At 72.0% G+C, this 57,671-nt stretch carries 47 protein-coding genes (1 of these 47 running past the window's edge); 10 read left to right on the top strand and 37 right to left on the bottom strand.

What is annotated here, in order from left to right; genetic code table 11:
* Positions 1-117: 117 nt before the first annotated feature.
* From cimA to ACWD0J_RS14210, 5 genes are all read right to left on the bottom strand, one after another.
* Positions 118-1,722, bottom strand: a complete 1,605-nt coding sequence (gene cimA, locus ACWD0J_RS14190) for a citramalate synthase (RefSeq protein WP_451496064.1) — start codon at positions 1,720-1,722, stop codon at positions 118-120.
* 308 nt (positions 1,723-2,030) lie between these two features.
* Positions 2,031-3,383, bottom strand: a complete 1,353-nt coding sequence (locus ACWD0J_RS14195; RefSeq protein WP_451496065.1) for a TolB family protein — start codon at positions 3,381-3,383, stop codon at positions 2,031-2,033.
* A gap of 26 nt (positions 3,384-3,409) precedes the next feature.
* The gene (locus ACWD0J_RS14200; protein ID WP_451496066.1) at positions 3,410-5,512 is read right to left on the bottom strand and encodes a TolB family protein; all 2,103 of its coding nucleotides are present in this window, start codon (positions 5,510-5,512) and stop codon (positions 3,410-3,412) included.
* Between the two features lie 336 nt (positions 5,513-5,848).
* A complete protein-coding gene (locus tag ACWD0J_RS14205; RefSeq protein ID WP_451496067.1) occupies positions 5,849-6,937 on the bottom strand; it encodes a branched-chain amino acid aminotransferase in 1,089 nt (362 codons plus the stop codon).
* Between the two features lie 247 nt (positions 6,938-7,184).
* On the bottom strand, positions 7,185-8,228 hold the full coding sequence (locus ACWD0J_RS14210; protein ID WP_451496068.1) for a 3-isopropylmalate dehydrogenase: 1,044 nt from the start codon (positions 8,226-8,228) through the stop codon (positions 7,185-7,187).
* Positions 8,229-8,371: 143 nt separating this feature from the next.
* Here ACWD0J_RS14210 and ACWD0J_RS14215 point away from each other — a divergent pair, with 143 nt between their 5' ends.
* Positions 8,372-9,946, top strand: a complete 1,575-nt coding sequence (locus ACWD0J_RS14215; protein WP_451496069.1) for a purple acid phosphatase family protein — start codon at positions 8,372-8,374, stop codon at positions 9,944-9,946.
* 60 nt (positions 9,947-10,006) lie between these two features.
* On the opposite strand, the gene ACWD0J_RS14220 is transcribed toward ACWD0J_RS14215, so the two are convergent.
* From ACWD0J_RS14220 to ACWD0J_RS14230, 3 genes are all read right to left on the bottom strand, one after another.
* Positions 10,007-10,144 carry a hypothetical protein gene (locus ACWD0J_RS14220; RefSeq protein ID WP_286064888.1) on the bottom strand — a complete coding sequence of 46 codons (138 nt, stop codon included), beginning with the start codon at positions 10,142-10,144 and terminating at the stop codon, positions 10,007-10,009.
* A gap of 308 nt (positions 10,145-10,452) precedes the next feature.
* Positions 10,453-12,084: an L-glutamate gamma-semialdehyde dehydrogenase gene (pruA, locus tag ACWD0J_RS14225; protein WP_451496070.1), complete on the bottom strand. Its 1,632-nt coding sequence runs from the start codon at positions 12,082-12,084 to the stop codon at positions 10,453-10,455.
* A gap of 36 nt (positions 12,085-12,120) precedes the next feature.
* Positions 12,121-13,047 (bottom strand): proline dehydrogenase family protein, encoded by a 927-nt coding sequence (locus ACWD0J_RS14230; RefSeq protein WP_451496071.1) that lies wholly within the window; start codon positions 13,045-13,047, stop codon positions 12,121-12,123.
* 164 nt (positions 13,048-13,211) lie between these two features.
* On the opposite strand from ACWD0J_RS14230, the gene ACWD0J_RS14235 reads away from it, so the two are divergent.
* Positions 13,212-14,498: a PucR family transcriptional regulator gene (locus ACWD0J_RS14235; protein WP_451496072.1), complete on the top strand. Its 1,287-nt coding sequence runs from the start codon at positions 13,212-13,214 to the stop codon at positions 14,496-14,498.
* A 779-nt stretch (positions 14,499-15,277) separates the two neighbouring features.
* On the opposite strand, the gene ACWD0J_RS14240 is transcribed toward ACWD0J_RS14235, so the two are convergent.
* A complete protein-coding gene (locus ACWD0J_RS14240) occupies positions 15,278-15,862 on the bottom strand; it encodes a TetR/AcrR family transcriptional regulator (protein WP_451496073.1) in 585 nt (194 codons plus the stop codon).
* A 97-nt stretch (positions 15,863-15,959) separates the two neighbouring features.
* Here ACWD0J_RS14240 and ACWD0J_RS14245 point away from each other — a divergent pair, with 97 nt between their 5' ends.
* Positions 15,960-17,489, top strand: coding sequence for an MFS transporter (locus tag ACWD0J_RS14245; RefSeq protein ID WP_451496074.1), 1,530 nt, complete (start codon positions 15,960-15,962; stop codon positions 17,487-17,489).
* Positions 17,490-17,617: 128 nt separating this feature from the next.
* Here the strand turns inward: ACWD0J_RS14245 and serA are convergent, their stop codons facing one another.
* The 6 genes from serA to ACWD0J_RS14275 all read right to left on the bottom strand — a co-directional run bounded on the left by serA (position 17,618) and on the right by ACWD0J_RS14275 (position 27,629).
* A complete protein-coding gene (gene serA, locus ACWD0J_RS14250; RefSeq protein ID WP_451496075.1) occupies positions 17,618-19,207 on the bottom strand; it encodes a phosphoglycerate dehydrogenase in 1,590 nt (529 codons plus the stop codon).
* A gap of 213 nt (positions 19,208-19,420) precedes the next feature.
* Positions 19,421-20,422, bottom strand: a complete 1,002-nt coding sequence (gene ilvC, locus ACWD0J_RS14255; protein ID WP_451496076.1) for a ketol-acid reductoisomerase — start codon at positions 20,420-20,422, stop codon at positions 19,421-19,423.
* 124 nt (positions 20,423-20,546) lie between these two features.
* Complete coding sequence (ilvN, locus tag ACWD0J_RS14260; protein ID WP_451496077.1) at positions 20,547-21,071, bottom strand: acetolactate synthase small subunit; 525 nt, start codon at positions 21,069-21,071, stop codon at positions 20,547-20,549.
* Positions 21,072-21,091: 20 nt separating this feature from the next.
* Positions 21,092-22,945 (bottom strand): acetolactate synthase large subunit, encoded by a 1,854-nt coding sequence (locus ACWD0J_RS14265; RefSeq protein ID WP_451496078.1) that lies wholly within the window; start codon positions 22,943-22,945, stop codon positions 21,092-21,094.
* Between the two features lie 237 nt (positions 22,946-23,182).
* Positions 23,183-26,200, bottom strand: coding sequence for a putative bifunctional diguanylate cyclase/phosphodiesterase (locus ACWD0J_RS14270; RefSeq protein WP_451496079.1), 3,018 nt, complete (start codon positions 26,198-26,200; stop codon positions 23,183-23,185).
* Between the two features lie 475 nt (positions 26,201-26,675).
* Positions 26,676-27,629 (bottom strand): 2-hydroxyacid dehydrogenase, encoded by a 954-nt coding sequence (locus ACWD0J_RS14275; protein WP_451496080.1) that lies wholly within the window; start codon positions 27,627-27,629, stop codon positions 26,676-26,678.
* A 76-nt stretch (positions 27,630-27,705) separates the two neighbouring features.
* Between ACWD0J_RS14275 and ACWD0J_RS14280 the strand changes: the two genes are divergently transcribed.
* The gene (locus ACWD0J_RS14280) at positions 27,706-28,710 is read left to right on the top strand and encodes an aldo/keto reductase (protein ID WP_451496081.1); all 1,005 of its coding nucleotides are present in this window, start codon (positions 27,706-27,708) and stop codon (positions 28,708-28,710) included.
* 216 nt (positions 28,711-28,926) lie between these two features.
* The gene (locus ACWD0J_RS14285) at positions 28,927-30,096 is read left to right on the top strand and encodes a PQQ-dependent sugar dehydrogenase (protein WP_451496082.1); all 1,170 of its coding nucleotides are present in this window, start codon (positions 28,927-28,929) and stop codon (positions 30,094-30,096) included.
* Here the strand turns inward: ACWD0J_RS14285 and ACWD0J_RS14290 are convergent.
* From ACWD0J_RS14290 to ACWD0J_RS14315, 6 genes are all read right to left on the bottom strand, one after another.
* Complete coding sequence (locus ACWD0J_RS14290; protein WP_451496083.1) at positions 30,089-30,307, bottom strand: DUF6191 domain-containing protein; 219 nt, start codon at positions 30,305-30,307, stop codon at positions 30,089-30,091. The genes ACWD0J_RS14285 and ACWD0J_RS14290 overlap by 8 nt on opposite strands.
* 34 nt (positions 30,308-30,341) lie before the next feature.
* Positions 30,342-33,416, bottom strand: coding sequence for a helix-turn-helix transcriptional regulator (locus tag ACWD0J_RS14295; RefSeq protein ID WP_451496084.1), 3,075 nt, complete (start codon positions 33,414-33,416; stop codon positions 30,342-30,344).
* A 233-nt stretch (positions 33,417-33,649) separates the two neighbouring features.
* On the bottom strand, positions 33,650-33,835 hold the full coding sequence (locus ACWD0J_RS14300) for a hypothetical protein (protein WP_451496085.1): 186 nt from the start codon (positions 33,833-33,835) through the stop codon (positions 33,650-33,652).
* Positions 33,836-34,033: 198 nt separating this feature from the next.
* Positions 34,034-34,630, bottom strand: a complete 597-nt coding sequence (locus ACWD0J_RS14305) for a hypothetical protein (RefSeq protein WP_451496086.1) — start codon at positions 34,628-34,630, stop codon at positions 34,034-34,036.
* Positions 34,631-34,665: 35 nt separating this feature from the next.
* Positions 34,666-35,241 carry a GNAT family N-acetyltransferase gene (locus ACWD0J_RS14310; protein WP_451496087.1) on the bottom strand — a complete coding sequence of 192 codons (576 nt, stop codon included), beginning with the start codon at positions 35,239-35,241 and terminating at the stop codon, positions 34,666-34,668.
* The gene (locus ACWD0J_RS14315) at positions 35,219-37,462 is read right to left on the bottom strand and encodes an MMPL family transporter (protein ID WP_451496088.1); all 2,244 of its coding nucleotides are present in this window, start codon (positions 37,460-37,462) and stop codon (positions 35,219-35,221) included. The genes ACWD0J_RS14310 and ACWD0J_RS14315 overlap by 23 nt, the downstream gene beginning before the upstream one ends.
* A 356-nt stretch (positions 37,463-37,818) precedes the next feature.
* Here ACWD0J_RS14315 and ACWD0J_RS14320 point away from each other — a divergent pair, with 356 nt between their 5' ends.
* Positions 37,819-38,622 (top strand): SAM-dependent methyltransferase, encoded by an 804-nt coding sequence (locus ACWD0J_RS14320; protein WP_451496089.1) that lies wholly within the window; start codon positions 37,819-37,821, stop codon positions 38,620-38,622.
* A gap of 60 nt (positions 38,623-38,682) precedes the next feature.
* Here ACWD0J_RS14320 and gatB read toward each other — a convergent pair whose 3' ends face one another.
* From gatB to ACWD0J_RS14365, 9 genes are all read right to left on the bottom strand, one after another.
* On the bottom strand, positions 38,683-40,197 hold the full coding sequence (gatB, locus tag ACWD0J_RS14325) for an Asp-tRNA(Asn)/Glu-tRNA(Gln) amidotransferase subunit GatB (RefSeq protein WP_451496090.1): 1,515 nt from the start codon (positions 40,195-40,197) through the stop codon (positions 38,683-38,685).
* Between the two features lie 15 nt (positions 40,198-40,212).
* Complete coding sequence (locus tag ACWD0J_RS14330; protein ID WP_307677464.1) at positions 40,213-40,452, bottom strand: hypothetical protein; 240 nt, start codon at positions 40,450-40,452, stop codon at positions 40,213-40,215.
* Positions 40,449-41,948, bottom strand: a complete 1,500-nt coding sequence (gene gatA, locus ACWD0J_RS14335; RefSeq protein ID WP_451496091.1) for an Asp-tRNA(Asn)/Glu-tRNA(Gln) amidotransferase subunit GatA — start codon at positions 41,946-41,948, stop codon at positions 40,449-40,451. Before gatA ends, ACWD0J_RS14330 begins: the two co-directional genes overlap by 4 nt.
* Positions 41,949-41,953: 5 nt before the next feature.
* Positions 41,954-42,250, bottom strand: a complete 297-nt coding sequence (gene gatC, locus ACWD0J_RS14340) for an Asp-tRNA(Asn)/Glu-tRNA(Gln) amidotransferase subunit GatC (protein ID WP_451496092.1) — start codon at positions 42,248-42,250, stop codon at positions 41,954-41,956.
* Positions 42,251-42,518: 268 nt separating this feature from the next.
* Positions 42,519-44,774, bottom strand: coding sequence for a putative bifunctional diguanylate cyclase/phosphodiesterase (locus tag ACWD0J_RS14345; RefSeq protein ID WP_451496093.1), 2,256 nt, complete (start codon positions 44,772-44,774; stop codon positions 42,519-42,521).
* A gap of 282 nt (positions 44,775-45,056) precedes the next feature.
* Positions 45,057-47,249, bottom strand: coding sequence for an NAD-dependent DNA ligase LigA (ligA, locus tag ACWD0J_RS14350; protein WP_451496094.1), 2,193 nt, complete (start codon positions 47,247-47,249; stop codon positions 45,057-45,059).
* A 15-nt stretch (positions 47,250-47,264) separates the two neighbouring features.
* Positions 47,265-48,266 (bottom strand): methionine synthase, encoded by a 1,002-nt coding sequence (locus tag ACWD0J_RS14355; RefSeq protein ID WP_451496095.1) that lies wholly within the window; start codon positions 48,264-48,266, stop codon positions 47,265-47,267.
* Positions 48,267-48,447: 181 nt separating this feature from the next.
* A complete protein-coding gene (locus ACWD0J_RS14360; RefSeq protein WP_451496096.1) occupies positions 48,448-49,146 on the bottom strand; it encodes an SDR family oxidoreductase in 699 nt (232 codons plus the stop codon).
* Positions 49,147-49,180: 34 nt separating this feature from the next.
* Complete coding sequence (locus tag ACWD0J_RS14365) at positions 49,181-49,720, bottom strand: LOG family protein (protein WP_451496097.1); 540 nt, start codon at positions 49,718-49,720, stop codon at positions 49,181-49,183.
* A gap of 50 nt (positions 49,721-49,770) precedes the next feature.
* Here ACWD0J_RS14365 and ACWD0J_RS14370 point away from each other — a divergent pair, with 50 nt between their 5' ends.
* Both ACWD0J_RS14370 and ACWD0J_RS14375 read left to right on the top strand, forming a co-directional pair.
* On the top strand, positions 49,771-50,121 hold the full coding sequence (locus tag ACWD0J_RS14370; RefSeq protein WP_451496098.1) for a DUF427 domain-containing protein: 351 nt from the start codon (positions 49,771-49,773) through the stop codon (positions 50,119-50,121).
* 76 nt (positions 50,122-50,197) lie between these two features.
* Complete coding sequence (locus ACWD0J_RS14375) at positions 50,198-50,977, top strand: alpha/beta fold hydrolase (protein ID WP_451496099.1); 780 nt, start codon at positions 50,198-50,200, stop codon at positions 50,975-50,977.
* Between the two features lie 42 nt (positions 50,978-51,019).
* Here ACWD0J_RS14375 and mnmA read toward each other — a convergent pair whose 3' ends face one another.
* Positions 51,020-52,150: a tRNA 2-thiouridine(34) synthase MnmA gene (gene mnmA / locus ACWD0J_RS14380; protein WP_451496100.1), complete on the bottom strand. Its 1,131-nt coding sequence runs from the start codon at positions 52,148-52,150 to the stop codon at positions 51,020-51,022.
* 60 nt (positions 52,151-52,210) lie between these two features.
* Here mnmA and ACWD0J_RS14385 point away from each other — a divergent pair, with 60 nt between their 5' ends.
* Positions 52,211-52,915, top strand: a complete 705-nt coding sequence (locus tag ACWD0J_RS14385; RefSeq protein ID WP_451496101.1) for an N-acetylmuramoyl-L-alanine amidase — start codon at positions 52,211-52,213, stop codon at positions 52,913-52,915.
* A 33-nt stretch (positions 52,916-52,948) separates the two neighbouring features.
* Here the strand turns inward: ACWD0J_RS14385 and ACWD0J_RS14390 are convergent, their stop codons facing one another.
* From ACWD0J_RS14390 to ACWD0J_RS14400, 3 genes are all read right to left on the bottom strand, one after another.
* Positions 52,949-54,112, bottom strand: coding sequence for a cysteine desulfurase family protein (locus ACWD0J_RS14390; RefSeq protein WP_451496102.1), 1,164 nt, complete (start codon positions 54,110-54,112; stop codon positions 52,949-52,951).
* Between the two features lie 89 nt (positions 54,113-54,201).
* Positions 54,202-54,471 (bottom strand): DUF4190 domain-containing protein, encoded by a 270-nt coding sequence (locus ACWD0J_RS14395; protein WP_451496103.1) that lies wholly within the window; start codon positions 54,469-54,471, stop codon positions 54,202-54,204.
* 67 nt (positions 54,472-54,538) lie between these two features.
* Positions 54,539-54,706, bottom strand: a complete 168-nt coding sequence (locus tag ACWD0J_RS14400; RefSeq protein ID WP_451496104.1) for a hypothetical protein — start codon at positions 54,704-54,706, stop codon at positions 54,539-54,541.
* Positions 54,707-54,827: 121 nt separating this feature from the next.
* Here ACWD0J_RS14400 and ACWD0J_RS14405 point away from each other — a divergent pair, with 121 nt between their 5' ends.
* On the top strand, positions 54,828-55,454 hold the full coding sequence (locus ACWD0J_RS14405) for a TetR family transcriptional regulator (RefSeq protein WP_451496105.1): 627 nt from the start codon (positions 54,828-54,830) through the stop codon (positions 55,452-55,454).
* Positions 55,455-55,747: 293 nt separating this feature from the next.
* Here ACWD0J_RS14405 and ACWD0J_RS14410 read toward each other — a convergent pair whose 3' ends face one another.
* The 3 genes from ACWD0J_RS14410 to ACWD0J_RS14420 form a co-directional block, all read right to left on the bottom strand.
* Positions 55,748-56,596 carry a thioesterase family protein gene (locus ACWD0J_RS14410; protein ID WP_451496106.1) on the bottom strand — a complete coding sequence of 283 codons (849 nt, stop codon included), beginning with the start codon at positions 56,594-56,596 and terminating at the stop codon, positions 55,748-55,750.
* A gap of 145 nt (positions 56,597-56,741) precedes the next feature.
* Entirely contained in the window at positions 56,742-57,398 is a 657-nt protein-coding gene (locus tag ACWD0J_RS14415; RefSeq protein ID WP_451496107.1) for a trimeric intracellular cation channel family protein, read from the bottom strand.
* 63 nt (positions 57,399-57,461) lie between these two features.
* Positions 57,462-57,671 carry the end of an ABC transporter ATP-binding protein gene (locus ACWD0J_RS14420; RefSeq protein WP_451496108.1) on the bottom strand. 1,068 nt of this gene lie beyond the right edge of the window, so only the last 210 of its 1,278 coding nucleotides appear in the window; the start codon falls outside the window, past its right edge; the stop codon is at positions 57,462-57,464.

Below are 57,671 nucleotides of genomic sequence, written 5' to 3' on the forward strand. Positions count from 1 at the left end.
GCCGGCGGTCATGATCCCGCCGCCCCGCCGCCCCGCCGCCCCGCAGCCCCGCCGCCCCGCCGCACGGGCTGCGCTGTTGCGGGGCATCACCCCGGCCTTCGAGGCGTGTCCTGCGCCCTACTCCGCCGGCTCCACCCCCGCCCGCAGCAGCCCGTACGTGTACGCGTCCTCCAGGGCCTGCCAGGACGCCGCGATCACGTTCTCGGCGACGCCCACCGTCGACCACTCCCCCGCCCCGTCGGACGTGGAGATCAGGACGCGGGTGGTGGACTGGGTGCCGTGGACGCCCTCCAGGATGCGGACCTTGTAGTCGACGAGCTCCAGCTTGGCGAGCTGCGGGTAGATCCTCTCCAGGGCGACCCGCAGGGCACGGTCGAGGGCGTTGACCGGGCCGTTGCCCTCCGCCGTGGCGACGATGCGCTCGCCCTTGGCGTAGAGCTTGACCGTGGCCTCGTTGGCGTGGGTGCCGTCGGGGCGGTCCTCGACGATCGCCCGCCAGGACTCGACCTCGAAGTACTTCAGGGGTGTGCCCTCGACCTCGGCGCGCAGCAGGAGTTCGAAGGACGCGTCGGCCGCCTCGTACGTGTAGCCCCTCAGCTCGCGCTCCTTCACCCGGTCGACCACCCGCTGGACCAGCGCGCGGTCGCCACCGAGGTCGATGCCGAGCTCCTTGCCCTTGAGCTCGATCGACGCGCGGCCCGCCATGTCGGAGACCAGCATCCGCATGGTGTTGCCGACCTGCTCCGGGTCGATGTGCTGGTACAGGTCCGGGTCGACCTTGATGGCGGAGGCGTGCAGGCCCGCCTTGTGGGCGAAGGCGGAGACGCCGACGTAGGGCTGGTGGGTGGAGGGGGTGAGGTTCACGACCTCGGCGATGGCGTGCGAGATACGGGTCATCTCGCGGAGCTTGCCGTCGGGCAGCACCTTCTTGCCGTACTTCAGCTCCAGGGCCGCGACCACCGGGAACAGGTTGGCGTTGCCGACGCGCTCGCCGTAGCCGTTGGCCGTGCACTGGACGTGGGTGGCGCCCGCGTCCACCGCGGCCAGGGTGTTGGCGACCGCGCAGCCCGTGTCGTCCTGGGTGTGGATGCCGAGCCGGGCGCCGGTGTCGGCGAGCACGGTGGACACGACCGCCTGGATCTGCGCCGGGAGCATCCCGCCGTTGGTGTCGCAGAGGATCACGACGGACGCCCCGGCCTGAGAGGCCGTCCGGACGACCGCCTTCGCGTACTCGGGGTTCGCGCGGTAACCGTCGAAGAAGTGCTCGCAGTCGACGAAGACGCGGCGGCCCTGCTCCGTGAGGAAGGACACCGTGTCGCGGACCATCTCCAGGTTCTCGTCCAGTGTCGTGCGCAGGGCGAGCTCCACGTGCCGGTCGTGGGACTTCGCCACCAGGGTGATCACCTGGGCGCCGGACTCCAGGAGGGCTTTGACCTGAGGGTCCTCGGACGCCTTGGCGCCGGCCCGGCGGGTGGCGCCGAAGGCGACCAGCTGGGCGTGCTTGAAGTCGATCTCCTGCTGGGCGCGGGCGAAGAACTCGGTGTCCCGCGGATTGGCGCCGGGCCAGCCGCCCTCGATGAAGCCCACGCCGAAGTCGTCCAGGTGCCGTGCGATGGCCAGCTTGTCCGCGACGGTGAGGTTGATGCCCTCCCGCTGCGCGCCGTCGCGCAGAGTGGTGTCGAAGACGTGGAACGAATCGTCGAGCTCGCTGGTTTCGGTCATGGTGTCAAGGCTCCTGTGTCGGATCTCGGTCTGTACCGGAATGACCGGCTCCACCGTCCCCACATGGTCCCTCGCGCTCTCGCCTCCGGCTTCGGGTGGGCCAGAAATGCGAAAAACCCCTCGCGGGTGCGAGAGGTCTGCGCGCGGGTCGAGGACGACGGTGTCCACCCGTACCTGGTCGTACGTGATGGTCACTGCGGACCGGCGCGCCTGCTGCCAATAATCGTGGCGAACGAGAGCACGGAGGCAGTCTGGCACAGACCGTCCCCGTGCTCACCGTCCGTCTCAGGATGCGAGCACTCGGTTGATCACCTCAGGTGGCGGACGTGGACGTGCGTGGTGTCGTAGGTGTCCTCGGGCACGAGGTCGGCGGCGCTGCTGCTGAAGGCGACCTGGCGGCCGTGCCGGTCGATCACCGGGAAGGACACCCCGTCGGAACCGCTGGGTCCGCCCTGCGCCGCGGGGCTGGCGAGCACCGTGCGTCCGGTGCGCAGGTCGCGCACGTACGCCTGGCGCGCGTGGTCCGGGTCGGCGGGGTCGGACGCGGTGAACACGAGGTGCCGGCTGTCGGCGCTGAGCTGGGGATGGGCGGTGGAGGCCGCCGGATCGGCGGCGTCGACGCGGCGCAGCTCCCCCGTCGCCAGGTCGCGGACGAAGACGTTGTGCCCCTTGTTGGTGTCGCCCGGGGTCAGCTGCGAGTCGAGCGAGTTGAGGACCGCGTACCGGCCATCGGCGCTGACCTGCGGGAACTCGCTCTGACCGTCGGAGACCTTGCCGTCCGGCGCCTTGTCGGCCTGGAACAGCTCGCCGCTCGGCACGTCACGGACGTAGGCGTCGCTCCAGTCGCCCCGGGTGGGGTACGGGACGAAGAACTGGTAGCCGACCCGGCTGCCGTCGGCGCTGATGGACGGGTGGGTGGCGGCGGACTTCCAGGCACCCTCGCCGGGCACCTGGCTGATCCGGACGGCCTCGCCGGTGACGCGGTCGACGCGGTAGACCCGGTCGGAGCCGTCCCCCGCCGGCGCGTCGCCCGTGCGCAGGGCGACGAAGGCGAGGTAGCGGCCGTCGGCGCTGAGAGCGGGGCCGCTGGCGGCGCTGTAGCCCGTGTCCACGGCGTCGTCGATCCGCTGGAGGGCGCCGGTCTTCAGGTCCTTGACGAAGACGTGGTTGTCGGCGGTGTCGTAGGTGGGGTTGGAGGTGAACGCCAGATACCGGCCGTCCGCGCTCAGTGAGAGGTCCAGGACGGGGCTGTCCGCCGCAGTGCCGTCCTGCGCGGTGCTCGCCAGGCGGGTGGTGCCGGTTTTCAGGTCGCGTACGAAGGCGTCGGCGGTGCCGTCGGTGTCGCCCGCGACCAGGTTGCCGGCGTCCGAGACGAAGGCCAGGTACCGGCCGTTCGCGCTCAGGCTCTGCCCGCCGGAGGCGCCGTTGCCGTCCGTGCCGTCCGGAGCCACACTCGCCTTCTCCGTGTACGGAACCGTGGGCGCGGCGCTCGCGGCGGATCCGGTGAGCGCCATGGCGGCGGCGGCCGCGACGACGGTGACCGCCGCCGAGGCGGTGCGGTGCTTCGTGGTGCGCATGTTGGTTCCCCCGTTGTTCCCGTGCTTGTCGGTCGTTCCGTGCATGGCCATGGCGCGCATGCCGTGCATGGTCGTTCGGTGCATGTCGTTCCCCCGTGGTCGGTCTTCGGTCAGTGAGCTGTCCGCAGGAAGACGTCCGCCACCCCGTTGGTGTCCCCCTCCACCAGATCGGGTGACGCCGACTCGAACGCGACGGCCGTGCCGTCGGCGTTGACGGACGGGTGCCGGGCCGGGAGGTCGGTGCGGCCGCCCCAGCGGTCGACGCTGATCAACTGCCGCTTCCCGGTAGCCAGTTCGAGCAGGTACACGGAACGGCCCGAGGTGTACGCGACCCGTGTGCCGTCCCCGGAGAGCGAGGGCTGCGTGCCCTCGGCCCGGGTCGTGGTGCCGGTGTCGAGGTCACGGACATGGATCTCCCGGGCCTGCTGGAAGGCGACCTTGCGCCCGTCCGCGCTGAGGGAGGGGGCCGAGGAGTCGCCGGCGACTTTCTCCAGGGCGCCGGTGTCCAGGTCGCGGACGTGGAGGTCACCGTCCTGCTCGAAGGCGATGTACCGGCCGTCGTAGTTGATCGACGGGTTCCGCGCCGCCTTGCCCGAGGGCTCGCTGACCAGGTCCGTGGTGCCGCCGTTGAACCGGAAGCGGTAGACGCGGGGCTGAGGGTGCGGGTCGGCGTCGGTGGCGGGCAGGGTGGCGGCGTAGGTGATCCACTGGCAGGTGGGGTCCACCTCGGGCTGTCCCATCCAGGTGAAGCGGACGCCCTGGTGGGAATTGAGGCTGGTGAGTCTGCCGACCGAGCGGTTGCGGATGTGGACCTCCGGGCCGCCGTCGGCCTCGGACGGGGCCACATAGCCGACCATGCGTCCGCTGGAGCAGGGCGTCCCCTCGTGCGAGGGGCCCTGCGTCCCGGAGTTGACCTGGGATGTGCCGCCGGCCGCGTGGACGAACACGTTCGTGTCCTTCGGGTCGTCGGTCCCCTGCGAGGTGAAGGCGACGACCTTGCCCTCCCCCATCGCCGGATCGAAGGACGCCCCGGTGCGTTGCTGCCCGTCCGGCGTCATGCTGATCCGTTCGGTGACGGACGGCATCGGGTCCGGGTTCTCCCGGAGCGCGCCCGAGAGGACGAACACGTCCGGCTCCCGGTTGGTGTCGCCCGCCACCAGGTGGGACGCCCCCGAACCGAACGCCACGGTACGCCCGTCGGCAGCCAGCATCTCCGATCCGAGCTGGGCGTCCGCCGGCAGGGCCGTCCCGCGCCGGCCCGTCAGCAGGTCGCGCGCACGCACCCCGTCCTCGCCCCCGACGACGGCGTACCGGCCGTCCGCCGTGGCCGAGAGAGCCCGCCCCTCGGCCACCCGCCGTGACTCGCCCGTGCGCAGGTCGTGGACGTACAGGCCGCTCGCGGCGTCAAGGAGGACACGTCGGCCGTCCGCGGTGATGCGGACCAGGGTGGCCTGGCCGAGGCCGGTGTCGACCTGGGTCCGCTCGCCCGTGGTCCGGTCCTTGACGAAGACGTCGTCCGGGTCGTCCTCGGCGGGCCCCGGGACCTGGTAGGCGACCCGCTCGCCGTCGCCGCTCACCGAGGCCCCGCGCTTGGGGCCCTCCTCGGCCGGTGAGATCAGTTCGTCGGTGCCGGTGGCCGTGTCGCGGACGTAGAGGAGCCGTGTGTTCTGCGGCCCGTGGCGGTCGCCGATGGTGTACGCGACGTGCGTGCCGTCCGGGCTGATCGACTGCGCTCGGCCCAACTCGTCGGAGCCGGGCGGGGTGTCGGGCCACAGCCGTTCCGAGCGGCCGGTCGCGCGGTCGTACAGGTACGGTGCCGGGAACCGGGTGCCCGCGGAGTAGGCGACACGGCCCCCGTCGGCGCTCGGCATCGGCGAGCCGTAGGTGTGACCGCTGCCCAGGTCGATCTTGGTGACTCCGCCGGTGGCCAGATCCTTCACGAGCAGGCACGGCGAGAGGTCCGCGCAGCCGAAGCCCGGCGCCTGGGAGGTGAACGCGACCTGCCGGCCGTCGGCGCTGATCGCGGCGCCGTCGGACGGCCCGTCGGCCTGGGTGCCGTCGGCGGCGGTGCTGACCCGTTCGACACGCGGAGTGTGCGGTGCGGTCGGTGCCTGCGGTGCTGTCGGTGCCTGCGATGCCCTCGGTGCGGGTGGTGCGTGCGGTGCTGCGGTGGCACTCGGAACGGCGGCTGCGGCGAGCGCGAGCAACAGCACCGCGCCTGTAGAGCCTCTGGACACATGTACGCCTCTGGACATGTTCCCCCCTGTGGTCCCCGTTGACGCATCTCCCCCGGCCCCGCGCCGAGGGCTCCCGTCGAGGCAAACGCACACCGCCCATCGGGTCAATCGGCCTTATTACGTACAACCCGGGCGGGGGGTCACGCGTCCGCGAGGCGCTCGCGTACGGGAGCTCCCGTACGTGGCCGAGGATCGCCCCCGGTGACCTCGTGAGCCGGACGGGGCCGGCGTACCCGGCGGCGACAGGTCCGGAACGCCTGGGGCCGCCGCGGACACGGAGTCCACGGCGGCCCCGCAGGCGGCCACCGGCGCCTAACCCAGCTTGTGCATCCAGCCGTGCTCGTCCCGTGCCGTCCCGCGCTGGATGTCCAGCAGGGCCTGACGCAGCCGCAGCGTGACCTCGCCGGGCTCGCCGCCCGACTGCTGCCACTCGGCCCTCGCGCGCTTGACCGTGCCGACCGGGGTGATCACGGCCGCGGTGCCGCAGGCGAAGACCTCCGTGAGGGTGCCGTTCTCGGCGTCGCGCTGCCACTGGTCGATCGACACGCGGCCCTCCTCGGACGCGTAGCCGAGGTCCCGGGCGACAGTGAGGAGCGAGTCACGGGTGACGCCCTCCAGGATGGAGCCGGTGAGGGCCGGCGTGACGATCTTGTCGCCGTACACGAAGTACAGGTTCATGCCGCCGAGTTCCTCGACCCACGTGTGCTCGACCGCGTCGAGGTAGCAGACCTGGTCGCAGCCCTTGGCCGCCGCTTCGGCCTGGGCCAGCAGCGACGCGGCGTAGTTGCCGCCCGTCTTCGCGTCGCCCATGCCGCCGGGGACGGCGCGGACGCGGTCCTCGGACAGCCAGATGGAGACCGGCTTGACGCCGCCCGGGAAGTAGGCGCCGGCCGGGGAGGCGATGACCAGGAAGAGGTACTCGTTGGCGGGCTTCACGCCCAGGCCGACCTCGGTCGCGATCATGAACGGCCGCAGGTAGAGGGACTCCTCGCCGCCGTGCGCCGGGACCCACGCCTGGTCCTGCCGCACCAGCGCGTCGCACGCCTCGATGAACGTGTCCACCGGCAGCTCCGGCATGCCGAGCCGGCGGGCGGAGGACTGGAAGCGCTGCGCGTTCTTCTCGGGGCGGAAGCTGGCGACGGAACCGTCGGGCTGGCGGTAGGCCTTGAGTCCCTCGAAGATCTCCTGCGCGTAGTGCAGCACCATCGCCGCCGGGTCGAGGGAGAGCGGAGCGTACGGAACGAGCTGGCCGTCGTGCCAGCCGCGGCCCTCGGTCCACTTGATCGTCACCATGTGGTCGGTGAAGTGGCGGCCGAAGCCGGGGTTGGCCAGGATCGCCTCGCGCTCCGCGTCGGAGAGTGGCGAGGCCGAGGGCTTGAGCTCGATCGTGGGCGTCGTCATGAGTGGTTGTCCTTCACCGGTTGTAGTGACGGGCCGCGCACACGCCCGTACTGTCAGTGGCCAGTGCTAGGACGTCCGAGCATTCCCCCATTCCGCGGCTCCGCGTTCGATTATCTCAAGCGGGGAGCCGGGGACGAAAACGGCGTGAATGCGGCCCAGAGGATGATGGTGGCACCCGGCGGGGACATACGAAAGCCGCCGGGTGCGGTGACCCGGCGGCTTCGGAGGTTCGAGGAAGCGCGGCGGATCAGCCGGCTACTCGTACGGCGAGCGCGTCGCCGATCTCCGTGGTGGAACGGGCGGGCTTGCCGGTGCGCTCCGCGAGGTCGGCGGAGACGGCGTCCTCGATGCGGCCGGCCTCGGACTCGTAGCCGAGGTGACGCAGCAGGAGGGCGACGGACAGGACCGTGGCGGTGGGGTCGGCCTTGCCCTGGCCGGCGATGTCCGGGGCCGAGCCGTGCACCGGCTCGAACATCGAGGGGAACTCGCCGGACGGGTTGATGTTCCCGCTCGCGGCGACGCCGATGCCGCCGGAGACGGCCGCGGCGAGGTCGGTGATGATGTCGCCGAAGAGGTTGTCGGTGACGATCACGTCGAAGCGGGCGGGGTCCGTGACGAGGTAGATCGTCGCCGCGTCCACGTGGATGTAGTCCGTGGTGACCTCGGGGAACTCGGCGGCCACCTTGGTGAAGGTGTTGGTCCACAGGTGACCGGCGAAGGTCAGCACGTTGTTCTTGTGGACCAGCGTCAGCTTCTTGCGCGGGCGGGCCTGGGCGCGGGCGAAGGCGTCACGGACCACGCGCTCGACACCGAAGGCCGTGTTCACGGAGACCTCGGTGGCGACCTCGTGCTCGGTGCCCTTGCGGATCGTGCCGCCGTTGCCGGTGTACGGGCCCTCGGTGCCCTCGCGGACGACGACGAAGTCGATCTGCGGCTCGCCGGCCAGCGGGGTGGCGACACCCGGCAGCAGCTTGGACGGGCGCAGGTTGACGTGGTGGTCGAAGGCGAAGCGGAGCTTGAGCAGGAAGCCGCGCTCCAGGACGCCGGACGGCACCGACGGGTCGCCGATCGCGCCGAGCAGGATGGCGTCGTGCTTCTTCAGGGCGTCGAGGTCGGCGTCGGTGAGGGTCTCACCGGTGGCGTGGTAGCGCCGGGCGCCGAAGTCGTAGTCCTTCGTCTCCAGCTTCACATCCTGCGGAAGGACGGCGGAGAGGACCTTGAGACCTTCGGCCACGACCTCCTGGCCGATGCCGTCACCGGGAATCACTGCGAGATTGATGCTGCGAGACATGTCGGCACCGTACTCCTTGTCCCATGGGATGACATGAGGTGTCCGCGATGCGGACATGCCGGGAGCACGTTCACGTCATCTCGTTGCCGCGTGTTCACCCGTACGGGGGGCGGGTGTTGAGGTCCGCTGGGAAGTTCACCCTCATGGAGACCCCCGACTGCGGCGTGCCGCACCAGCTCGCCCGCCGGATGAGCATGGCCGAGCAGTACGAGTACCTGCGGACCAGGCTGTCCCGGCGCCGCGCACTGGTGACGGCGGGCGCGCTGGCCGGCGGGATGCTGACGGGCTGCTCGGACGGCGGCGCCCCGGGCACGGCCACGCGTGCGGGTGCCACGGCCGCCTCGCCGTCCGCGTCCCGGGTGCACGGCTCGGCCGTCGTGCCGTTCGGCCGTCATCTCGCCTTCGGCGCCGACCCGAAGACCCGGATGCGGATCTCCTGGCAGGTACCGCTCGCGGTGCGCGGGCCCTACGTCCGGATCGGCACCCGGCCCGACGACCTGGGCCGCAGGATCGACGCCGAGGTGCGCGACCTGCACACGCCGGGCGTGAGCGGGGTGCGGCCGGCGCTCGACCAGTTCTATCTGCACGCGGCGCTGGACGGTCTGCTGCCCGGCACGACGTACTACTACGGCGTCGGCCACGACGGCTTCGACCCGGCCTCGCCCGCCCACCGGTCGACCATCGGCTCCTTCCGCACGGCGCCGGCGACCCCGGAGCGGTTCGTCTTCACCGCCTTCGGCGACCAGGGCGTGAGCCGGGCCGCCGCCGCCAACGACGACGTCCTGCTGCGCCGGCGGCCCGCCTTCCATCTCCACGCGGGCGACATCTGCTACGCGAACGGCACCGGCCGGGGCGGGAAGACGGACGGCTACGACCCCGGCTACTGGGACCTGTTCCTCCAGCAGAACGAACGGGTGGCGAAGTCGGTCCCGTGGATGGTGACGACCGGGAACCACGACATGGAGGCCTGGTACTCACCGGAGGGCTACGGCGGCCAGCTGGCCCGCTGGTCCCTCCCGGACAACGGCTTCGACCCCCGCACCGCGCCGGGCGTCTACGCGTTCACGTACGGCAATGTCGCCTTCGTCGCGCTGGACGCGAACGACGTCTCGTACGAGATCCCCGCCAACTCCGGCTACACGGGCGGGAGGCAGACGGCGTGGCTGGAGAGAAAGCTGGCCGGGTTGCGGGCGGACGCCTCGGTCGACTTCATCGTCGTCTTCTTCCACCACTGCGCCTACTCGACCTCCTCGCACGCCTCCGACGGGGGTGTGCGGGAGCGGTGGCTGCCGCTGTTCGCCAGGCACCAGGTGGACCTGGTGATCAACGGGCACAACCACGTCTACGAGCGCACGGACGCCATCAGGGACGGCGAGGTGGGCAGGCCGGTCCCGATCGGCGCGTCGACCGACCCGACCCGCGACGGGATCGTGTACGTGACCGCGGGCGGCGGCGGCAAGGACCTGTACGGCTTTCCGGCGGGCGTACCGGAGAGCTACGAGGGGCACGTGCGGGACCGCGAGTCCGTGGAGTCCTTCCACTGGACGGCGTCCCAGCAGTCCGCGAAGGAGACCGTCGAGTGGTCCCGGGTGCGCTACCGCGGCTTCTCGTTCCTCTCCGTGGAGGCGCGGAGCGGTCCGCGCCCCAGGCTGACGGTGTCGGCGCTGGCGCAGAACGGGGAGCGCATCGACCATTTCGAGGTGCGGCGCGGCACGTGAGTCCGCGCCGCACCTCGCGGGTGCGGCTCCCGGTTCGTGGGTGCTCGGGTGCTCGGGTGCTCAGGCGCTGTGGCCGGTCGAGCCGCCGTTGTCGCGGCGGTCGAGGGCTCGCTGGAGTGCGGCGGCGGCGTTCTTGCGGTCCGACTCGCTGGTACGGGAGAGGTGACGGACTCGACGGCGGGCGGTCGTCTCGGCCATGGGGAATCGACTCCTTCGAGATTCCTGGAGCGGGAAGTTACGAGACGCCGGGGGCGGGGAGCGGGCCGCAGGGATTGCCTGCACGGGGCCCGGCTCACGAACCGCCATTCGCTTGGTCGAGCGAGACGTTCGGCTCCTACAAAGCTAAGCGAGGACGGCGCATCTGTCTCCACAATTACTCGGACTTCCTACTATCTGAGACGGCGCACCGCCCCCGGCCTCTCCGACCTGCGTGACTCCGTCCGGGCCCGGACACACGGACGGGCCGGATCGGTGAGGATCCGGCCCGTCCGCGTGCGGGGGGGGTGTCAGCCCATGTGCGGGTACCGGTAGTCGGTCGGCGGGGCCAGGGTCTCCTTGATGGCGCGGGTCAGCGTCCAGCGCATCAGGTTCTGCGGGGCGCCGGCCTTGTCGTTGGTGCCGGAGGCGCGGCCACCGCCGAAGGGCTGCTGGCCGACGACGGCACCGGTCGACTTGTCGTTGATGTAGAAGTTGCCGGCCGCGTAGCGGAGCCGGTCCATCGTGTACGCCGCCGCCGCGCGGTCGTTGGCGATGACCGAGCCGGTCAGGGCGTAGGCGGACACCGACTCCATCTGGGTCAGCATCTCCTCGTACCGGTCGTCCTCGTAGACGTGCACGGCGAGGATCGGGCCGAAGTACTCGGTGGTGAAGACCTCGCTTCGCGGGTCGTCGCACTCGATGACGGTCGGCCGGACGAAGTAGCCGACCGCGTCGTCGTAGGAGCCGCCGGCGACGATCGTGCAGGCCGGGTCCGCCTTCGCCCGGTCGATGGCGGCCTTGTTCTTGGCGAAGGCCCGCTCGTCGATGACCGCGCCGATGAAGTTCGACAGGTCGGTGACGTCACCCATGGCGATGCCGTCGACCTCCGCGGCGAACTCCTCCTTGAACCCGGAGTTCCAGATGGACGCCGGGATGTACGCCCGGGAGGTCGCGCTGCACTTCTGGCCCTGGTACTCGAAGGCACCCCGGGTCAGCGCCGTCTTCAGCACCGCGCGGTCGGCGCTCGGGTGGGCGACGACGAAGTCCTTGCCGCCGGTCTCGCCGACCAGGCGCGGGTAGGAGCGGTACTTCTCGATGTTGCTGCCGACCGTCTTCCACAGGTACTGGAAGGTCTTGGTCGACCCGGTGAAGTGGATGCCCGCGAGTTCCCGGTGCTCCAGGGCGACCTCGGAGACCTCGATGCCGTCACCGGTGACGAGGTTGATGACGCCCTTGGGCAGTCCGGCCTCCTCCAGCAGCCGCATGAGGAGCACGGCGGCGTGGGTCTGGGTCGGCGAGGGCTTCCAGACGACGACGTTGCCCATGAGGGCCGGGGCGGTGGGCAGGTTGCCCGCGATCGCCGTGAAGTTGAAGGGCGTGATCGCGTAGACGAAGCCTTCGAGGGGGCGGTGGTCGAGGCGGTTCCAGACGCCCGGCGCGTTGGCCGGCGGCTGCTCGGCGAGCAGGTCACGGGCGTACTTGACGTTGAAGCGCCAGAAGTCGACCAGCTCGCAGGGGGTGTCGATCTCCGCCTGCTGGGCGGTCTTCGACTGGCCGAGCATGGTGGAGGCGGCCAGCGTCTCGCGCCAGGGCCCGGCCAGCAGCTCGGCGGCGCGCAGGATGATCGCGGCGCGGTCGTCGAAGGCCATCGCCCGCCAGGCGGGCGCGGCGGCGAGGGCCGCGTCGATGGCGTCCTGGGCGTCGCGCCGGGTGGCGTTGCCGTACGTGCCGAGACGGGCCTTGTGGTTGTGCGGCTGCACGACGTCGACCCGCTCGCCGCCGCCCAGCCGCTGCTCGCCGCCGATGGTGCAGGGCAGGTCGATCGGGTTGTCGGCCAGCTCCCTGAGCTTGGCCTCCAGCCGGGCCCGCTCGGGCGAGCCGGGAGCGTAGCCGCGCACCGGCTCGTTGACGGGGGTGGGGACCTGGGTCACAGCGTCCATGGTGTCCGTAACTCCTTAGTGAGCGGTGTTTCGGGCTCAGCCCTTGGTGAGGATCGAGCGGGCGAAGAAGCGCAGGTTGGCCGGCTTCTCCGCGAGGCGCCGCATGAAGTAGCCGTACCAGTCGGTGCCGTAGGCGGTGTAGACGCGCATCCGATGGCCCTCGGCCGCGAGCCGCAGATGCTCGTCTCCGCGGATGCCGTACAGCATCTGGAACTCGTACTCGTCGGGCTTGCGGCCGGCCTGCCGGGCGAGTTCCTGGGCGATGGAGATCAGGCGCGGGTCGTGGGACCCGATCATCGGGTATCCCCCGCCCTCCATCAGGACCCTCAGGATCCGCACGTACGCCTTGTCGATCTCGTGCTTGTCCTGGTGGGCGACCTCGGCGGGCTCCTTGTACGCCCCCTTCACCAGCCGCACCCGGCTGCCGCTGCCGGCCAGGCGGCGGGCGTCGGCCTCGGTGCGGAAGAGGTAGGCCTGGATGACGCATCCGGTCTGCGGGAAGTCCTTCCGCAGCTCCTCGTGGACGGCGAACATCGAGTCGAGGGTGGTGTGGTCCTCCGCGTCGAGCGTGACGGTCGTCCCGATGGCGGCGGCGGCCTCGACGACCGGCCGGACGTTGGCGAGGGCCAGCTCGTGTCCTCCGGGGAGGGCCTGGCCGAACATCGAGAGCTTCACCGACAACTCGGCGCGGGTGCCGAGCTCCAGCCCCTTCAGCCGGTCGACGAGCTCCAGGTAGGCGTCCCGGGCGGCGGCGGCCTGCTCGGGCGTGGTGATGTCCTCGCCGACGACGTCCATCGTCAGCTCCAGGCCCCTGTCCGTCAGCTCCCGGACGATCGGCACGATCTCGTCGACGGTCTCACCGGGGATGAAGCGGTCGACGACCTGCCTGGTCACCGGTGCCGCCGAGATCAGGCGTCGCATCCGGTCACTGCGCGACGCGGCGAGAATCACGGGACCCAGCACGGGGCACCTCCACATACCAACCCGGACGAGGCCGTTTCCCTGGGTGGCGGGAACGGCACGGAGAACCACCGTGAAACCTAAGGATCCCTCCGATCGTGGGCCATCGACAGCTGTCACGCATCCGTGCCGCAGATCTCAGACAGATGTATGAAGGGTGTCCGGACATGCGGGACAATGCCCGGGTGACGTCGGACTACAAGGACCACAAGGGCGACTACCAGGAACTGGTCGACGAGATCTCGGAGCTCCTCGGCGCCCCGGCGACCCTGGAGAACCGGGACTTCGAACTGATCGCCTTCGGGGCGTACGACAGCGAGGGCGAGCTCGACACCTCGGCGCTGGACCCGGTGCGCACCCGCTCGATCCTGACCCGCCGCTCGACGGCCGCCGTCCGCGCGTGGTTCGAGGGCTTCGGCATCACCCGGGCGAGGGGCCCGGTCCGCATTCCGCCGGCACCGGAAGCGGGGGTCTACCGCGGACGGGTCTGCCTGCCGGTACGCCACCGGGGTGTCGTCCTCGGCTACGTCTGGCTCCTGGACGACGATCCCGGCCCGACCGCCCGGCAACTGGCGGCGGCGATGGAGGTGACGGCCCGCGTCGGCGCGCTGCTCGCGGACGAGGCGCAGCACGGGGCGGACCTCTCGCGGGAACTGCGCGCGGTCCTGACCGCCGACCGCGACTGGCAGCGCGACATGGCCGTCGCCGAACTCCGTACCGCCCTGGGCCCGCGCGCGGACACCCTCCACGCGGTGGTCTGCGTGACCCCCTGGCCCTCGGCCGCCCCGGAGGACGCCCCGTCGGTGCGCACGGTGCCGGGCGCGACGGCCATCTGCCTGCTCCCGTGGGGGACGACCGCCCACTCCCTCGCCCTGTTGATGCGTCTGCGCTCGGCGGACGCCCTGGCACCGGTGACGTCGGCGGCCGGACGGCTGCTGGAGCGGGCGCGGGAGGAGAGCGGGGCCGGCACCGGAAGCAGGCCGCCCGCCCCGGGCACCGACACCGGCTCCGGGCCGCCGTCCACCGGGGCCGGGACGCCGGCCGGCCCCGCCGCCGGCCTCTCCCTGCCCCGCACCGGCCTCGCCGAGCTGGGCACCGCCTGGCGGGAGGCGTCCGCCGCCGCCCGTGCCGCCCTGGCGGAACCCCGGCTCGGGCCGGTCGCCGCGTGGGCGTCCATCGGCCCGTACCGCCTGCTGACCGCCCTGCCGCCACAAGCGGCCCCCGACCCCGCCGTCCGCACCCTCCTGTCCCCCGCCCACCGCGACCTCGCCCGCACCGCCGAGGTCTACCTCGACCGTGCCGGCCAGGCGGGCCGCACGGCGGCGGAGCTGGGCATCCACCGGCAGACGCTGTACTACCGCCTCTCCCGCGTCGAGAAGCTCACCGGCCTCGACCTGGACGACGGCGAGGACCGCCTGCTGCTGCACATGGCACTGAAGGGCGCCCGGCTGTGACCGCCGCCCGCGCTCGCGCTCGGCGTCCCCGCGGGCAGACCGCTCGGCCGGCTGGTCGCGGACGCGCCGCCGGCCGTCCTGGACGAACGGCGGGTGGAGCTGTGGCGGGGGCGCCGGGGTCAGCCGGACCAGCGTCTCGGCAGCCGCTCTCGCATGCGTACTGCCGCCGCTGGTACCGCAGTTCGGCAGGGCCGCCGTCGGGCTGACCGGTGGCGCGGTCGCCGCGGAGACGGTGTGCGCGGTACCCGGCATCGCGCGTACGGCGCCCGGTGCGCGGCCAAGTCGCAGCATCCGCCGCTCCTCCAGGGCGCGGTCCTCGCCCTGCTGCTGCTCGGCCCGCTCACCGGCGCCGCGGGGCGCTCGTACGGCGCCGGCTGCTGGGCCCCGCCCCGCGGGACGCCGGGCTGCCCCTGCCGCCACTCCGGCCGGTCCACGCGCACCCGGCGGTCCCCGTCACGCTCGCCGTGCTGCCGGGCGACGGCCGTCGGCGGGGTCTGCCGCGTGACCCGCACACGGTCGACACGGCCGCCCGGCCGGCCGCGCCCTCCCGGGCGCACCCGCTCGGCACCGACGGCCTCGGCCGGGACGTGCTCGCCCGGCTCGGGCCCGGCGCCGCCCCCACGGCCGGCACGGCGGCCGCCATGTGCCTGCTGAGTCCGCTCGCCGGCCTCCAGGACGAGCGAGCTGGGGCTCGGGTACCTGTTCAGCTGCCACGACCGGGCGGCCGGGCGGCCGTACGGCACTCGCCGACCACGTACTGGAGATGCGGGACGGGCGCGTCAGCCCGTCACCGCTGACTCGATCACCCGGCGCAGGCCCTCGGTGAGCTGCTCCGCGCCGGGCGCGGTCTTCGGGTCGAAGGTCCACTGCGCGATGAGCCCCGTCATCAGGGTCAGGTAGAACGCGCCGAGGCTGTCGACGGTCTCGTCCGAGACGTCCTCCTCGCGCCCGCCCATGAGCAGCGGGACGAGTCCGCGCGCGGCCTCCCGCTGGGCGAGCGCCAGATGATCGCGCACCTCGGGCATCTGGTCGCCCATGACCAGGGCCTCCATGCTCAGGTGCCAGATCGAACCCGGGTCCCGCATGGTGCCGATGATGTTGGACCACACCCCCCGGAACCGTTCGACGGAGCCAGGCTCGGTGGCGCTCATGACGGTCCCGTCCCCCTCGAAGGCATCCCCCATCCCCTCGACCAGCGACACGTACGCCTGCGCCAGCAGCGCGTCCTTCGAGCCGTAGTGGTAACCGATGGACGCCAGGTTGGTCCTCGATTCCTTGACGATGTCGCGCGCCGTCGTACGGGCGAACCCCTTCGCCAGCAGGCAGCGCTTGGCGCCTTCGAGCAGATCCTCACGGTGTCCCATGCGGGCCAGCCTACCCGGATTCATACGATCGTCCTAGACGCCCGACTTACACGGTCGTACTAGACAAGCGTTTAAGACGCTCGTACAGTCGCCCCTCATGACGAACCCGACGAGCACGACCGCCCCCGCCGGCACCCGCGCCGGCCGACGCGAGTGGACCGCCCTGGCCGTCCTGATGCTGCCGCTGCTGCTGGTCTCGATGGACGTCTCGGTCCTGTACTTCGCGATCCCGGCGATCAGCGCGGACCTGGAACCGAGCGGCACCCAGCAGCTGTGGATCTTCGACATCTACGCGTTCGTACTGGCCGGTCTGCTGATGACGATGGGCTCGCTCGGCGACCGCATCGGCCACCGCAGGCTGCTCCTGATCGGCGCCGCCGCCTTCGGCACGGCCTCCCTGGTGGCGGCCTACGCCAACAGCGCCGAGACCCTCATCGTGGCCCGCGCGATCCTCGGCATCGGCGGCGCGACCCTGATGCCGTCGACGATGGCGCTGACCCGCACGATGTTCACCGACCCCGGCCAGCGGGCGAAGGCGATCGGTCTGTGGTCGGGCGTGATGACGGCCGGGATCGCGCTCGGTTCGGTGATGAGCGGGGTGCTGGTCCAGTACTTCTGGTGGGGCTCGGTCTTCCTGGTCAACCTGCCCGCGATGGCCCTGCTGCTGGTCCTCGGCCCGGTGCTGCTCCCCGAGTCCAAGAACCCCGACCCCGTCCGCTTCGACCGGGCGAGCATCCCGCTGTCGATGGCGGCCGTGCTCCCCGTGGTCTACGGCCTGAAGGAGATCCCGTCCGACGGCTGGAACGTCCGCTACGTCCTCTCGATCACCGTCGGCCTGCTCTTCGCGGCCCTCTTCGTCCACCGGCAGCGCACCGCCGACTCACCGATGATCTCCCCGGCCCTGTTCCGCGGTCGCGGCTTCGCCCCCTCCGTCGCGCTCAACCTCGTCTCCGCGTTCGGCGTGATGGGATCGGCCTACTTCACCACGCAGTACGTGCAGTCGGTGCTCGACAAGAGCGCCCTGGAGGCGGCCCTGTGGGCCCTGCTGCCGTCGGTGCCGATCGGGGCGGCGGCGCCGATCGCGACCGGGCTGGTGCAGCGAGGCGCCGACCGCGCCCACGTCGTCACCGCGGGCTTCGCCCTCGCCGCGGGCGGATTCGCGCTGCTGTCCCTCGCGGGCACGGACTCGCTGGGACTGGTGCTGACCGCGTGCGCCGTCATCGCCGTCGGAAGCGTCACCGTGATGTCCCAGATCATGGACCTCGCGATGGGCACCGCCCCGGTGGAGCGGGCGGGCAGCGCCTCCTCCCTGATGGAGACCGGCGCGGAGTTCGGCGGAGCGCTCGGCATGGCGGTCCTCGGCTCCATCGGCACGGCGGTCTACCGCCACAAGATCCCGGCCTCCGCACCGGCCGCGGCCCACGAGACGCTGGGCGGGGCGCTGGCGGTCGCCGACCGCGTACCGGGTCTGGCCACGACCGCGCGGGAGGCGTTCACCAGCGGGATGCAGGGGGCGGCGATCGCGGGGGCGGTGGTCCTCGCCGGGGCGGCGGGACTGGCGGCGGTGACACTGCGGGGGGTGGAGGTACGCACGGCGGCACCGGAGCCGGAGAAGGCGGCGGTCTGAGGCGGAAGGCGAACCGGGAGCACACGAAAACGCCGGACAGGCTGATCGACCAGCCTGTCCGGCGTTCGGGACGAGACCCCTTCGGGGCCGACGGCGTCCGGGAGCGGCAGCCCCCGCACGACCGCGGCTCAGACCAGGTTCACCGCGCGGGCGGACGTCGCGCCGATCTCCTCGGCGACCTCGGCCAGCACCCCGGCGGGCACGGTGTCGTCGACAGTCAGCACCGCCAGCGCCTCGCCGCCGGCCGCCGCACGGGCGACCTGCATGCCGGCGATGTTGATCCCGGCCTCGCCGAAGACTCGGCCCACCGTGCCGACGACGCCCGGACGGTCCTCGTACCGCAGGACGACCATGTGGTCGGCGAGCGCGAGGTCGACGTCGTACTCGCCGACCGCGACCAGCTTCTGCAGGTGCTTCGGGCCGGCCAGCGTGCCGGAGACCGACACCTCCTCGCCGCTGCCGAGCGTGCCGCGCACGGTCACGACGTTGCGGTGGTCGGCCGACTCGGAGCTGGTCGTCAGCCGCACCTCGACACCGCGCTCCTGCGCGAACAGCGGGGCGTTGACGTACGACACCGTCTCGTCGACGACGTCCTCGAAGACACCCTTCAGGGCGGACAGCTCCAGCACCTTCACATCGTGCTGGGTGATCTCGCCGTACACCTCGACGTCGAGGCGGACCGCGACCTCGCTCGCGAGCGCGGTGAAGATCCGGCCGAGGCGCTCGGCGAGCGGCAGACCCGGCTTGACGTCCTCGGCGATGACGCCGCCCTGGACGTTCACCGCGTCCGGGACCAGCTCACCGGCGAGCGCGAGCCGCACCGACCGGGCGACGGCGATACCGGCCTTCTCCTGCGCCTCGTCCGTCGACGCGCCGAGGTGCGGGGTGGCCACGACCTGGTCGAACTCGAACAGCGGGGAGTCCGTGCAGGGCTCCTTCGTGTACACGTCGAGACCGGCACCGGCGACCCGGCCCTCCTTGAGGGCGGAGTACAGCGCCTCCTCGTCGACGATCCCGCCGCGCGCGGCGTTGACGATGCGCACGCTGGGCTTGACCTTGCGCAGCGCCTCGTCACCGATCAGGCCGAGCGTCTCGGGCGTCTTCGGCAGGTGGACGGTGATGAAGTCGGAGACCTCCAGCAGCTCGTCCAGCGACAGCACCTTGACGCCCATCTGCGCGGCCCGAGCGGGCTGCACGTAGGGGTCGTAGGCGACGACCTTCATGCCGAAGGCCGACATGCGCTGGGCGACGAGCGCGCCGATGCGGCCCAGACCCACGACACCGAGGGTCTTCTCGGCGAGCTCCACGCCCGTGTACTTGCTCCGCTTCCACTCGCCGTTCTTCAGGGCGGCGTTGGCCTGCGGGATGTTGCGCGCGGTGGCGAGCAGAAGACCGCAGGCCAGCTCGGCCGCGGTCACGATGTTGGAGGTGGGGGCGTTGACGACCATCACGCCGGCCTTGGTGGCCGCGGACACGTCGACGTTGTCCAGGCCGACGCCGGCTCGTGCGACGACCTTCAGCTTCTTGGCGGCGGCGACGGCCTCGGCGTCGACCTTGGTGGCCGAACGGATCAGGATCGCGTCGACGTCGGCGATGGCGGGGAGCAGTTCGGCCCGGTCCGCTCCGTTGCAGTGCCGGATCTCGAAGTCCGGCCCCAGAGCGTCCACGGTGGCGGGCGACAGCTCTTCAGCGATGAGTACGACAGGTTTCGAGCTCACGTGAGTCCTCACAAGTCCAAGCGGACGGCCGTCCCGACGGCCGCAGGCGGTGGAGGGGTGCTAGCCGCGTGGAAGACGCACGACGCTGTGGGCCTGACGCGTATGTAGTACGGCAGTGTAGTGGCGTGGCGGAGGTCGTCCCGCGCCTGTACGGAAGGATCACCCGGACGGGCAAGGTCCGGCCGCGACGGGTGCCACGGCCGGACCACGACGTCAGGCGTCCTCGTCGTTCACCCAGCTCATGAGCTTGCGGAGCTCCTTGCCGGTGGTCTCCAGCAGGTGCTCGGAGTCCTGGGTCTTGTACTCGTTGTACTTCTTCAGACCGCCGTGGTACTCGGCCATCCACTCGCGGGCGAAGGTGCCGTCCTGGATCTCGGCGAGGACCTTCTTCATCTCGGCCTTGGTGGCGTCCGTGATGATCCGCGGGCCGGTGACGTAGTCGCCCCACTCGGCGGTCTCGGAGACCGACCAGCGCATCTTGTCCAGGCCGCCCTCGTACATGAGGTCCACGATCAGCTTCAGCTCGTGCAGGCACTCGAAGTACGCGATCTCCGGCTGGTAGCCCGCCTCGGTCAGCGTCTCGAAACCGGCCTTGACCAGCGCGGCCGTACCACCGCACAGGACGACCTGCTCACCGAACAGGTCGGTCTCGGTCTCCTCGGTGAAGGTCGTCTTGATGACGCCGGCGCGGGTGCCGCCGATGCCCTTGGCGTACGAGAGGGCCAGCGCGAAGGCGTTGCCGGTCGCGTCCTGCTCGACGGCCGCGATACAGGGAACGCCGCGGCCCTCCTCGTACTGGCGGCGCACCAGGTGGCCCGGGCCCTTGGGCGCGACCATGCAGACGTCGATGCCGGCCGGGGGCTTGATGAAGTCGAAGCGGATGTTCAGGCCGTGGCCGAAGAAGAGGGCGTCGCCGTCCTTGAGGTTGTCCTTGATGGACTCCTCGTAGACCTGGGCCTGGATCGGGTCCGGGACCAGGATCATGATGACGTCGGCCTCGGCGGCGGCCTCGGCCGGGGTCACCACGCGCAGGCCCTGCTCCTCGGCCTTCGCCTTGGACTTGGAGCCCTCGTGCAGACCGACACGCACGTCGACACCCGAGTCACGGAGCGACAGCGCGTGGGCGTGGCCCTGGCTGCCGTAACCGATGACCGCGACCTTGCGGCCCTGGATGATGGACAGGTCGGCGTCGGCGTCGTAGAACAGCTCGGCCACTTTGGGTTCTCTCCTTGTGTGCGGGTGTTGCGTCCCACCGTATGCCGGAGGGCGGAAGGGAAGTCTCGGGGTCTCGGTATACGGGCGGCCGGGGGTCACCGGCCGCCCGGCCGTGGAGGAGGTACTACGCCGAACGGTCCAGGGCGCGCAGCGACCGGTCCGTGATGGACCGGGCACCGCGCCCGATGGCGATCGTGCCGGACTGCACCAGCTCCTTGATGCCGTACGGCTCGAGCATCTTCAGCATCGCCTCCAGCTTGTCGCTGGAGCCGGTGGCCTCGATGGTGACGGCCTCCGGGGAGACGTCGACGGTCTTGGCGCGGAACAGCTGGACGATCTCGACGATCTGCGAGCGCGTCTCGCTGTCGGCACGCACCTTCACCAGGACGAGTTCGCGCTGAACGGCCGACCCCGGCTCCAGTTCGACGATCTTCAGCACGTTGACGAGCTTGTTGAGCTGCTTCGTCACCTGCTCCAGCGGCAGTTCCTCGACCCCCACGACGATGGTGATGCGGGAGATGTCGGGGTGCTCGGTGACACCGACGGCGAGCGAGTCGATGTTGAAGCCGCGGCGGGAGAACAGGGCGGCGATCCGGGCGAGGATTCCGGGCGTGTTCTCCACCAGGACGGAGAGCGTGTGCTTGGACATGTCTCTTGGGTCTTCCTCGCTCAGTCGTCTTCGTTGTCGCCGAAGTCGGGGCGGACGTCCCGGGCGGCCATGATCTCGTCGTTGGAGGTGCCGGCGGCGACCATCGGCCACACCATCGCGTCCTCGTGGACGATGAAGTCCACGACGACCGGGCGGTCGTTGACCGAGTTCGCCTCCTCGATGACCTTGTCGAGGTCGTCCGGGGACTCGCACCGGATGGCGTAGCAGCCCATCGCCTCCGACAGCTTCACGAAGTCGGGGACGCGGGTGCCGGCGCTCGGCTGCTTGCCGTCCGCCTCCGGGCCGCTGTGCAGCACGGTGTTGGAGTAGCGCTGGTTGTAGAAGAGGGTCTGCCACTGGCGGACCATCCCGAGGGCGCCGTTGTTGATGATGGCGACCTTGATCGGGATGTTGTTCAGGGCGCAGGTGGTCAGTTCCTGGTTGGTCATCTGGAAGCAGCCGTCGCCGTCGATCGCCCAGACCGTCCGGCCCGGGACGCCGGCCTTGGCGCCCATCGCGGCCGGGACCGCGTAGCCCATCGTCCCGGCACCGCCGGAGTTCAGCCAGGTCGCGGGCTTCTCGTACTGGACGTAGTGCGCGGCCCACATCTGGTGCTGGCCGACGCCCGCCGCGAAGATCGTGCCCTCGGGCGCGAGCTGCCCGATGCGCTCGATGACCTGCTGCGGCGACAGCGAGCCGTTGTCCGGCTGGTCGTAGCCCAGCGGGTACGTCTCGCGCCAGCGGTTGAGGTCCTTCCACCAAGCGGTGTAGTCGCCCTGCTGACCCTCGCTGTGTTCCTTCTGCACCGCCTGGACCAGGTCGGCGAGGACCTCGCGGGCGTCCCCGACGATCGGCACGTCGGCGGCGCGGTTCTTGCCGATCTCCGCCGGGTCGATGTCGGCGTGGACGATCTTGGCGTTCGGGGCGAAGCTGTCCAGCTTGCCGGTGACGCGGTCGTCGAAGCGGGCTCCGAGGGCGACGATCAGGTCGGCCTTCTGCAGCGCGGTGACGGCGGTGACCGCACCGTGCATGCCCGGCATTCCCACGTGCAGCGGGTGGCTGTCGGGGAATGCGCCGAGCGCCATCAGGGTGGTGGTGACGGGCGCTCCGGTGAGTTCCGCGAGGACCTTCAGTTCGGCGGTGGCGTGGGCCTTCAAGACGCCGCCGCCGACATAGAGGACGGGGCGCTTCGCGGAGGTGATCAGTTTGGCCGCCTCGCGGATCTGTTTCGCGTGCGGCTTGGTGACCGGGCGGTAGCCGGGCAGGTCCATGACCGGCGGCCAGGAGAAGACGGTCTGCGCCTGGAGGGCGTCCTTGGCGATGTCGACCAGGACCGGGCCGGGGCGGCCGGTGGAGGCGATGTGGAACGCCTGCGCGATCACCCGGGGGATGTCCTCGGCCTTGGTGACCAGGAAGTTGTGCTTGGTGATCGGCATGGTGATGCCGACGATGTCCGCCTCCTGGAAGGCGTCCGTGCCGATCGCCTTCGAGGCCACCTGCCCGGTGATCGCCACGAGCGGCACCGAGTCCATGTGGGCGTCCGCGATCGGCGTCACCAGGTTCGTCGCGCCGGGTCCGGAGGTCGCCATGCAGACGCCCACCTTGCCGGTGGCCTGCGCGTAACCGGTGGCCGCGTGTCCGGCGCCCTGCTCGTGCCGGACCAGGACGTGGCGCACCCGGGTGGAGTCCATCAGCGGGTCGTAGGCCGGGAGGATCGCACCACCGGGGATACCGAATACCGTGTCGGCGCCGACCTCCTCAAGCGAGCGGATGAGGGACTGCGCACCCGTGACGTGCTCGGGGGCGGGCTGTCCTCCGGATCGGGGCCGCGGCTGCGGGTGATGGGCCCCGGTGGCCTGCTCGGTCATCGGCATTCTCTTCTCGATGCTGAGGGTTTTTGCGAAGTTTGTGCGGTGTGGGGCTGCCGCACGGACGGTGCCCGTGCAACAAAAAACCCCTCGTGCCATAAGGCAAGCGAGGGGAGCGCGCCGGGTGGAGTCGCTGGGAGTTCCGGGTCCGTCCGGAGGTCACCAGCGTCAGCCGACGCGCTTTCCAAGTACGAGAATTCGGGTGCGCATGGCACTGACCCTCCCCCCGGCACGCACTCACTGTCAAGCGGGTGGGACGGGAGTCTCATTATGTGAGCGCAGGGCCGTACCACCGCCGAGTACCGCGGGCACACCACTGGTGTACACCCCCGCACGGCCGCCCGCGAACGCGGGCTCGGCCGGACCGTGGGGCACCGGGTAGTGGCCCGAACTCAGCGCCCGGCGCAGCCGGTACTCGTCCAGCGGACCGGAGAACGCCATGCCCTGCCCGTGCGTGCAGCCCATCGCGCGCAGCGCCACGACCTGCTCGGGCAGGTCCACGCCGTCCGCCACGGACCGCAGCCCGAGATCGCCGGCGATGCGCAGCAGCCCACTGGTGATCTTGTGCAGCCGCGCGGACTCGACGACGCCCTCGACCAGACCGCGGTCGAGTTTCAGTACGTCGACGGGGAGCCGCCGCAGGGCCGTGATGGCCGCGTATCCCGTACCGAAGCCGTCCAGGGCGATCCGGACGCCGAGTCTGCGCAACGCGCTCAGCCGGCGCTCCAGCTCCTCCATGGGGACCCGGGGGTCGAGGTCGGACAGCTCGATCACCAGGGACCCGGACGGCAGCCCGTGCCGGGTCAGCAGGGCCTCTATCGAGCCCAGCGGCATCGAGCGGTCCAGCAGCCGGCGTGCGCCCATCCGGACCGCGACCGGTACGGCCAGCCCGGTCGCCGCCCGTTCGGCGGCCTGTTCCACGGCCTCCTCCAGCATCCAGCGGCCCAGCTCGGCGGTCTTGTCGCTGTCCTCGGCCACCCGCAGGAACTCCCCGGGCGTGAACAGCACCCCCTGGGAGGAGCGCCAGCGCGCCTGGGCGCAGACCGACGCGATCCGGCCGTCCTGGAGGCACACCACCGGCTGGTGCAGCAGCGTGAACTCGCCGTCGTTCAGCGCGGCCCGCAGGCGCGTGGCCAGCTCCGCCTTGCGGACGACGTCCTGCTGCATCTGAGGGGCGTACAGCTCGACGCGGCCCTTGCCGCCCGCCTTGGCGCGGTACATCGCGAGGTCGGCGTTGCGCAGCAGCTCGCCCGCGCCGAGGCCCGGTTCGGCGAAGGCGACGCCGATGGACGCGTTGACCCGGACATCGTTGCCGTCGATGAGGTACGGCTGCGAGAGCGTGGCCCTGAGGCGGTCGGCGAGCTCCAGTATGTGGCGTTCGCGGGCGGCGCGGTCACGGGTGCCGTCGCCGACGATCAGGGCCGCGAACTCGTCGCCGCCGAGACGGGAGGCCGTGTCCCCGTGCCGGACCGCGTCCTGGAGTCTGCGGGCGGCCTGGACGAGCAGTTCGTCCCCGGCCTGGTGCCCGATCGTGTCGTTGACGGCCTTGAAGCCGTCGAGGTCGATGAAGAGGACGGCCGTGCCGCGCAGGGCGGCGCCCCGGTCGGAGGAGCGGCGGCCGGACAGGGCCTGCTGGACGCGCCGGGTGAACAGGGCGCGGTTCGGCAGGTCGGTCAGCGGGTCGTGCTCGGCGTTGTGCTGGAGCTGCGCCTGCAGGCGCACCCTCTCGGTCACGTCCCGGCTGTTGAAGATGAGGCCGCCGTGGTGGCGGTTGACGGTGGACTCGACGTTGAGCCAGCCGCCCTCGCCGGAGCGGAAGCGGCATTCGATGCGGGTGGTGGGTTCCTCCTGGGGGCTGGCGGCGAGGAAGCGGCGGACCTCGTGCACCACGCAGCCCAGGTCCTCCGGGTGGATCAGGGCGGCCAGTTCCGTCCCCACGAGTTCCTCCGCCGGGCATCCGTACACTCCGGCGGCGGCCGGGGAGACGTAGCGGAGGATGCCGTTGGGCGCGGCGATCATGATGACGTCGCTGGAGCCCTGCACCAGGGAGCGGAAGTGGTTCTCCTTCTGCGCCAGTTCCTGGGTGAGGGTGATGTTGTCGAGCAGCATGATGCCCTGGCGCACCACGAGGGCGAGCACCACCGTGCCGCCGGTCAGGAGCACCACGCGGTCGACGCTGCGGCCGCTGAGGACGTTGTAGAGGATCCCCAGGGTGCAGACGGCGGCGGCGAGATAGGGCGTGAGGGCGGCCAGCGAGCCGGCGATGGGCCGGGCTGCCGGATACCGGCTGTGATCACCTCCCTGCGCGGGCGGGTGGTGGCGCGGGGCGGTGCGCTGTGCGGGCAGGTGTCCGGGCAGATGTCCGCGCACCACGCGCGTCTGCCCGGGCGGATACGGCCGGCCGGCGTCGGCCCCGGACCGCGGGGCGGCCCAGGGGGCGTACGCGAGCAGCATCGAGCCGGCGAACCAGCCCGCGTCGAGCAGCTGGCCGGAGCGGTAGCTGTGGTGCAGCAGCGGTGAGGTGAACAGGGCGTCGCACATCACGGTCAGGGCGAGCGCGCCGATCGCGGTGTTGACCGCCGTGCGGTTGCCCGCCGAGCGCCTGAAGTGCAGGGCGAGCACCATGCTGACCAGGGCGATGTCCAGCAGCGGGTACGCGAGCGAAAGCGCGGCGCTCGACACGCTGCGCCCCTCGGATCTGGCCGCCTGCGCGAGGGCGAGGCTCCAGGAGAGCGTGAGCAGGGAGCCGCCGATCAGCCAGGCGTCCAGGCCGAGGCAGACCCAGCCCGCCTTCGTCACGGGCCGCTTGGCGAGCACCAGCAGGCCCACGATCGCGGGCGGGGCGAAGCACAGGAAGAACAGGTCGGCATAGCTGGGCGAGGGGACGGCGACCCCGAGGACCACCTCGTACCATCCCCAGACCAGGTTGCCGAGGGCCGCCATCGTCGAGGAGAGGCCGAACAGTATCCAGGCGGGACGGAAGCGGATGCGGCGGTCGCGGGCGTAGAGGAAACAGGACACGGCCGCGGCGCCCGCCGCGGCGCTCAGCCCGAAGTCGCCCATGATCAGCGCGACTTGGCGGGAGCCCCAGCCGACGGCGGAACCGATGGCGTACGCCCCGCACACCAGGGCCACGAGGAGTTGGCGGGCCAGGCTCGACCCGCCGTCGGCGGCGGAGGGACGGGTCGGCGACACCCCCGGCGCGCGCCGGACCCGCACCACCGAGTCGAGGGTGGTCGTGGAAGACGGGGGCGAACTCACCGGGTCCTCCCGGTCCGCGCCGCCTGGGGGTCCCGCGGGCCCCGGTGCGCTGGGTGCCCGTGCCCCCTGCGGCTGCTGTGCCTGCGGTGATGGTGGCTGTGGTGGTGACTGTGCTGTCCGGCATGACCGCCGTGACGGCTGCCGTGGTGACCGCGTCCGCGCGCGGCCGTGTGCCCGGGTCGCCGTCGGCGGCTCCGCCGCGTCGGATCGTTCGTCCATAGGCCGTGCATCGCCCGTCGCCCCCCTCACAGTCTGAAATGCCCATCCCCGGCGCCGAAGAGTGCGCGGCGCAGCCCCTGTCGGGACGATACACCAGTCTCGTCACTCAGGGACATAGTTCCTCTACGCTCCGTGACGACCAGCGCAGATGCGGGCACGGACCGCGTCCGGAGGGTTGCGGAGGGTACCGGAAACGGATTGCGCCCCTGGTGCGCCCGTCGCGCGGATCGCGCGCGTGAGGCTCGGCCCGCGGGCGTCAGGCGCCGGTTGCGCCCGTCGTAAGGATCACGTTGCGCAGGGGCTCCCGGTTCACGAAACGGCTCAACTGGTCCACGAGGAGCCGCTTGGCGCGCGGCAGGAACGCGGACGTGGGGCCGCCGACGTGCGGGCTGACGAGCACGCCGGGCGCCTGCCACAGAGGGTGGCCCAAAGGCAGCGGTTCGGGGTCGGTGACGTCGAGGGCGGCCTTGAGCCGGCCGCTGTCCAGTTCGGCGAGCAGCGCCTTGGTGTCGACGACGGGGCCGCGGGCGACGTTGACCAGCAGCGCGCCGTCCTTCATGCGGGCGAGGAAGTCGGCGTTCACCAGGTGGCGGGTGGTCTCGGTGAGCGGTGTGGACAGCACCACGACGTCCGCCTCCGGCAGCAGGGAGGGGAGGTGGGTGAGCGGATGCACCGGTCCGCGCGCCGTGGTGCGCGCGGAGCGCGCGACGCGCGCCACCCGCGCGACCTCGAACGGAACGAGCCGGTCCTCGATCGCCGACCCGATCGAGCCGTACCCGACGATGAGGATGTTCTTGTCCGCCAGCGCGGGCCGGAACCCGCCGAGCCACTCCTCCCGGTCCTGGGCGCGGACGAAGTCCGGTACGCCGCGCAGCGAGGCGAGGATCAGCGTCAGCGTGAGTTCGGCCGTGCTCGCCTCGTGCACCCCGCGTGCGTTGCACAGCCGCACGCCGGGAGGCAGGTGCGAAAGGCCCGGCTCGACGGCGTCGGTGCCGGCCGACAGCGTCTGCACGACCTGCACGGAACTCAGCCGCGGCACGGGCCGCAGGACGACCTCGGACGGCTTCATGTAGGGGACGACGTAGAAGACACAGTCGGCCGGATCGGCGGGAAAGTCCTGCGCGCCGTCCCAGAAGCGGTAGTTCGGGCCCTCGGGAAGCCCTTCGATCTCCTGTGGCGGCACCGGGAGCCACACGTCAGCAGCAGTCATGGTCAGGAGGCTATGTCAGGCGCCCGGGACGGCAGAGGTTAGGTTGGGGGGCCAGGACAGGGAGGGTCACGAGCAGGTGGAGCGCAGGACGATCGGCGCGGCGGCGCTCGCGGTGGGGGCCGTCGGACTCGGATGCATGCCGATGAGCTGGGCGTACAGCGGATCGCGGCAGCGTGGCGAGGAGTCGCTCAGGGCCGTGCACCGGGCGCTGGACCTGGGCTCGACGCTGCTGGACACGGCCGACATGTACGGCCCGTTCACCAACGAGCTGCTGATCGGGCGGGCGTTGAAGGAGCGGCGCCAGGACGCCTTCGTGTCGACCAAGGTCGGACTGCTGGTGGGCGAGCAGCACATCGTGGCCAACGGCCGCCCCGGCTACGTGAGACGGGCCTGCGACGCCTCCCTGCGCCGGCTGCAGACGGACGTGATCGACCTCTACCAGCTCCATCGGGCGGATCCGGAGGTTCCGGTCGAGGAGACGTGGGGGGCGATGGCGGAACTCGTCCGGGCCGGAAAAGTACGGTCGTTGGGGCTGTGCGCGGTGGGCGCCCGGGGCGGCCGCCGCTCCGGGACCGGGGCGGGGCTGCACGACGCGACGCTGCGGCAGCTGCGGCGGGTGCAGCAGGTGTTCCCGGTGAGCGCGGTGCAGGCGGAGCTGTCGGTGTGGTCTCCCGAGGCCAGGCAGGCGCTGCTGCCCTGGTGCGAGGCGCGCGGGATCGGCTTCCTGGCCGCGATGCCGCTCGGCAACGGCTTCCTGACCGGCACGCTCATCCCGGGTGAGGGCTTCGAACCCGACGACGTGCGCGCCCGCCATCCCCGCTTCACCGCGGAGATGATGGCCGCGAACCAGCCGATCGTGGTCGGCCTGCGCCGGGTGGCCCGCCGCCACGGGCAGGACGTCACCCCGGGCCAGGTGGCCCTGGCCTGGGTTCTGGCGCAGGGTCACCACGTGGTCCCGGTGCCGGGCGCCAAGCGGGAGCGCTGGGTCACGGAGAACGCGCGGGCCGCGGCACTGCGGCTGACGGCACAGGACCTGGCGGAGCTGGCCGACCTGCCGCGCGCGCAGGAATCCTGGGAGTAGGGACCCCCGGAGCAGGGATGGCGGGAGCAGGGATGGGGGAGCCGGGACCGGTGGCACCGGCCGGCCTGCTCGCGTCGCGGTGCGTATCGGGTTGCGGTGATCGGGAACCTGTGAGGCGCGAGCGGTGTATGAACAAGTAGGACCGGCCAGGAGGACCTGCCGGGAGAACTTCAGGAGAACCTGCCGCGAGACCGCCCCGTCGAAGGGAACAAGATCGTGCAACGTCGAGCTGTGTCGGCCGTGCTGGCCGCGGCCGCGCTCCTGCTGACGCCTGGCTGCTCCTCCGACGGCGGGGGCGGTGGTTCGCCGTCCGACGCCGGGAGCACGACACCCGGCCGTACGGCGTCGGGGGCGTCGCCCACCGAGCAGGCCGCCGAGAAGACCCCTCCCGCCAAGGGCTCGGTGAAGGTGGTCCGTACCGTCGCCGAGGGCCTGAACACCCCTTGGGGCCTGGCCCCGCTGCCCGACGGCGACCTGCTGGTCTCCTCCCGCGACGAGGCCACGATCACCCGGGTCGACGGGCAGACGGGCAAGAAGACCGAGCTGGGCGAGGTGCCGGGGGTGTCACCGGCCGGCGAGGGCGGCCTCATGGGCCTCGCGCTCTCCCCGGACCACGCCTCGGACCACATGATCTACGCGTACTTCACCTCGGCCTCGGACAACCGCGTCGTGCGCATGCTGTACGACGAGCAGAAGCCGGCCGGCGAGCAGCTGGGCGCACCCGACACGGTCTTCAAGGGCATCCCCAAGGGCTACATCCACAACGGCGGCCGGATCGCCTTCGGCCCCGACAAGATGCTGTACGCGGGCACGGGCGAGAGCGGTGACACCGGCCTGTCCCAGGACACCAAGTCCCTGGGCGGCAAGATCCTGCGCATGACCGCGGACGGCGAACCGGCGCCGGGCAACCCCTTCCCGGACTCCGCCGTGTACTCGTACGGCCACCGCAACGTGCAGGGCCTCGCCTGGGACGACAAGCAACGCCTGTTCGCCGCGGAGTTCGGCCAGGACACCTGGGACGAGCTGAACGCGATCAAGCCGGGCGACAACTACGGCTGGCCGGAGGCCGAGGGCCGGTCGAGCGACTCCGAGTTCCACAACCCGACAGCCCAGTGGCGCACGGACGACGCCTCGCCCAGCGGCATCGCCTACGCCGGGGGTTCCGTGTGGATGGCGGGCCTGAAGGGTCAGCGTCTGTGGCGTATCCCCCTCGACGGCACGGAGGCCTCGGCCGACCCGCAGGCCTTCCTGCGAGAGGAGTACGGCCGGCTGCGCACGGTGGTCTCGGCGGGCGGCGACAAGCTGTGGCTGGTGACCAGCAACACGGACGGCCGGGGTGACCCCAAGGACGGGGACGACCGGATCCTGGAGATACAGGTCAGCTAGCTCCGGCCCTCATCCGGCATCCGGCATCCGGCGAGGACTCCTCCTCGCCTGGCTGCTGCGGCCGTACGACGACCGTCCCGGACGCGAGATCTATCGGTCCGCGCCCGGGGTCGCCGTCCCCGACGTCCTCCCGGGTCAGCTCCAGCCGGTTCTGCTCGTCGCGGGTGTGCTTGCGGCCGGGTGCGAACAGTTCCTCGAACATGGTGAACACGGCGCCTCCCTGCCGGTCTCCTGCAGCGTACGCCTCACCCCCGCGCCGGCACCTGGGAGGCCTCGGCCGGGAAGAGCCCCAGCTGGTGCGCCACCGCCGCCGCCTCGCCCCTGCCCGAGACGCCGAGCTTGGCGAGGATGTTCGAGACGTGGACGCTGGCCGTCTTCGGGGAGATGAACAGTTCCTCGGCTATCTGGCGGTTGGTGCGGCCGACGGAGACCAGGCGCAGGACATCGCGTTCCCGGCCGGTGAGGCCGAAGGCCCGGGCCGGGTCGTCCGGGGTGCCGGCCCCCGCCCCGCCACCGGTCCCGCCGCCGGTCAGGGCGCGGGTGCCGGTCAGGGTGAGGCGGGCGCGCTGGGCGAGCCGGACGGCGGATTCGGCGAGCGGGCGCGCGCCGAGGTGCTCGGCGACGGTGTGGGCGAGGCGGAGCAGTTCCGTGGCCCGGGCGCGCTCGGGCTCCCCGCCGCCGGCCAGCAGGGACGCGGCCAGCCGGTACCGGACGCGGGCGAGATCGTAGGGGTGCTCCAGCGGTTCGAAGGCGGTGACCACCTCCGACCACTGCTCGGGGGTGTCCTGGCCCTCGGCGCGGTGGATCTCGGCGCGGACCCACTTCTCGACGGCGAGCCACACGGGTGCGCCCGTGGTGACCTTCTTGACGGCCGTGCGGATCCGGTCGAGGACGGCGGGCCGGCCGGGCTGGGCGGCGGGCAGGTCGCGGGCGTCGGCCTCGGCCTCGGCGGCGGTCAGCAGCAGCGCCCAGCCGTAGCGCTGGGTACCGGGCGGGAGACCGGCGGCCAGCACCCGGTCCAGTTCGGCTCGGGCGTCGTGCAGGCGGCCCTCCCTCACCGCGACGCCGATCACGATCCGGGCGAGCGGCAGTGCCAGCTGCGGCGTGGGGTCGTGGGTGCCGTAGTGGGCCCGGGCGGTGGCCAGGTGGGCGGCGGCGCCGGCCACGTCGCCCCGGACGAGGGCCAGGTTGGCCAGGCGCAGGGCGCCGGAGCCCTGGGGTTTGGCGCTGTGGCCGGCCCGCAGCGCGTTCTCCGCGGCCTCGGCGGCGGCGTCCCAACGGCCCAGCGAGTACAGCGAGTCGGACAGGTTGCCCCACACCCACGCCTCGGAGTCCAGCTGGCCGAACCTGCGGGTGAAGGCGACGCCCGCCTCCAGGATGGGCACCGCCTCCCGTGAGCGGCCGACGGCCTCCAGTTCCGAGGGCAGGTTGATGTGGGCGCGGCCGGCCACATATGTCATGCCCTCCTCGACGGCCCGCTCCTTGACCTCGTACAGCTCGGCGAGCCCGGCCTCCACATCGCCCGCGTCGACCATCAGGCAGCCGGCGGTGAGGCGGGCGTTCAGCTCGATCTCGCGGGCGCCGACCATGCGGGCGTACTCGACCGCCCGCTCGGCGGCGGAGCAGGCGTCGGGGCCGGGTTCGTGCAGCATCGCCCAGTTGGCCACGGTGGACAGCACCTCGGCGTGCACCTCCGACGGCGGCAGCCCGCGGACCAGGTCCTGGGCGGTGGCCAGCTCCTGCCAGCCGTCGCCCCGGGCCTGGGCCTGGACCAGCCGGGAGCGCTGGACCCAGAACCAGGCGGCGCGCAGCGGGTCCCCCTCCTCGTCCAGCAGGCGCAGCGCCCGCTTGATGATCTTCAGGGCGCGTTCGCGTTCGCCGCACAGCCGTCCGGCGACGGCGGCCTCCGCCATCAGGTCCAGATAGCCGAGCGGGGTGGTCGCGGGGTGGCGGCCGCCGGGCGGGTAGACCTCGGTGTAGTCGACGGGGCGCAGGCGCGCGCGGACGTCCTCGGGGGCCGTGTCCCACAGCTCCATCGCGCGTTCCAGCAGCCGCAGTTGTTCGGAGTAGGCGTGCCGTCGGCGGGCGGTGACGGAGGCCTCCAGGACGGCGGGCAGGGCCTTGGCGGCGTCGTGGGCGTGGTACCAGTAGCTCGCCAGGCGCATCACGCGTTCGTCGGCGGGGACGAGGGTGGGGTCGGCTTCCAGGGCTTCGGCGCAGCGGCGGTTGAGGCGGGAGCGTTCGCCGGGCAGCAGGTCGTCGCTGACGGCCTCGCGGACCAGGGAGTGGCGGAATCGGTAGCCGTCGCCGCCGGGCGCGGCGAGCAGGATGTTGGCGCCCACGGCGGCCCGCAGTGCCTCGATGAGGTCGTCCTCGGCGAGCCGGGCGACGGCGGCGAGCAGCCGGTACTCGACGGTGGAACCGCCCTCGGCGACGATCCGGGCGACCCGCTGGGCGCTCTCCGGCAGGGACTCGACGCGTACCAGGAGCAGGTCGCGCAGGGAGTCGGTGAGGCCGGTGCGGCAGCCTTCGTGGGCGGCGACGGCGAGTTCCTCGACGAAGAAGGCGTTGCCGTCGGAGCGTTCGAAGATGTCGTCGACCTGGGCCTGGTCGGGTTCGTGGGCGAGGATGCCGGCGATCTGGCGGCCGACCTCGGCGCGGTTGAAGCGGCCGAGTTCGAGGCGGCGGACGGTGCGCAGCCGGTCGAGTTCGGCGAGCAGGGGGCGCAGCGGGTGGCGGCGGTGGATGTCGTCGGCGCGGTAGGTGGCGAGGACGACGAGGCGGCCGGTGCGCAGGGTGCGGAACAGGTAGGAGAGGAGGTGGCGGGTGGAGGCGTCGGCCCAGTGCAGGTCCTCCAGGGCGACGACGACGGTGCGGTCGGCGGCGACGCGTTCCAGCAGCCGGGCGGTGAGTTCGAAGAGGCGGGCCATGCCCTCCTCGTCGTGCCGTCCGGAGGCCGTCTCGCCCAGTTCCGGCAGCAGGCGGGCCAGTTCCTCCTCCTGGCCGGCGGCCGCGGCGGCGAGTTCGCCGGGCAGTTCGCGGCGCAGCGCGCGCAGGGCGGTGGAGAAGGGGGCGAACGGCAGTCCGTCGGCGCCGATCTCGACGCAGCCGCCGAGCGCGACGACGGCGCCTTGCCGGCAGGCCGCGGTGGCGAACTCCTCGACGAGGCGGGTCTTGCCGACCCCGGCCTCGCCGCCCAGCAGTAACGCCTGCGGCTCGCCCGCGGTGGCACGGGCGAGCGCGTCGTTCAACGTGTCCAGCTCGTCGGTGCGACCGACGAACACGGGACTGACGGACCTGGTCTCCACAGGCCCGAGCATCGCACGCGGGTCCGACAACGCGGCACCGGTTTTCCCGACGCGAACCTCCACGGCGGCCGCCGTCGGGGTGGCCGTGGGGGTGGCCGTGGAGGTGGCCGGGACGCCCTGGACCGTCGACCCGGCTGAGACCTTCCTCGCCCCGGCCGCGGCACTGCCCGCCGCCGCGACAGCGGAGGCACCCCGTGTCCCCCGGGCACGGGGTGCCGTCCGGCCGCCCTCCCCCGCCCCCGTGGTCACGCGGCGCGCAGGAACCGGTGTCGGCGGGGGCGGCCGGTATGCGGATCGTTCTCGGCGGTGCTCCGGGCCGCTTCGCGGCGGGCGGCGCGGCGGACGCGGGCGGCCTCGCGGGCCAGCCGCTCGTGGTCGGCCCGCCGGATCAGTTCGGCGGAACGCAGGCGCTGGAGCTCGTACTCGTACATGGTGTGTCCCTGGTGAGAGGTCGGTGTCCGGCATCGCTCGGTGCGATGCCTCAACCTTCGTCTCCCAGGTGGGTCCGCCACATCGGGAGAGTTCCGCATCTTCGGCGAGGGAGGGGGCCTTAGACGCGCGTGAGGGGCCTCGGGCAGCTCCGTAAGGTACGTACGGATGCCCTAAGACCCCTCAGGACGTGCGGTGACTCAGCTGGTGGACGGCAGCCCCAGCAGGACGTCGGTGTACTTGAGGACGGCCAGCAGCAGGCCGATGACGCCGAGCGAGACACCGCCCCAGGCGACCGACTTGATCCACGCGGCCTGCGGCCTGCCGGGCGCGCCGAACGCGGGCCGGGCGAGGACGACGACACCGACGATCAGCGCGGCCAGCGCGAACAGGCCGCCCCACAGCGCGGTGGTGTGCCAGGCGTCGCCGTACACCTCCTTGACCTGCGTGGCGACGTTCGCGGTCGACGAGGTCTGCAGCTGGCCGACAAGCGTCTCGCGGGCGGCGGCGACCGTGGAGATCCAGCCGCCGGTGAGGGAGACCACACCGAGCGCGGCGGAGACGACGGCGCCCGCGCCCTGGCCGACGCCGGACGCGCCCTGCTCCTCGCCCTGGGTGACGTCGTCGGCGCCGACCTCGCCGGCCTGCGCGTCCGTGTCGTCGGCCGCGGTGCCGGCCGCGCTGTCGGCGTCCGTCTCCGGCGCCGCCTCGGTCTTGGTGACGTTCACCTTCTCTGCGTCGGTCGTGGCCTCGGCACCCGTCTCGGCGCCGGTCTCGTCAGCTGTCTTGGTTCCCATATCGCGCACCGTACGGATCCTGTCTGAGAGGTGTCTTAATGATCGTTGTGAGCGGTACGCCCGCGTACCGCGCGCCACTCGGGGGCGAGGATGGACCACACCTCCAGGTCGAGCCGTACGCCGTGATGCGGGTAGCTCTCCCGCCGTACGCCTTCCCGGGTCATCCCCAGGCGCCGGGCCACGTCCAGGCTCGCCCGGTTGTCCACGGCGGCGATCCACTCGACCCGGTGGACACCGCGCCGTTCGATCGCGAAGTCGAGCAGCACGCGCGCCGCCCGGGTGACCAGACCGCGCCCGGTACCGGCGGGCTCCAGCCAGCAGCCGATCTCGCAGTTGCCGTTCTCCGCGTCGAAGTTCAGGAAGAGCACCCCGCCGACGAGCTTTCCGTCCAGCCACAGGCCGTGCAGGAAGGCGCTGTCGGCGGCGCGCAGATCGGCGTACCGCTGGAGTGTGTCGCGGGCGGAGTCCACGTCGGTGGCCTTCTCGCCGAACGGGATGAACCGGTTGATGAACGCGCGCCCCCGTTCCAGGTGCGCCAGGAACTCCCCGGCGTGCCACGGCTCCAGGGGACGCAGTTCCGCGCCGTCGTCACCCAGGGATATCGCGTACATCCCGTCGCCGCTCCTTCGCCAGGACGTCCGCCGCCTCGGCGTCCGTCGCAGCGGCCAGCCTCTCATGGGCGGCGCGGCACTCGGGCGGCTCGATGCTGATGCGGGGCATACGGCGGTCCAGCCAGCTCGGCAGCCACCAGTTGGCGCCGCCGAGCAGGTGCATCAGGGCGGGCACCAGCAGCGTACGCAGCACGAACGCGTCGAGGGCGACGGCGGCGGCGAGCGCGATGCCGAACATGGCGATCACGCGGTCGCCGCTGAGCACGAAGGCGAGGAAGACGGAGATCATGATGACCGCGGCGGAGTTGATCACCCGGCTGGTCTCGGCGAGACCCACGCGCACGGCCCGCCGGTTGTCGCCGGTCTCCAGCCACTCCTCGTACATGCGGCTGACCAGGAACACCTGGTAGTCCATGGAGAGCCCGAACAGGACGGAGACCATGATCACGGGCAGGAAGGGCTCGATGGGTCCCGCCCGCCCGAGGCCCAGCAGTCCGCTCCCCCAGCCCCACTGGAAGATCGCCACGACGACACCGAACGCTGCGGCGACGGCGGCCACGTTCATCACGGCGGCCTTCAGCGGGATGCCGACGGACCGGAAGGCGAGCAGGAGCAGCAGCGAGCCCAGGCCGATGACCACGCCGACGAACACGGGCAGCTTGCCGACGATGACGTCGGCGAAGTCGTCGTAGCCGGCCGTCACCCCGCCGACCTGCACGTCGAGGGAGGTGCCGGCCTCGGCGCGCGGCAGTACCTCGGTGCGCAGCCGGTCGACGAGGTCGCTGGTGCCGCGGGACTGCGGGGAGGACTCCGGGACGACCGTGAGGTACCCGGTACCGCCGCCGGCGGCGTACGTCACCGGTGTCACCGAGGCGACGCCCCCGGTGGAGCGGATCGTCGCGTCGAGGTCGCCGAGGGCGAGCTTGTCCTCGGCGCCGCCGACCTCGGTGACGAGGGTGAGCGGGCCGTTCACACCGGGGCCGAAACCGTCCGCGAGGAGGTCGTACGCCTGGCGTGTGGTCGACGTCCGCGCGTTGTTGCCCTGGTCGGAGGTGCCCAGGTGGAGGGAGAAGGCGGGCAGGGCGAGGACGGTGATGACGGCCAGGGCGAGGGAGCCGAGCAGCTTGGGATGCCGCTCGACGAACGCCGACCAGCGGGCGGCGAACCCGGTGGGCAGCTCGGGCTCGGGCCCGTGCTCCGCGAGGTGGCGCCGCTCGCGGCGGCTCAGGGCGTGCGGTCCGATGAGGGACAGCAGGGCGGGCAGCAGGGTCACGGAGGCCGCGACGGTGAGGACGACGGTCAGCGAGGCGGCTATCGCGACGCCGTTGAGGAAGCCGAGCCGGAGGATCAGCATCCCGAGCAGGGCGATGCAGACGGTGGCGCCCGCGAAGACGACGGCTCGCCCGGTGGTGGCGACGGCGTTGGTGGCCGCCTCCGTGACGGACAGTCCGCGTTTGAGGCCGCGCCGGTGTCTGGTGACGATGAACAGCGCGTAGTCGATGCCGACGCCGAGCCCGATCAGCAGGCCGAGCATGGGCGCGAAGTCGGCCACGGTCATGGCGTGCCCGAGCAGCACGATCCCGGCGTACGCGGCGCCAACGCCGACCAGCGCGGTGGCGATGGGCAGCAGCGAGGCGGCGAGCGAGCCGAAGGCGAGGAACAGCACGACCGCGGCGACGACCACGCCGATCACCTCGGCGAGGTGCCCGCCGGACGACTCGGTGAGCGCGACGGCGCTTCCGCCCAGTTCCACCCGCAGCCCGTCGGCCTCGGCGTCCTTGGCCGCCTCGGCCACGGCCCGCACCTCGGTGACGTCGATGTCGTCGGCCGGGTCGTCGAAGGTGACGGTGGCGTACGCCGTGCGCCCGTCCTCGCTGATCCCCTCCGTGCCCTGGCCGTCGTAGGGACCGGTCACGGCGGCCACACCGGGCAGGCCGGCGATCTCGTCCAGGGTGCGGGTCATGGTCTGTTCGACGGCGGCGGCGCGGACGGTGCCGGACGTGGTGTGCCAGACGACGGTGCCGCTGTCGCCGCCGAGGCCCGGGAAACCGTCGTGCAGCAGCTGGGTGGCGCGGCCCGACTCGGTACCGGGGACCTGGTAGTCGTTCGAGTAGGCGGAGCCGGCGACGGCGGCGGCCGCGGTCACCGAGCCGAGGGTGAGGAGCCACAGCAGGACGACGACGAGGCGCCGCCGGACACACCAGCGTGCGAGGGCTGCCACGAAACGAGCTCCCAGGGGGACTATGGGGGGATCTTTGACCGGGAATCGTCGTTCATGAGGTGAACTGCCCGCAAAGAACGCATGAGCGATGCGAAGACCACTCTCGCAGCCAGAAGTGATCGTTTATCGCATTCGTGGGTTTATTCACAGCAATGGGAGCCACATCACAGGACAGTAACGGGCACTCTGTCGTGCGGAGAAAACCGGGTGCGGGCCGGGAGTCCGGCTGCTAGCGTCCCGGCGTCCCCCGTTCCCGGCAGATCGCCGCCGACCGAAGCAGGTGCGTTGTTTGATGGTCCGACCGAGCTCCTCCGCCTCTCTCTTCCCAACGCAAGACCCAAGGAGCCCGTTCACCGATGTCCGACATCACCTCCAGGACCTCGAACGACGATCTGACTAGCCGCCTGACCCACCCCCGCTACCCCCGCAGCAACCGCTACGACGCCCGCTGGACCATCGAGAACCAGATGGGTCCGCACGCGCTGTGGCTGCTGGAGTGGCTGGCCCCCGCGCTCGGCCTGGACACGCTGCCCGCCGGGGCCCGGGTCCTCGACCTGGGCTGCGGCCGGGCCATGACCTCCGTGTTCCTCGCCAAGGAGTACGACGTCCAGGTCACCGCGGCCGACCTGTGGATCAGGCCGGACGAGAACGCGCGCCGCATCGCCCAGGCGGGCGTCGCGGACCGCGTGCTGCCCGTGCACGCCGAGGCGCACGACCTGCCGTTCGGCGAGGGCGCCTTCGACGCGATCGTCTCCATCGACGCGTACCAGTACTTCGGCACCAATGACCTGTACCTGCCCACGCTGACCCGGCTGCTGAAGCCCGGCGGGCGGATCGGGGTCGTCATGCCGGCGCTGCGGGAGGAGCCGGACGGCGTCGAGCCGCCCGAGCACCTCAAGCCGTACTGGGACCCCGGTTTCTGGGCGTTCCACTCCCCCGCCTGGTGGCGGCGCCAGTGGACGCGCAGTGGCGCCGTGGAGGTCGAGGCGGCCGACTGGCAGCCGGACGGCTGGCGGGACTGGCTGCTGTGGAGCGAGGTCTGCGCCGAGGAGAGCCCGGACGCGTTCATGGCCGGCATGGCCCGTGACTCGGTGGAGCTGGTGCGTGCCGACGCGGGCCGCGCGCTGGGCTTCGTCCGCGTGGTGGGCCGCCGCCTCTGAGCACGCACTCAGGGGACGCATCGTGACCGATGCGTCCCCTGAGGAAGTGCTGCCGGAGCCTCAGCCCTCGCTGACGCCCAGCTTCTCCAGGATCAGTTCCTTGACCCGGGCCGCGTCCGCCTGACCGCGCGTGGCCTTCATGACCGCGCCGACCAGGGCGCCCGCCGCCGCCACCTTGCCGCCGCGGATCTTGTCCGCGATGGCCGGGTTGCCGGCGATGGCCTCCTCGACGGCGGTGGTGAGGGCGCCCTCGTCGGAGACGACCTTCAGACCGCGCTTGTCGACGACCTCGTCCGGAGTGCCCTCGCCCGCGAGGACGCCTTCGATGACCTGGCGGGCCAGCTTGTCGTTCAGGTCGCCGGAGGCCACCAGCTCGCTGACCCGGGCGACCTGCTCCGGCGTGATCGCCAGCTCGTCCAGGGACGTGCCCGACTCGTTGGCGCTGCGGGCGAGTTCGCCCATCCACCACTTGCGGGCGGAGGCCGCGTCGGCACCGGCGTCGATCGTGGCGACGATCAGCTCCAGCGCGCCGGCGTTGAGGATCGACTGCATCTCATTGGCGCTGACCCCCCACTCCTCGCGCAGGCGGTTGCGGCGGACCAGCGGCAGCTCGGGCAGAGCCGACCGGATCTCCTCGACCCACGCGCGCGTCGGGGCCACCGGCACCAGGTCCGGCTCGGGGAAGTACCGGTAGTCCTCGGCCTCCTCCTTCACGCGGCCCGAGGTCGTCGACCCGGTGTCCTCGTGGAAGTGCCGGGTCTCCTGGATGATCGTGCCGCCGCCGTTCAGTACGGCCGCGTGGCGCTGGATCTCGAAACGGGCCGCACGCTCCACGGACCGCAGCGAGTTGACGTTCTTCGTCTCGGACCGCGTGCCGAACTTCTCCCGGCCGTGCGGGCGCAGCGACAGGTTCACGTCGCAGCGCATCTGGCCCATCTCCATCCGGGCCTCGGAGACGCCGAGCGCCTTGATGACCTCGCGCAGCTCACGGACGTACGCCTTGGCGACCTCGGGAGCGCGCTCGCCCGCGCCCTCGATCGGCTTGGTGACGATCTCGATGAGCGGGATGCCGGCGCGGTTGTAGTCGAGCAGCGAGTGCGAGGCGCCGTGGATACGGCCCGTCGCGCCACCGACGTGCATGGACTTGCCGGTGTCCTCCTCCATGTGGGCGCGCTCGATCTCCACGCGGAAGGTCTCGCCGTCCTCCAGCTGCACGTCGAGGTAGCCGTTGAAGGCGATCGGCTCGTCGTACTGGGAGGTCTGGAAGTTCTTCGGCATGTCCGGATAGAAGTAGTTCTTCCGGGCGAAGCGGCACCACTCGGCGATCTCGCAGTTCAGCGCGAGACCGATCCTGATCGCGGACTCGACGCCGGTCGCGTTGACGACCGGGAGCGCGCCGGGCAGGCCGAGGCAGACGGGGCAGGTCTGCGAGTTGGGCTCGGCGCCCAGCTCGGTCGAACAGCCGCAGAACATCTTCGTCTTGGTGCCGAGTTCGACATGGACCTCAAGGCCCATGACGGGGTCGTACGACGCCAGCGCGTCCTCGTACGACACCAGGTCGGTCGTGGTGGTCACGGTGAAACTTCCCTCTCAGCCCAGCAGGACGTCGTCGTCGCCCAGCCGCTTCAGCTCGCGGTAGAGGATGGCGAGGCCGGTGACGATGGCGACGGCGGACACGGTGGCGTCGATCAGGACCAGAGTGTCCTTGTCGGCGCGGGCCTTCTTCAGCCGCTTGGCGACACCGAGCGCGCCGAACGCGGTCCCGGCGATGGACAGGTACGTACCGGACTTGGACTTCTTGAAGCCCTTGGCCTTGGTCAGTGCACTCACAGCGACGGAGCCTCCTCGATCAACGGGTGACCCCACCTTTCCACGAAGGCGGCCTCGACGGCGGCGCCGACCTTGTAAAGGCGGTCGTCCTTCAGCGCGGGGGCGATGATCTGCAGCCCGACCGGGAGGTTGTCCTCCGGGGCGAGACCGCAGGGCAGCGACATGGCCGCGTTGCCCGCCAGGTTGGTCGGGATGGTGCACAGGTCCGCGAGGTACATCGCCATCGGGTCGTCGGCGCGCTCGCCGATCGGGAAGGCGGTGGTCGGCGTGGTCGGCGAGACGATCACGTCCACCTGCTCGAACGCCTTCTCGAAGTCCCGCGTGATGAGCGTGCGGACCTTCTGGGCGCTGCCGTAGTACGCGTCGTAGTAGCCGGAGCTGAGCGCGTACGTGCCGAGCATGATGCGGCGCTTGACCTCGGGGCCGAAGCCCGCCTCACGGGTGAGGGAGGTGACCTCCTCGGCCGAGCGGGTGCCGTCGTCGCCGGTCCGCAGGCCGTAGCGCAGGCCGTCGAAGCGGGCCAGGTTGGAGGAGCACTCGGAGGGCGCGATCAGGTAGTACGCCGACAGGGCGAGGTCGAAGGACGGGCAGTCCAGTTCGACGATCTCGGCGCCCAGCTCCTTGAGCAGCGCGACCGACTCGTCGAACCGCTGGATGACGCCGGCCTGGTAGCCCTCGCCGCGGAACTGCTTGACCACGCCGACGCGCATGCCCTCGACGCTGCCGTTGCGGGCGGCCTCGACGACCGGCGGGACCGGGGCGTCGATGGAGGTGGAGTCCAGCGGGTCGTGCCCGGCGATGACCTCGTGCAGCAGGGCCGCGTCCAGGACCGTACGGGCGCAGGGCCCGCCCTGGTCCAGGGAGGAGGAGAAGGCGACCATGCCGTAGCGGGAGACCGCCCCGTACGTCGGCTTCACACCGACCGTGCCGGTGACGGCGGCCGGCTGGCGGATGGAGCCGCCGGTGTCGGTGCCGATGGCGAGCGGCGCCTGGAAGGAGGCGAGCGCGGCGGCGGAACCGCCGCCTGAGCCGCCGGGGATCCTGGTGAGGTCCCAGGGGTTGCCGGTCGGGCCGTAGGCGCTGTTCTCCGTCGACGACCCCATGGCGAACTCGTCCATGTTGGTCTTGCCGAGGATGACGACGTCGGCGGCCTTCAGCTTCTTGGTGACGGTCGCGTCGTACGGCGGGAGCCAGCCTTCGAGGATCTTCGAGCCGACGGTCGTCGGGACGCCCTCGGTGGTGAAGATGTCCTTGAGCGCGAGGGGGACGCCGGCCAGCGGGCCGAGCTTCTCCCCCCTGGCCCGCTTCTCGTCGACGGCGCGGGCCTGCGCGAGAGCGCCCTCGCGGTCGACGTGCAGGAAGGCGTTCACCTTCTCGTCGACGGCCTCGATGCGGGCCAGGTGGGCCTCGGTGACCTCGACCGCGGTGAGCTCGCCGGAGGCCACCTTCGCGGCGGTCTCGGCGGCCGTGAGCTTGATGATGACGTTGTCCGTCATGGCGGTTAGTCCTCCCCCAGGATCTGCGGCACCTTGAAACGCTGCTGTTCGTGGGCCGGGGCGCCGGAGAGCGCCTGCTCGGGGGTGAGCGACGGACGGACCTCGTCCGCCCGCATGACGTTCGTCAGCGGGAGCGGGTGAGAGGTCGGCGGTACGTCTTGGTCGGCGACCTCGCTGACGCGGGCGACCGCGCCGATGATGTCGTCCAGCTGTACCGCGAAGTGGTCGAGCTCTTCGGGCTTCAGCTCCAGACGCGCCAGTCGGGCGAGGTGGGCGACCTCCTCGCGCGTGATGCCAGGCATGCAGCGATCCTCTGGGGTGAGTGAATGTGGTGTGGGGCCAATCCTATGGGGCGCGGGCCCGTGCCCGTGAAACGGTTTCGCCAGGAGGGCGCGCGCAGGCCCGGGGCCGCACACCGCCCGGGCCCGCCGCGGTCGCCGGCGGCGGTCACGACGGGTGCGAGGGGCCACCCTGCTGACCGGGGCGCGCGGGTGGGCCGGTGGACGGGCGGGTGAGCCGGCGGACAGGTGGGGCTGAGCCGGCGGAAAGCCGGCAGGTGGGGGCAGAGCGTCACTCGGCGGCCGGCAGAGCCGCCCGCGGTCGCTGCCAGCCCCTGGATCCCCGGGCCAGCAGCCACGCCGTCGTCTCCTCCGGCGGCATCGCCGCCGCGACCAGCCAGCCCTGTACGGCGTCACAGCCGAGGTCGCGCAGCCGCTCCCAGGTCTCGTCGTCCTCGACGCCTTCGGCGACCACCAGGAGCCCGAGGGAGTGGGCGAGGTCGACCGTGCAGCGCACGATCTCCGCGTCCTCGGTGTCGATGGCCAGCCTGGCCACGAAGGAACGGTCGATCTTCAGCTCGCTCACCGGGAGCTGCCGCAGGTGCACCAGCGACGAGTAGCCGGTGCCGAAGTCGTCCAGGGACATCTTCACGCCGTGCCCGGTCAGTGCGGCGAGGGTGTCGGCGGCGCGCTGCGGGTCCTCCAGCAGGACGTGTTCCGTTATCTCCAGTTGGAGCGCTCCCGCGGGAACGCCGTGGCGGGCCAGCCGGGCGGCGACGGAGCCCGCGAAACCGGGGGTGTGGACGTCGCGTGGGGAGACGTTGACCGCCACCGGTACGTACAGCCCCTGGGAGCGCCACTCGGCGACCTGCCCGAGGGCGGTGTCCAGGACGTACTCCGTGAGATGGGGCATCAGCCCGGACGACTCGGCGATGGCTATGAACTCGTCCGGCGGCACCTTGCCCCGCTCGGGGTGCACCCAGCGGACCAGGGCTTCGAGTCCGGCGACCTGTCCGTCGAAGCGGACCTTGGGCTGGTAGTGCAGCTGGACCTCGTGCGCGTCCAGCGCCCGGCGCAGATCACCGAGCAGTCCGAGCCGGTCCGGGGTGTTCGAGTCCCGCTTGGACTCGTAGACCTCGACGCCGGTGCGGTCCCGCTTCGCCTGGTACATCGCCACGTCCGCCCGGCGCAGCAGGCCCTCGGCATCGAGGGCGTGGTCGGGGAAGACGGCGACTCCGGCGCTGGCCTCCAGCACGAGGGTGAGGCCGTCGAGGTCGAGCGGGGAGCTGAGGGCGGCCACCAGGCCGCGGGCGACCCGGGTCGCTGAGGTGGTGGAGTCGGCGACGGGCAGTAAGACGGCGAACTCGTCGCCGCCGAGCCGCGCCGCCTCCGCGCCGCGCGGCAGCGCCAGCCGGAGCCGGTCGGCTATCTGCAGCAGCAGGCGGTCACCGGCGAGGTGGCCCAGGGTGTCGTTGACCGACCGGAAGCGGTCGAGGTCGATCAGCATCAGGGCGGAGCGGGCGCCGATGCGCTCGGCGTCGTCCAGGGCCGTCCAGATGCGTTCCAGCAGCCACTGGCGGTTGGGAAGCCCGGTCAGCGGATCGCGCAGCTGCTCCTCGGCCCGGGCCCGGGCTATCCACAGGGTGGAGTCGAGGGCGATGAGGGGGATGGCGAACAGCGGCAGCAGGATGGGCTTGGCGGTGGCGACCACGCAGACCAGGGGCGCGATGCCGAGCAGCGCGACCGCGAGCAGGCCCTGTCTGACCAGGGCCGTGCGGGCGACGGTGGGCAGGCCGCCGGAGCGCGGGGCGTTCAGATACCAGCCGAGGGTGCGGGTGACCGCGAGGTAGGCGACCGCGACCAGCACCACCTCGGGGGCGGTGTAGAGCGTCCAGGTGCTGGACTCCCAGGGGTCCTCGACGGACGGCACCCGGCCGAAGGCGCCGAGCAGCAGGGCCCCGGCGGCGATGCCGAGGATGTCCACCGCGCCGTGCAGCACGCCCTGGCGCCAGCGGTGCCGGCGGGCCACGCCGACCAGCAGGACCACGGTGAGGCTGACCAGGCCGGCGGACAGCCAGCCGTACAGCAGCAGGACGGCGAGGGTGAGGGCGGCGCCGGAGCCGGTGCCGCCCCACCAGCGGGCGCGGCCGAGCGCGACCAGGTGGCCGACGATGACGCCGGTCAGCACGGCCAGGGACCAGCCGACCGTGCCGGCCGGGAAGAGCGCGTGGCCCGCGGTGAAGGCCCGGTAGAAGCCGGCGCCGAGGACGAACCCGGCCGCCGCGACGACCGAGGCGGGCAGCGCGGGCCAGGACAGGTGCCGTTCCGGCTCGCCGCCCGGCACCGCGGACGCGCGTTCGGCGCTGCGGGGGGAGGCGCCGAGGCCGTCGGCCGCGGTGTAGGGTCCGGCCGGGTACTGCCCGGCCGGATGTCCCTCCCCGCCCGGACGCTCCGCCGGCCGCCCGGCCCGCCGGCTCTCCCGCCAGGCGCCGGCCATCCGGCGCAGGCGCAGGCGTGAGTCCGGGGCGGCGCTCTCGCTCGGTTTCATTCCCGTCCCTCTCACAGCCGGCGGTGCCCTCGCCACGCGGCCCGATGCCCGACAACAACCCTCGGCGGCTCCGCGTCGGAAAACCCTTCCCGACGCTCCTGAAGACTCTTCAGGAGCAAAGGGATGCCCCAGCCGCAGCCGGGCACGGCAGGCGCACATCCCAACAGTAGGCCGCAGAAGGCTTCCACGGGCACCGGTCGTCGACGGTTGCCCGAATGCGCCCCGGCCACCCGTATGCATCTGATATGCGCCGATCGGGTGGCCTTCAACCGCTGCTCCTCGCTACTCCTCTGCCGGAAGCGCGACGCCGGCCGCCGCCTCGGGCCCTTGTTCCAGCAGGACGTCGAACCCGTCCTCGTTCAGAACCGGAACCTTCAGCTGCATCGCCTTGTCGTACTTCGATCCTGGATTGTCACCCACGACGACGAAGGACGTCTTCTTGGAAACAGAACCGGTCACTTTCGCGCCACCCCGTTGCAGCGCCTCCTTGGCGCCGTCCCGGGTGAAGCGCTCGAGGGTGCCGGTCACGACGACGGTGAGCCCTTCGAGCGGACGCGGCCCCTGGTCCTCCCCGGAACCCTGGTCCTCCATGCGGACCCCGGCGGCCCGCCATTTGCGGATGATCTCCCGGTGCCAGTCCTCGGCGAACCACTCCTTGACGGCGGCGGCCACGATCGGGCCGACGCCGTCGGTGTTCCTCAGCTCCTCCTCGGTGGCCTCGTCGATCCGCTCGATCGAACGGAACTCACGGGCCAGCGCCTCGGCCGCGACCGGGCCCACATGGCGGATCGACAGCCCGGTCAGCACACGGGCGAGCGGGCGTTCCTTCGCGGCCGCGATGTTCTCCAGCATGGCGAGCGCGTTCTTCTTCGGCTCGCCCTGCTGGTTGGCGAAGACCGTGACGACCTTCTCCTCGCCGGTCTTCGGGTCGCGCTTGGGCAGACCGCTGTCCTGGTCCAGGACGTACGCCTTGATGGGCAGCAACTGCTCGATGGTGAGGTCGAACAGGTCGCCCTCGTCCCGCAGCGGCGACTCGGCGGGCTCCAGCGGCTGGGTGAGGGCGGTGGCGGCGACGTAGCCGAAGTGCTCGATGTCCAGCGACTTGCGCCCGGCGAGATAGAACAGGCGTTCCCGCAACTGGGCGGGGCAGCCGCGGGCGTTCGGGCAGCGCAGGTCGACGTCGCCCTCCTTCATCGGCCGCAGCGCCGTCCCGCACTCGGGGCACTCGCCCGGCATGACGAACGCGCGCTCGCTGCCGTCACGCAGGTCGACGACCGGGCCGAGGATCTCCGGGATGACGTCCCCGGCCTTGCGCAGCACCACGGTGTCGCCGATCAGGACGCCCTTGGCCTTGACCACGTCCTGGTTGTGCAGGGTGGCGAACTCGACCTCCGAGCCGGCCACCGTGACCGGCTCGACCTGGGCGTACGGCGTGACGCGGCCCGTACGGCCCACGCCCACGCGGATGTTGATGAGCTTGGTGTTCACCTCCTCGGGCGCGTACTTGTACGCGATCGCCCAGCGGGGCGCGCGGGAGGTGGAGCCGAGCCGTCCCTGGAGCGGGATCTCGTCGAGCTTGACGACCACGCCGTCGATCTCGTGCTCCACGGAGTGGCGGTTCTCGCCGTGGTAGGCGATGAACTCCCGTACGCCGTCCAGGTCGTCGACCACCCTGTTGTGCCGGGAGGTCGGCAGGCCCCAGGTCTTCAGCAGGTCGTACGCCTCGGAGAGGCGGGTCATGCCGTCGAAGCCCTCCAGGGCGCCGATGCCGTGGACGACCATGTGCAGCGGCAGGGTCGCCGTGACCTTGGGGTCCTTCTGGCGCAGGGAACCGGAGGCGGAGTTGCGGGGGTTGGCGTACGGCTTCTCGCCGGCCGCCACCCGGCGGGCGTTGAGGTCCTGGAAGGCCTCCATCGGGAAGTAGACCTCACCCCGGATCTCGACGAGCCGCGGGACCTGGTCGCCCTTCAGCCGGTGCGGGATCTCCGCGATCGTCATCACGTTGGGCGTGATGTCCTCGCCGGTCCGTCCGGTGCCCCGGGTGGCGGCGCGGGTGAGCCTGCCGTCCTCGTACGTCAGGTTCACCGCGAGACCGTCGACCTTGAGCTCGCACAGCAGGTGGTAGCCGGGCGTGCCGACGTCCTTCGCCACGCGGTCGGCCCAGGCGGCCAACCCCGCGTCGTCGAAGACGTTGTCGAGGGAGAGCATGCGCTCGCGGTGCTCGACCTCCGCGAGGTCGGTCTCGTACTCGACGGCGACCTTCTGGGTCGGCGAGTCGGGCGTCCGCAGCTCCGGGTGCTCCTCCTCCAGCGCCTCCAGGGTGCGCAGGAGCTGGTCGAACTCCGCGTCGCTGACGACGGGAGCGTCCTTCACGTAGTACCGGAAGCGGTGCTCCTCGATCTGCTCAGCGAGCTGCGCGTGCTGCTGCCGCGCCTGTGCGGGCACCGTCGTCTCCGCTTGCTTGTCGCCGGCCACCGTGTTGTCCTCCCGTTACTCTGGGTTGTCCGCGAGGGATCTCGCCGCCCTGGCGCAGTGGGCGAGTGCCTCGCGTGCGTACGCCGGGGAAGCCCCCGCGAGTCCGCACGACGGCGTGACCGTGACCGTCTCCGCGAGAAGCCCCGGATGCAGCCCCAGCCTGCGCCACAGCGTCCTGACACCCATGACGCTACCGGCAGGGTCTGACAACGCGCCGTCCGTGCCCGGCACGACACCGGCGAACAGCCGGGTGCCGCTCTCCACCGCTTCCCCGATCACGTCGTCGTCACGTTCGGTGAGGAGCGAGAAGTCGAAGGAGACCGCCGCCGCACCCGCCCGGCGCAGCAGGGCGAACGGGACGTCAGGCGCGCAGGAGTGGACCACGACCGGGCCGTCGCCGTGCACCCCGACGACGTCCCGGAGCGTGGCCTCGACGAGCTGCCGGTCGAAGGCGCGGTGGGTGCGGTAGCCACTGGCGGTCCGCACCTCGCCGCGCAGGACGGCGATGAGGGACGGCTCGTCGAGCTGGAGGACGACCTGGGCGCCGGGTACGCGCCGCTGGACCTCTCCGAGGTGCAGCCGCAGGCCTTCGGCGAGCGAGGCGGCGAGGTCGCGGCAGGCGCCGGCGTCGGAGAGGACGGCCTCGCCGTTCCTCAGCTCCAGCCCGGCGGCCAGCGTCCAGGGCCCGACGGCCTGCACCTTGAGCGGGCCCTCGTACCCCTGGGTGAACTCCTCCAGCGCGTCGAGGTCCTCGCCGAGCCAGGAACGGGCCCGCCGGGTGTCCCGTCCCGGGCGGTCGCCGAGCCGCCAGCCGCTGGGCTCCACGCGCGCGTACAGCTCGACGAGCATTCCGGCGGTCCGGCCGATCATGTCCGCGCCGGGGCCGCGGGCGGGGAGTTCGGGCAGGAACGGGAAGTCCTCGAAGGAACCGGTGGCGGTCCTGGCGGCCTCCCGGGCGTCACCGCCGGGCAGGGAGCCGACGCCGGTGGCAGGGCCGAAACTGAAGTGTGCGTTCACCCTTGAAGCCTACGTACTCCGGTTCCTCGCCCCCGCCGCCCTCCCGTCCCATCCCTGGGGGCCGCGCCCCCAGCCCTGCTTCGGCCCTGAGGGGGCCTCGTCCTCACACGCCGGACGGGCTGAACACAGCCCCTCCGGCGTTCGAGGAGCGGGGTCCGGGGCGGAGCCCCCCTCGCCGTCCTCACGCTCCCGGTCGTACCGTCAGGTCGTTGATCTCCGCGTCCTTCGGGAGGTCCAGCGCGAGCAGGATGGTCGTCGCGACCGACTCCGGGTCGATCCACCGGGACGGGTCGTACTCCTTGCCCTCCTGCTGATGCACCTTGGCCTGCATCGGGCTCGCGGTACGCCCGGGGTAGACCGTGGTGACCCGGACCCCGTTGCCGTGCTCCTCCTCGCGCAGCGAGTCGGCGAGCGCCTTCAGACCGTGCTTGGACGCGGCGTACGCGGACCACTCGGCGCTCGCCCGCAGCCCGGCGCCCGAGTTCACGAACACCACGTGGCCGCGGGCGGCCCGCAGCGGGGGCAGGAAGTGGCGGGTCAGCTCGGCGGGCGCGACGAGGTTGACGTTGAGCTGGTGGCGCCAGGACTTCGGGGTCAGCTCGCCGACCGGGCCGAGGTCGACCACGCCCGCGATGTGCAGCAGGGAGTCCACCCGGTCCGGCAGCGCCTGGTGGGAGAAGGCCCAGGAGAGCTTGTCGGGGTCAGCCAGGTCGCCCACCAGCGTCTTCGCGCCGGGGTACGCCGCCGCCAGTTCCTTCGCGCGGCCCGCGTCGCGCGCGTGCAGCACGAGGTCGTCCCCGCGCGCGTGCAGACGGCGGGCGACGGCCGCGCCGATGCCGGAACCGGCTCCGGTGATCACATGTGTAGCCATGCCCGCCATGCTCGCATCACCCCCGCCCGGCGCACCGCCGGCGTCACGCGATGCCCTGGCTCTCCTCCAGATAGGCCAGCGCCCCCACCGGCTCCTCCGCGAAGAACACCAGGTCGGTCAGGGGCCGGGGCAGGAACCCCTCGTCCTCCATGCGGCGGAACTGTTCCTTGAGGCCGTCGTAGAAACCCGCGGTGTTGAGGAGGACCACCGGCTTGTCGGTGTGCCCGTGCTTCTTCAGCTCCAGGATCTCGGTTGCCTCGTCGAGGGTTCCGGTGCCGCCCACCATGATCACCACGGCGTCGGCGTTCTCCAGGAGCAGCCTCTTGCGCTCGGCGAGATCCTTCGCGATGACCATCTCGTCGGCACCCGGACGCGTCTTGGCCGCCAGGAAGTCCACGGAGACCCCGCAGAGCCGGCCGCCCGCCTCCTGCACTCCGTCGGCGACCACTTTCATCAGTCCGACGTCGGAGCCGCCCCAGACCAGGGTGTGGCCGCCCTTGCCGATCAGTTCGGCGAACTCGCGCGCGGGGCGCGTGTACCGCTCGTCGAGGTCGGCGGCGGAAAGGAAGACGCAGATTCGCATGGAGTCACGGTACGCGGGAAGAACCGGGGGCCCGCGAGTGCTGTCCCGGTATGGCCGAAGGACACACGATCACCATCGAGCAGGGCACGCGGCGGGTACGGGTCGTCCATGGCGACCAGGTGCTGGCGGAGAGCGAACGGCCCCTCCTCCTGCGGGAGACGGGCTGTCCGGTGCGGTACTACCTCCCGCCCGAGGACGTACGGCTCGACCTGCTGACCCCCTCCGAGACGCACACGTACTGCCCTTTCAAGGGCACCGCCTCCTACTGGTCGCTGCCGGACGCGGCGGACCTGGTGTGGGCGTATCCCGACCCGAAGCCCGAGGTCGCCGCCGTCAAGGGCCACCTCTGCTTCTACGAAGTGGAGGAGATGGAGGAAGGGGAAGGAGCGGAACCCGAGTAGCCGCGCAGCGCCGAGCAGAGGCACACGGAAGTGTTGTGACCGATTAATCCGGTGTCGTGGGGCAGTCTTCACAGTCATGGACAAGAAGACCCTTTCGCGCGACGGCACACCCCTCGCGTACGAACGCACCGGACAGGGACCGGCGGTCGTCCTGGTGAGCGGTGCGATGTCGACGGGTGGCACGGTGCGGCCGCTCGCCGCCGCCCTCTCGGACCGCTTCGACGTCGTCGTGTACGACCGCCGGGGCCGTGGCGACAGCGGCGACACGGCCCCGTACGCGGTCGACCGCGAGGTCGAGGACCTGGCCGCGCTGATCGAGGTGGCGGGCGGCGAGGCGGCGCTCTACGGCGTCTCGTCGGGCGGCGCGCTGGCCCTGCACGCGGCGGCGAGCGGGCTGCCGGTGCGCCGGGTGGCCGTGTACGAGGTGCCGTACGCCATGGACGACAGCGCGGTCGAGGAGCGGGCCGAGTACACCCGACGGCTGACCGAGGCGCTCGCGCGGGACCGGCGCGGGGACGCGGTCGAGCTGTTCCTGAGGCTCACCGGCCTGGCCGAGGAGATGATCCGCGGCGCCCGTCAGTCCCCCATGTGGCCCGCCATGGAAGCCATCGCGCCGAGCCTCGCCCACGACGACGCCGTGCTGGGCGGCGGCCGGGTCCCCCGGGACCTGCTCGCGTCGGTCACCGTCCCCGTCCTGTCCGTCGCGGGCGGCGCGAGCCCCGGATGGCTGCGCGAGGCGGCGCAGGCGGTCGCGGAGGCGGCACCCGAGGGCGCGTACCGGACGCTGGAGGGGCAGACCCACATGGTCGATCCCCAGGCGCTGGCACCGGTCTTGGCGGAGTTCTTCACAGGGTGACCCGCGCGGGGTGACCCGCCGGCACGCGCGCGTGCCGTCGGCTCAGGAGACGGGGGCCGTCGCCCGCGTGGTCGACGCGATCGTCGCCGAGCCGACCACGCGGGTGCCGTCGTACAGGACGATCGCCTGGCCGGGGGCCACGCCGCGGACCGGCTCGGTGAACGTCACCTCCAGGGTGCCGTCGACGAGCCCGGCGGTGACCTCCGTCTCGCCGCCGTGGGCACGCAGTTGGGCCGTGTAGGTGCCGGGGCCGGACGGGGCGGCCCCGCACCAGCGCGGCTTGACCGCCGTCAGCCCCGTCACGTCGAGGGCGTCGGCCGGGCCCACCGTCACCGTGTTGTCCACCGGGGAGATGTCCAGGACGTAGCGCGGCTTGCCGTCGGGGGCCGGGGTGCCGATCCGCAGGCCCTTGCGCTGGCCGATGGTGAAGCCGTACGCGCCCTCGTGCGTGCCGAGCCTGGCTCCCGACTCGTCGACGATGTCGCCCTCCGCCTTGCCGAGGCGGGCGGCGAGGAAGCCCTGGGTGTCGCCGTCGGCGATGAAGCAGATGTCGTGCGAGTCGGGCTTCTTCGCGACGGCGAGGCCGCGGCGCTCGGCCTCCGCGCGGATCTCGTCCTTGGTGGTGACCGTGTCGCCGAGCGGGAACATCGCGTGGGCGAGCTGCCGGTCGTCCAGGACACCGAGGACGTACGACTGGTCCTTCGCCATGTCGGAGGCGCGGTGCAGTTCGCGGGTGCCGTCGTCGCGCACGATCACCTGGGCGTAGTGGCCGGTGCAGACCGCGTCGAAGCCGAGCGCGAGCGCCTTGTCGAGCAGCGCGGCGAACTTGATCTTCTCGTTGCAGCGCAGGCAGGGGTTCGGGGTGCGGCCGGCCTCGTACTCGGCGACGAAGTCCTCGACGACGTCCTCGCGGAAGCGGTCGGCGAGGTCCCACACGTAGAACGGGATGCCGATGACGTCGGCGGCGCGGCGGGCGTCGCGGGAGTCCTCGATGGTGCAGCAGCCACGCGCGCCCGTGCGGAACGACTGCGGGTTCGCCGAGAGGGCGAGGTGGACGCCGGTCACGTCGTGCCCCGCCTCGGCCGCGCGGGCGGCGGCGACGGCGGAGTCGACTCCGCCCGACATGGCGGCGAGGACACGAAGAGGACGGGTGGGCTGCGTGGTGTCAGTCATAACCCTTCAAGAGTAAGGGCGCTCGGGAACCGGAGCCCACGAGTATCCGTTCACGATCACATGGGGCCGACACGAGCAGGCAAGAACAGGGCCGCCGGTGCGGACACGGACCGGCGCATCGGCCGGCGTGCCCTGCTGATCGGGGGCACGGCGGCCGCGGTGGGCACGGCCGTGCTGGCCCGTGACGAGCTGGCGCGGCTGTGGTGGCGCGCGCCCGGCGTGCAGAAGCCGCGCACGGAGGGCGAGGTCGACTACACCGGCGCGCGCTGGGTGGCCGCGTCCGACGCGAACTGGCGGCGCGCGGACCGGCCGGACGACTTCGGGATAGACCTGGTGATCGTCCATGTCACCCAGGGCAGCTTCGACAGCGCGGTGAAGGTGTTCCAGGACCCGGGGCACGGCGCCGCCGCGCACTACATCGTCGGCAAGGACGGCCACATCGCCCAGATGATCCGCGAGCTGGACGTGGCGTACCACGCGGGCAACCGCGACTACAACGAACGCAGTGTCGGCATCGAGCACGAGGGCTTCGTGGACCGCCCGCAGGACCTCACGGACGCCATGTACGCGTCCTCGGCCCGCCTCGCGGCCCGGATATGCGCGCGCTACGACATCCCGGTCGACCGCGAGCACATCATCGGCCATGTGGAGGTGCCCGGGACGGACCACACCGACCCGGGCCCGCACTGGGACTGGGACCGGTACCTGCGGCTGGTGCGGGAGGCGCGGACCGCCCCGGCACCGCGCCGGACCGCCCCGGCGTAGCGCGGACCGCCCCGGAGGTGCGCCGGCGCGCTGCTACGTCAGGCCCGCCGCCCGCGCCCGTTCCACCGCCGGTCCGATCGCCTTGGCGACCGCCTCGACGTCGGCCTCGGTGGAGGTGTGGCCGAGGGAGAAGCGCAGGGTGCCGCGGGCCAGGTCGGGGTCGGTGCCGGTGGCGAGGAGGACATGACTGGGCTGGGCGACGCCCGCGGTGCAGGCGGACCCGGTGGAGCACTCGATGCCCTGTGCGTCGAGGAGGAGCAGCAGGGAGTCGCCCTCGCAGCCCGGGAAGGTGAAGTGCGCGTTGGCCGGGAGGCGGTCCACGGGGTCGCCGCCCAGGATCGCGTCGGGGACCGCCGTACGGACCGCCTCGACCAGGCTGTCGCGCAGGGCGCCGATCTCCCGGGCGAACCACGCGCGCTGCTCGGCGGCGAGCCGGCCGGCCACCGCGAAGGACGCGACGGCGGGCACGTCGAGGGTGCCGGAGCGGACGTGCCGCTCCTGGCCACCGCCGTGCAGGACGGGTACGGGGGTCTGCTCGCGGCCCAGGACCAGCGCGCCGATGCCGTACGGACCGCCGATCTTGTGGCCCGACACCGTCATCGCGGCGAGGCCGGAGGCGGCGAAGTCGACGGGGACCTGACCGACGGCCTGGACGGCGTCGGCGTGCAGGGGGACGCCGAACTCGGCCGCCGTCGACGCGAGTTCGCGGATCGGCAGGACCGTGCCGATCTCGTTGTTCGCCCACATGACGGTGGCGAGGGCCACGTCGTCGGGGTCGCGGGCGATGGCCTCGCGCAGCGCGTCGGGGTGGACCCGGCCGTGCCGGTCCACCGGGAGGTACTCGATCGTGGCGCCCTCGTGTTCGCCGAGCCAGTGGACGGCGTCCAGGACGGCGTGGTGCTCGACGGGGCTGGCGAGGACCCGGGTGCGGGCCGGGTCGGTGTCGCGGCGGGACCAGTACAGGCCCTTGACGGCGAGGTTGTCCGCCTCGGTGCCGCCGGAGGTGAACACGATCTCGCTGGGGCGGGCGCCGAGCGCCTCCGCGAGGGTCTCCCGGGCCTCCTCGACGGTGCGCCGCGCGCGGCGGCCGGACGCGTGCAGGGAGGAGGCGTTGCCGGTGATGCCCAGGTGCGCGGTGAGTGCCTCGACTGCCTCGGGGAGCATCGGGGTGGTCGCGGCGTGGTCGAGGTATGCCATGGTGGCCCCGATTCTACGGGGCCCCGGTGAGCGGCCTCGGGCCACGGTCGGCCTGAGCCGTTCAGGCCCGGTCAGCGCGGCGCTCTCTCTCAGAGGCTCCAGGACACCGTGTTGTCCATCTGCATGAAGGCCACCAGGACCACGAGGTCGGCGACCCCGAGGCCCAGGCCCAGGTACGCGCGGCCCCTGCGGTTCGTGCCGCGCCAGAGGGCCGCGCCCGCCAGGGCGATGGCGATCGGGCCGAGGAAGACGTTGAGGACCAGCAGACCGAGGAGGCCGAGGACGAAGGACGCGACGGCCATGCCGTCGGCGTCGCGGAAGCCGGTGCGGCGGGTGGTGGCCGGTGCGGTGAGGTGCATGACGGGTCAGCTCCTTGAGGTCGGGCCGGCCGGATCCACGGCCGGGTCGGGCTTCGGGGCGGCCGGGTCAGGGCGTGGACGTGCCACGACGGCGGCCGTGGCGCTCGCGGACCGCGAAGACGCCGAGCCAGGCGGCGATGACGACGGCGGCGACCAGGGTGAAGCTCAGCGGCGCGTGGGCGACGGTGCCCATGACCACGCCGAGCAGCAGGAGCGCGGCGACGAGGAACAGCATGGTGGGGATCCCCCTCCGTTACGGTTCGGTGAACGGTTGTAGTTACAGTTGTTCACTGACTTCCCAGTCTAGCGCGCGGCACGGCTTTTCAATTCCGGAGAACAGTTGTTAACTGCATGGCATGAGTCACACGCTCGGCATCCGGCAGGCCCAGAAACAGAAGACCCGGCAGGCTCTCCTGGACGCGGCGCTCGCACTGTTGGAGGACCAGAGCCTGAGCAGTCTCGGCCTGCGCGAGGTCACGCGCGCCGTCGGCGTCGCCCCGACCGCCTTCTACCGGCACTTCCGCTCCACCGCGGATCTCGGCGTGGCCCTGGTCGAGGAGGCACTGGGCAGCCTGCACCCGATGATCCGGACGACGGTGTCCACGGCCGGCGACGGCGAGCAGCGCATCACGCGCGCCGTCGAGCTCATCGCCGGCCATGTGGACGCGTACCCCGCACACGTCCGCTTCATCGCCCGGGAGCGGCACGGCGGAGTCCAGCCGGTCCGGGAGGCGATACACGACCAACTGGCCCGGTTCGGCCGGGAGGTGAGGGACGAGCTGGCCAAGGACCCCGAGTCCGCCGGCTGGAACGACGACGACCTGCTGATGCTCGCCACCCTCTACGTCGACCAGATGCTGATCACCGCCTCGCTGTTCCTGGAGACGCTGGAGGCCTCGGAGGAGGAGCGGAAGCGCGTCACGCACGCGGCGGAACGCCGGCTGCGGCTCATCAGCATCGGCCGCCGCCACTGGCGGGACTGACCGGCGCGGGCCGACGCGGCGGCGCGAGTCCGGCTCGCCGACCGGCTGCCGGCGCACGGTCACGCCGCGCCGGTGCCGGTGCCGTCGCCGTCGCCGTCGGGGAGTCCAGCCGCAGGAACTGCCGAGTCGGTCACGGCGCACGCGGACGGTGACAGTGACAGTGACGGTGACGTCGTGCGTCCGCCGGGGCGTTCCTCGCCCCGGCGGCTTACGGACTCGGCCCGACGGTGGCCGAGTCCGGGAAGGGGCCGGCGTCTACCGGAGGCCGGCGGCCCGGCGGGGGCGGGAGCCCTTCACAGCCTGACCCGGGCCAGTTGCCGCGACTGCGCGACCAGCCGGTCCGCGCTGTCCCACACCTCGGCGTCCTCCTCCAGGAAGCCGCCGGCCAGGTTGCGCGTGGTGATCGACACCCGCAGCGGGCCCGGCGCCGGCCGGGAGCGGACGTGGACCGTCAGCTCGACCGTGGGCACCCAGCCGGAGAGGCCGATCTCGAACGCGGTCGGCGGCAGCGCGTCGACCGCCAGCAGCAGCGCGAGAGGGTCGGCGTCACGGCCGTCGGCGAGCCCGAACCAGGCCCGCATCTCCCCCTTGCCGGACGGCGCCCCGAGCGCCCAGCCCAGGGTGGACGGGTCGAGCTTGAGCAGCAGCCGGTCGGCGATGGCGGAGCCGCCGGGCACCGGCGCCGGGCTGTCCTCGGGGCCGAAACACTGCTCCATGGGCGGGATCGCGGGCGGCCGGGCCGTCGTGCGCACGTCGTCGGGGAGGGCGTCCAGGTCGCCGTAGGAGGCGAGGACCCGGATGCGTTCGACCTCGCGGCCCTCGTCGTCGTACTGGAAGAGCGAGGCCTGGCCGGTCGACAGGGTGCGGCCGGTGCGCACGACGTCCGTGCGCACCACCGCCGGGCCCGGCCGGGACGCGGTCAGGTAGTGCGCCGAGATGGTGAACGGGTCGGCGTGCGGCAGGGCGTCCGCGAGGGCGCGGCCCAGCACGGCCAGCAGATAGCCGCCGTTGACGGCGTTGATGATCGTCCAGCCGGCGGAGAGGTCGATGTCGTAGACCCCGGGTTCGCGGCGGTTCAGCGCGGTGTCACGGTCGAACTCGCTGTCGCCGATGACGGCGCGCGCGGTAGCTGCTTCTGGCATGCCTGCACGGTACAACAGGCAATTACTAAGCGGTAGCTTTGATTGTGACGGGCGCATGACGTCGCTCGGCGGGACGGACGGCCGCCGAGGTTCCGGCGGGTGTTCCGGGCGGCCGGGGACGACGTGCGGGTCACCCGGCGCGCCGCTACTCCTCCCGGACCGTCGACCGCCGGTTCCACGCGCGCGGCGCCCGCCAGTGGAACCGCATCGCGAGCAGCCGCAGCACGAAGGCGGTGACGACCGCGAGGGCGCTGGTGAGCGGGGTGAGGGCGTCGTAGCGGATGCACAGCGCGACCATCGTCGCGCCGACCATCGCCGGGACCGCGTACAGGTCGCGGTCCCAGCGCAGCAGCGAGGGCACCTCGTTGGCGAGGACGTCCCGCAGCACACCGCCGCCGACCGCGGTGGCCAGGCCCAGGGCCGCCGATGGGGTGAGGCCGAGCCCGTACTCGTACGCCTTCGTCGTGCCGGCGACGCAGAACAGGCCGAGGCCGGCCGCGTCGAAGACGTTCACCGCGACCTGGATGCGTTCCACCTGCGGATGCAGGAAGAAGACGAGGAGGGCGGCGAGCAGCGGGGTGAGGAAGTAGCCGAGGTCCGTGAAGGCGGCGGGCGGCACGGCCCCGATGATCAGGTCGCGCAACAGCCCTCCGCCCAGCGCGGTGACTTCGGCGAGGACGGCCATGCCGAAGACGTCGAAGTTCTTGCGGACGGCCAGCAGCGCGCCGGAGATGGCGAACACGAAGATGCCGACGAGGTCGAGCGTGTGCTGGACGGAGGGGCTGAAGAGTTGCTGGAGCACCCTGCCATTCTTACCCGCGAACGAGCCCCCGCCTTACAAAGCAAGGCGGGGGCTCAGGCAGAGTTACTTCTCTTTGGTGGAGGACTCGTGTCCCTCGGCCTCCGGCGTCCCGTCCGACGCCACCTCCGGAGTCCCGTCCGGCGCCACGTCCGGCACCACCTCCGCCGCCGCCGCTTCCGGCGCCATCTCCGCCGCCAGCGCCGCCGACGTCTCCGCCGACTCCTCCAGCACCGCCTCCGGCACCAGCTCCACCGCCTCCCTGGCGTCGGAGAG

This window comes from Streptomyces sp. NPDC003011 (assembly GCF_053591515.1).

Excerpts from the sequence above, each read along its gene's own strand:
- cimA (WP_451496064.1), bottom strand. The coding sequence starts at position 1,722 with ATGACCGAAACCAGCGAGCTCGACGATTCGTTCCACGTCTTCGACACC.
- ACWD0J_RS14195 (WP_451496065.1), bottom strand. The coding sequence starts at position 3,383 with ATGCACCGAACGACCATGCACGGCATGCGCGCCATGGCCATGCACGGA.
- ACWD0J_RS14205 (WP_451496067.1), bottom strand. The coding sequence starts at position 6,937 with ATGACGACGCCCACGATCGAGCTCAAGCCCTCGGCCTCGCCACTCTCC.
- ACWD0J_RS14210 (WP_451496068.1), bottom strand. The coding sequence starts at position 8,228 with ATGTCTCGCAGCATCAATCTCGCAGTGATTCCCGGTGACGGCATCGGC.
- ACWD0J_RS14215 (WP_451496069.1), top strand. The coding sequence starts at position 8,372 with ATGGAGACCCCCGACTGCGGCGTGCCGCACCAGCTCGCCCGCCGGATG.
- ACWD0J_RS14220 (WP_286064888.1), bottom strand. The coding sequence starts at position 10,144 with ATGGCCGAGACGACCGCCCGCCGTCGAGTCCGTCACCTCTCCCGTACC.
- pruA (WP_451496070.1), bottom strand. The coding sequence starts at position 12,084 with ATGGACGCTGTGACCCAGGTCCCCACCCCCGTCAACGAGCCGGTGCGC.
- ACWD0J_RS14235 (WP_451496072.1), top strand. The coding sequence starts at position 13,212 with ATGCGGGACAATGCCCGGGTGACGTCGGACTACAAGGACCACAAGGGC.
- ACWD0J_RS14240 (WP_451496073.1), bottom strand. The coding sequence starts at position 15,862 with ATGGGACACCGTGAGGATCTGCTCGAAGGCGCCAAGCGCTGCCTGCTG.
- ACWD0J_RS14245 (WP_451496074.1), top strand. The coding sequence starts at position 15,960 with ATGACGAACCCGACGAGCACGACCGCCCCCGCCGGCACCCGCGCCGGC.
- ilvN (WP_451496077.1), bottom strand. The coding sequence starts at position 21,071 with ATGTCCAAGCACACGCTCTCCGTCCTGGTGGAGAACACGCCCGGAATC.
- ACWD0J_RS14265 (WP_451496078.1), bottom strand. The coding sequence starts at position 22,945 with ATGCCGATGACCGAGCAGGCCACCGGGGCCCATCACCCGCAGCCGCGG.
- ACWD0J_RS14275 (WP_451496080.1), bottom strand. The coding sequence starts at position 27,629 with ATGACTGCTGCTGACGTGTGGCTCCCGGTGCCGCCACAGGAGATCGAA.
- ACWD0J_RS14295 (WP_451496084.1), bottom strand. The coding sequence starts at position 33,416 with ATGCTCGGGCCTGTGGAGACCAGGTCCGTCAGTCCCGTGTTCGTCGGT.
- ACWD0J_RS14300 (WP_451496085.1), bottom strand. The coding sequence starts at position 33,835 with ATGTACGAGTACGAGCTCCAGCGCCTGCGTTCCGCCGAACTGATCCGG.
- ACWD0J_RS14305 (WP_451496086.1), bottom strand. The coding sequence starts at position 34,630 with ATGGGAACCAAGACAGCTGACGAGACCGGCGCCGAGACGGGTGCCGAG.
- ACWD0J_RS14310 (WP_451496087.1), bottom strand. The coding sequence starts at position 35,241 with ATGTACGCGATATCCCTGGGTGACGACGGCGCGGAACTGCGTCCCCTG.
- ACWD0J_RS14320 (WP_451496089.1), top strand. The coding sequence starts at position 37,819 with ATGTCCGACATCACCTCCAGGACCTCGAACGACGATCTGACTAGCCGC.
- gatA (WP_451496091.1), bottom strand. The coding sequence starts at position 41,948 with ATGACGGACAACGTCATCATCAAGCTCACGGCCGCCGAGACCGCCGCG.
- gatC (WP_451496092.1), bottom strand. The coding sequence starts at position 42,250 with ATGCCTGGCATCACGCGCGAGGAGGTCGCCCACCTCGCCCGACTGGCG.
- ACWD0J_RS14345 (WP_451496093.1), bottom strand. The coding sequence starts at position 44,774 with ATGAAACCGAGCGAGAGCGCCGCCCCGGACTCACGCCTGCGCCTGCGC.
- ACWD0J_RS14360 (WP_451496096.1), bottom strand. The coding sequence starts at position 49,146 with ATGGCGGGCATGGCTACACATGTGATCACCGGAGCCGGTTCCGGCATC.
- ACWD0J_RS14365 (WP_451496097.1), bottom strand. The coding sequence starts at position 49,720 with ATGCGAATCTGCGTCTTCCTTTCCGCCGCCGACCTCGACGAGCGGTAC.
- ACWD0J_RS14370 (WP_451496098.1), top strand. The coding sequence starts at position 49,771 with ATGGCCGAAGGACACACGATCACCATCGAGCAGGGCACGCGGCGGGTA.
- ACWD0J_RS14375 (WP_451496099.1), top strand. The coding sequence starts at position 50,198 with ATGGACAAGAAGACCCTTTCGCGCGACGGCACACCCCTCGCGTACGAA.
- mnmA (WP_451496100.1), bottom strand. The coding sequence starts at position 52,150 with ATGACTGACACCACGCAGCCCACCCGTCCTCTTCGTGTCCTCGCCGCC.
- ACWD0J_RS14385 (WP_451496101.1), top strand. The coding sequence starts at position 52,211 with ATGGGGCCGACACGAGCAGGCAAGAACAGGGCCGCCGGTGCGGACACG.
- ACWD0J_RS14390 (WP_451496102.1), bottom strand. The coding sequence starts at position 54,112 with ATGGCATACCTCGACCACGCCGCGACCACCCCGATGCTCCCCGAGGCA.
- ACWD0J_RS14395 (WP_451496103.1), bottom strand. The coding sequence starts at position 54,471 with ATGCACCTCACCGCACCGGCCACCACCCGCCGCACCGGCTTCCGCGAC.
- ACWD0J_RS14400 (WP_451496104.1), bottom strand. The coding sequence starts at position 54,706 with ATGCTGTTCCTCGTCGCCGCGCTCCTGCTGCTCGGCGTGGTCATGGGC.
- ACWD0J_RS14405 (WP_451496105.1), top strand. The coding sequence starts at position 54,828 with ATGAGTCACACGCTCGGCATCCGGCAGGCCCAGAAACAGAAGACCCGG.
- ACWD0J_RS14410 (WP_451496106.1), bottom strand. The coding sequence starts at position 56,596 with ATGCCAGAAGCAGCTACCGCGCGCGCCGTCATCGGCGACAGCGAGTTC.